This window comes from Streptococcus sp. oral taxon 431, from assembly GCF_023110115.1.
Classification (GTDB): Bacteria; Bacillota; Bacilli; order Lactobacillales; family Streptococcaceae; genus Streptococcus.
Window position 1 is genome coordinate 1 of record NZ_JALDVP010000006.1, and the last position, 55,783, is coordinate 55,783.

Annotated in this window: 64 protein-coding genes, 1 tRNA gene and 3 pseudogenes (1 of these 68 cut by a window edge); 46 read left to right on the forward strand and 22 right to left on the reverse strand. The window is 40.3% G+C overall.

Annotated features, from left to right (window positions below; genetic code table 11):
- From M1F91_RS07410 to M1F91_RS07470, 13 genes are all read left to right on the forward strand, one after another.
- Positions 1–139: cadmium resistance transporter (locus tag M1F91_RS07410; protein WP_247913243.1), on the forward strand; the 139-nt coding region annotated here is incomplete at its 5' end.
- An 11-nt stretch (positions 140–150) separates the two neighbouring features.
- The gene (gene cadX / locus M1F91_RS07415) at positions 151–489 is read left to right on the forward strand and encodes a Cd(II)/Zn(II)-sensing metalloregulatory transcriptional regulator CadX (protein ID WP_070678676.1); all 339 of its coding nucleotides are present in this window, start codon (positions 151–153) and stop codon (positions 487–489) included.
- A 296-nt stretch (positions 490–785) separates the two neighbouring features.
- Positions 786–1,025: a GlsB/YeaQ/YmgE family stress response membrane protein gene (locus M1F91_RS07420; RefSeq protein ID WP_247913187.1), complete on the forward strand. Its 240-nt coding sequence runs from the start codon at positions 786–788 to the stop codon at positions 1,023–1,025.
- 86 nt (positions 1,026–1,111) lie between these two features.
- Entirely contained in the window at positions 1,112–1,675 is a 564-nt protein-coding gene (amaP, locus tag M1F91_RS07425; RefSeq protein ID WP_247913188.1) for an alkaline shock response membrane anchor protein AmaP, read from the forward strand.
- Between the two features lie 11 nt (positions 1,676–1,686).
- Positions 1,687–1,857, forward strand: a complete 171-nt coding sequence (locus M1F91_RS07430) for a DUF2273 domain-containing protein (RefSeq protein WP_004250679.1) — start codon at positions 1,687–1,689, stop codon at positions 1,855–1,857.
- An 11-nt stretch (positions 1,858–1,868) separates the two neighbouring features.
- A complete protein-coding gene (locus tag M1F91_RS07435; protein WP_247913189.1) occupies positions 1,869–2,498 on the forward strand; it encodes an Asp23/Gls24 family envelope stress response protein in 630 nt (209 codons plus the stop codon).
- A 36-nt stretch (positions 2,499–2,534) separates the two neighbouring features.
- Positions 2,535–2,741: a CsbD family protein gene (locus M1F91_RS07440; protein WP_004250682.1), complete on the forward strand. Its 207-nt coding sequence runs from the start codon at positions 2,535–2,537 to the stop codon at positions 2,739–2,741.
- Between the two features lie 633 nt (positions 2,742–3,374).
- Positions 3,375–3,989 carry a DUF624 domain-containing protein gene (locus tag M1F91_RS07445; protein ID WP_247913190.1) on the forward strand — a complete coding sequence of 205 codons (615 nt, stop codon included), beginning with the start codon at positions 3,375–3,377 and terminating at the stop codon, positions 3,987–3,989.
- Entirely contained in the window at positions 3,967–5,640 is a 1,674-nt protein-coding gene (locus M1F91_RS07450) for a sensor histidine kinase (RefSeq protein ID WP_247913244.1), read from the forward strand. Before M1F91_RS07445 ends, M1F91_RS07450 begins: the two co-directional genes overlap by 23 nt.
- A 2-nt stretch (positions 5,641–5,642) precedes the next feature.
- Entirely contained in the window at positions 5,643–6,929 is a 1,287-nt protein-coding gene (locus M1F91_RS07455; protein ID WP_247913191.1) for a response regulator transcription factor, read from the forward strand.
- A 61-nt stretch (positions 6,930–6,990) separates the two neighbouring features.
- The gene (locus M1F91_RS07460) at positions 6,991–7,521 is read left to right on the forward strand and encodes an ABC transporter permease (RefSeq protein ID WP_223333924.1); all 531 of its coding nucleotides are present in this window, start codon (positions 6,991–6,993) and stop codon (positions 7,519–7,521) included.
- A gap of 75 nt (positions 7,522–7,596) precedes the next feature.
- Positions 7,597–8,064, forward strand: coding sequence for a class Ib ribonucleoside-diphosphate reductase assembly flavoprotein NrdI (gene nrdI, locus M1F91_RS07465; protein ID WP_070678690.1), 468 nt, complete (start codon positions 7,597–7,599; stop codon positions 8,062–8,064).
- A gap of 69 nt (positions 8,065–8,133) precedes the next feature.
- On the forward strand, positions 8,134–8,343 hold the full coding sequence (locus tag M1F91_RS07470) for a hypothetical protein (protein WP_247913192.1): 210 nt from the start codon (positions 8,134–8,136) through the stop codon (positions 8,341–8,343).
- A 34-nt stretch (positions 8,344–8,377) separates the two neighbouring features.
- Here M1F91_RS07470 and M1F91_RS07475 read toward each other — a convergent pair whose 3' ends face one another.
- Both M1F91_RS07475 and argS read right to left on the reverse strand, forming a co-directional pair.
- Positions 8,378–8,626 carry a hypothetical protein gene (locus M1F91_RS07475; protein WP_024054288.1) on the reverse strand — a complete coding sequence of 83 codons (249 nt, stop codon included), beginning with the start codon at positions 8,624–8,626 and terminating at the stop codon, positions 8,378–8,380.
- A 382-nt stretch (positions 8,627–9,008) separates the two neighbouring features.
- Positions 9,009–10,700, reverse strand: a complete 1,692-nt coding sequence (argS, locus tag M1F91_RS07480; RefSeq protein WP_247913193.1) for an arginine--tRNA ligase — start codon at positions 10,698–10,700, stop codon at positions 9,009–9,011.
- Between the two features lie 153 nt (positions 10,701–10,853).
- Between argS and argR the strand changes: the two genes are divergently transcribed.
- Both argR and mutS read left to right on the forward strand, forming a co-directional pair.
- Complete coding sequence (argR, locus tag M1F91_RS07485; protein WP_247913194.1) at positions 10,854–11,300, forward strand: arginine repressor; 447 nt, start codon at positions 10,854–10,856, stop codon at positions 11,298–11,300.
- Positions 11,301–11,346: 46 nt separating this feature from the next.
- The gene (mutS, locus tag M1F91_RS07490) at positions 11,347–13,881 is read left to right on the forward strand and encodes a DNA mismatch repair protein MutS (protein ID WP_247913195.1); all 2,535 of its coding nucleotides are present in this window, start codon (positions 11,347–11,349) and stop codon (positions 13,879–13,881) included.
- A 39-nt stretch (positions 13,882–13,920) separates the two neighbouring features.
- Here mutS and M1F91_RS07495 read toward each other — a convergent pair whose 3' ends face one another.
- Together M1F91_RS07495 and M1F91_RS07500 are read right to left on the reverse strand one after the other, a co-directional pair.
- Positions 13,921–14,379, reverse strand: coding sequence for a DUF3021 domain-containing protein (locus M1F91_RS07495; protein ID WP_247913196.1), 459 nt, complete (start codon positions 14,377–14,379; stop codon positions 13,921–13,923).
- Positions 14,376–14,816, reverse strand: a complete 441-nt coding sequence (locus M1F91_RS07500) for a LytTR family DNA-binding domain-containing protein (RefSeq protein ID WP_247913197.1) — start codon at positions 14,814–14,816, stop codon at positions 14,376–14,378. Before M1F91_RS07500 ends, M1F91_RS07495 begins: the two co-directional genes overlap by 4 nt.
- A 344-nt stretch (positions 14,817–15,160) precedes the next feature.
- Here M1F91_RS07500 and rpsL point away from each other — a divergent pair, with 344 nt between their 5' ends.
- From rpsL to M1F91_RS07590, 18 genes and pseudogenes are all read left to right on the forward strand, one after another.
- Positions 15,161–15,577: a 30S ribosomal protein S12 gene (rpsL, locus tag M1F91_RS07505; protein ID WP_001142333.1), complete on the forward strand. Its 417-nt coding sequence runs from the start codon at positions 15,161–15,163 to the stop codon at positions 15,575–15,577.
- Positions 15,578–15,596: 19 nt separating this feature from the next.
- On the forward strand, positions 15,597–16,067 hold the full coding sequence (rpsG, locus tag M1F91_RS07510; protein ID WP_004250722.1) for a 30S ribosomal protein S7: 471 nt from the start codon (positions 15,597–15,599) through the stop codon (positions 16,065–16,067).
- A gap of 320 nt (positions 16,068–16,387) precedes the next feature.
- Positions 16,388–18,469 (forward strand): elongation factor G, encoded by a 2,082-nt coding sequence (fusA, locus tag M1F91_RS07515; RefSeq protein WP_247913198.1) that lies wholly within the window; start codon positions 16,388–16,390, stop codon positions 18,467–18,469.
- Positions 18,470–18,582: 113 nt separating this feature from the next.
- Positions 18,583–22,977, forward strand: coding sequence for a PolC-type DNA polymerase III (locus M1F91_RS07520; RefSeq protein WP_247913199.1), 4,395 nt, complete (start codon positions 18,583–18,585; stop codon positions 22,975–22,977).
- 40 nt (positions 22,978–23,017) lie between these two features.
- A complete protein-coding gene (locus tag M1F91_RS07525) occupies positions 23,018–23,692 on the forward strand; it encodes a hypothetical protein (protein ID WP_247913200.1) in 675 nt (224 codons plus the stop codon).
- A gap of 13 nt (positions 23,693–23,705) precedes the next feature.
- Positions 23,706–23,858: a hypothetical protein gene (locus tag M1F91_RS07530; RefSeq protein ID WP_000776623.1), complete on the forward strand. Its 153-nt coding sequence runs from the start codon at positions 23,706–23,708 to the stop codon at positions 23,856–23,858.
- 20 nt (positions 23,859–23,878) lie between these two features.
- The gene (locus M1F91_RS07535; protein ID WP_247913201.1) at positions 23,879–25,120 is read left to right on the forward strand and encodes an aminopeptidase; all 1,242 of its coding nucleotides are present in this window, start codon (positions 23,879–23,881) and stop codon (positions 25,118–25,120) included.
- A 9-nt stretch (positions 25,121–25,129) separates the two neighbouring features.
- Positions 25,130–25,360, forward strand: a pseudogene (locus tag M1F91_RS07540) (GlsB/YeaQ/YmgE family stress response membrane protein).
- A gap of 141 nt (positions 25,361–25,501) precedes the next feature.
- The gene (locus M1F91_RS07545; protein WP_004250738.1) at positions 25,502–26,410 is read left to right on the forward strand and encodes a LysR family transcriptional regulator; all 909 of its coding nucleotides are present in this window, start codon (positions 25,502–25,504) and stop codon (positions 26,408–26,410) included.
- Between the two features lie 28 nt (positions 26,411–26,438).
- Positions 26,439–27,476: a tRNA preQ1(34) S-adenosylmethionine ribosyltransferase-isomerase QueA gene (gene queA / locus M1F91_RS07550; protein ID WP_247913202.1), complete on the forward strand. Its 1,038-nt coding sequence runs from the start codon at positions 26,439–26,441 to the stop codon at positions 27,474–27,476.
- Between the two features lie 186 nt (positions 27,477–27,662).
- A complete protein-coding gene (locus M1F91_RS07555) occupies positions 27,663–28,226 on the forward strand; it encodes an ABC transporter substrate-binding protein (RefSeq protein ID WP_247913203.1) in 564 nt (187 codons plus the stop codon).
- A gap of 74 nt (positions 28,227–28,300) precedes the next feature.
- Positions 28,301–28,855, forward strand: coding sequence for a hypothetical protein (locus M1F91_RS07560; RefSeq protein ID WP_247913245.1), 555 nt, complete (start codon positions 28,301–28,303; stop codon positions 28,853–28,855).
- Between the two features lie 66 nt (positions 28,856–28,921).
- Positions 28,922–29,803: pseudogene (locus M1F91_RS07565) on the forward strand (hypothetical protein).
- Between the two features lie 77 nt (positions 29,804–29,880).
- Positions 29,881–30,540, forward strand: a complete 660-nt coding sequence (locus tag M1F91_RS07570; RefSeq protein WP_061863443.1) for a hypothetical protein — start codon at positions 29,881–29,883, stop codon at positions 30,538–30,540.
- 48 nt (positions 30,541–30,588) lie between these two features.
- A pseudogene (locus M1F91_RS07575) lies at positions 30,589–30,684 on the forward strand (beta-carotene 15,15'-monooxygenase); the annotation flags it as partial.
- 6 nt (positions 30,685–30,690) lie between these two features.
- Positions 30,691–31,644, forward strand: a complete 954-nt coding sequence (locus M1F91_RS07580) for a hypothetical protein (RefSeq protein ID WP_247913204.1) — start codon at positions 30,691–30,693, stop codon at positions 31,642–31,644.
- A 57-nt stretch (positions 31,645–31,701) separates the two neighbouring features.
- Complete coding sequence (locus M1F91_RS07585) at positions 31,702–32,235, forward strand: thiol-disulfide isomerase (protein ID WP_074324528.1); 534 nt, start codon at positions 31,702–31,704, stop codon at positions 32,233–32,235.
- Positions 32,236–32,399: 164 nt separating this feature from the next.
- Positions 32,400–33,068, forward strand: coding sequence for a hypothetical protein (locus M1F91_RS07590; protein WP_247913205.1), 669 nt, complete (start codon positions 32,400–32,402; stop codon positions 33,066–33,068).
- Positions 33,069–33,127: 59 nt separating this feature from the next.
- On the opposite strand, the gene M1F91_RS07595 is transcribed toward M1F91_RS07590, so the two are convergent.
- Positions 33,128–33,661 carry a hypothetical protein gene (locus tag M1F91_RS07595; protein WP_074324530.1) on the reverse strand — a complete coding sequence of 178 codons (534 nt, stop codon included), beginning with the start codon at positions 33,659–33,661 and terminating at the stop codon, positions 33,128–33,130.
- A 237-nt stretch (positions 33,662–33,898) separates the two neighbouring features.
- On the opposite strand from M1F91_RS07595, the gene M1F91_RS07600 reads away from it, so the two are divergent.
- Entirely contained in the window at positions 33,899–34,555 is a 657-nt protein-coding gene (locus M1F91_RS07600; RefSeq protein WP_247913206.1) for a hypothetical protein, read from the forward strand.
- Between the two features lie 112 nt (positions 34,556–34,667).
- Here the strand turns inward: M1F91_RS07600 and M1F91_RS07605 are convergent, their stop codons facing one another.
- From M1F91_RS07605 to M1F91_RS07615, 3 genes are all read right to left on the reverse strand, one after another.
- Positions 34,668–35,504 (reverse strand): alpha/beta hydrolase, encoded by an 837-nt coding sequence (locus M1F91_RS07605; protein ID WP_070458469.1) that lies wholly within the window; start codon positions 35,502–35,504, stop codon positions 34,668–34,670.
- Between the two features lie 13 nt (positions 35,505–35,517).
- Positions 35,518–36,522 (reverse strand): NADP-dependent oxidoreductase, encoded by a 1,005-nt coding sequence (locus M1F91_RS07610; RefSeq protein ID WP_070458466.1) that lies wholly within the window; start codon positions 36,520–36,522, stop codon positions 35,518–35,520.
- A 78-nt stretch (positions 36,523–36,600) separates the two neighbouring features.
- Positions 36,601–37,032: an Rrf2 family transcriptional regulator gene (locus tag M1F91_RS07615; RefSeq protein WP_247913207.1), complete on the reverse strand. Its 432-nt coding sequence runs from the start codon at positions 37,030–37,032 to the stop codon at positions 36,601–36,603.
- 656 nt (positions 37,033–37,688) lie between these two features.
- On the opposite strand from M1F91_RS07615, the gene M1F91_RS07620 reads away from it, so the two are divergent.
- Both M1F91_RS07620 and M1F91_RS07625 read left to right on the forward strand, forming a co-directional pair.
- Entirely contained in the window at positions 37,689–38,978 is a 1,290-nt protein-coding gene (locus tag M1F91_RS07620; RefSeq protein ID WP_070458460.1) for a hypothetical protein, read from the forward strand.
- Between the two features lie 9 nt (positions 38,979–38,987).
- Entirely contained in the window at positions 38,988–40,076 is a 1,089-nt protein-coding gene (locus M1F91_RS07625) for an AI-2E family transporter (protein WP_070458456.1), read from the forward strand.
- 271 nt (positions 40,077–40,347) lie between these two features.
- On the opposite strand, the gene M1F91_RS07630 is transcribed toward M1F91_RS07625, so the two are convergent.
- The 3 genes from M1F91_RS07630 to M1F91_RS07640 all read right to left on the reverse strand — a co-directional run bounded on the left by M1F91_RS07630 (position 40,348) and on the right by M1F91_RS07640 (position 42,820).
- A complete protein-coding gene (locus M1F91_RS07630) occupies positions 40,348–40,863 on the reverse strand; it encodes a DUF308 domain-containing protein (RefSeq protein ID WP_049509307.1) in 516 nt (171 codons plus the stop codon).
- Between the two features lie 350 nt (positions 40,864–41,213).
- Positions 41,214–41,286: transfer RNA gene (locus M1F91_RS07635), tRNA-Lys, on the reverse strand.
- Positions 41,287–41,548: 262 nt separating this feature from the next.
- A complete protein-coding gene (locus M1F91_RS07640) occupies positions 41,549–42,820 on the reverse strand; it encodes a replication-associated recombination protein A (protein ID WP_247913246.1) in 1,272 nt (423 codons plus the stop codon).
- A 115-nt stretch (positions 42,821–42,935) separates the two neighbouring features.
- Between M1F91_RS07640 and M1F91_RS07645 the strand changes: the two genes are divergently transcribed.
- From M1F91_RS07645 to M1F91_RS07665, 5 genes are read left to right on the forward strand one after another with little or no spacing between them, the layout of a single operon-like run.
- A complete protein-coding gene (locus tag M1F91_RS07645; protein ID WP_016466255.1) occupies positions 42,936–43,406 on the forward strand; it encodes a DUF3013 family protein in 471 nt (156 codons plus the stop codon).
- 9 nt (positions 43,407–43,415) lie between these two features.
- Entirely contained in the window at positions 43,416–43,844 is a 429-nt protein-coding gene (locus M1F91_RS07650; protein ID WP_247913208.1) for an NUDIX hydrolase, read from the forward strand.
- A complete protein-coding gene (locus M1F91_RS07655; protein ID WP_247913209.1) occupies positions 43,841–44,242 on the forward strand; it encodes a hypothetical protein in 402 nt (133 codons plus the stop codon). Before M1F91_RS07650 ends, M1F91_RS07655 begins: the two co-directional genes overlap by 4 nt.
- A complete protein-coding gene (prmA, locus tag M1F91_RS07660; protein ID WP_247913210.1) occupies positions 44,221–45,171 on the forward strand; it encodes a 50S ribosomal protein L11 methyltransferase in 951 nt (316 codons plus the stop codon). The genes M1F91_RS07655 and prmA overlap by 22 nt, the downstream gene beginning before the upstream one ends.
- A 1-nt stretch (position 45,172) precedes the next feature.
- Positions 45,173–45,916, forward strand: coding sequence for a 16S rRNA (uracil(1498)-N(3))-methyltransferase (locus tag M1F91_RS07665; RefSeq protein WP_247913211.1), 744 nt, complete (start codon positions 45,173–45,175; stop codon positions 45,914–45,916).
- Between the two features lie 314 nt (positions 45,917–46,230).
- On the opposite strand, the gene M1F91_RS07670 is transcribed toward M1F91_RS07665, so the two are convergent.
- Positions 46,231–46,995 carry a (S)-acetoin forming diacetyl reductase gene (locus M1F91_RS07670; protein ID WP_004250763.1) on the reverse strand — a complete coding sequence of 255 codons (765 nt, stop codon included), beginning with the start codon at positions 46,993–46,995 and terminating at the stop codon, positions 46,231–46,233.
- A 334-nt stretch (positions 46,996–47,329) separates the two neighbouring features.
- Here M1F91_RS07670 and M1F91_RS07675 point away from each other — a divergent pair, with 334 nt between their 5' ends.
- A complete protein-coding gene (locus tag M1F91_RS07675; RefSeq protein ID WP_004250764.1) occupies positions 47,330–47,998 on the forward strand; it encodes an aquaporin in 669 nt (222 codons plus the stop codon).
- Between the two features lie 172 nt (positions 47,999–48,170).
- Here the strand turns inward: M1F91_RS07675 and queF are convergent, their stop codons facing one another.
- From queF to M1F91_RS07710, 7 genes are all read right to left on the reverse strand, one after another.
- Positions 48,171–48,662 (reverse strand): preQ(1) synthase, encoded by a 492-nt coding sequence (gene queF / locus M1F91_RS07680; RefSeq protein WP_247913212.1) that lies wholly within the window; start codon positions 48,660–48,662, stop codon positions 48,171–48,173.
- A gap of 18 nt (positions 48,663–48,680) precedes the next feature.
- Positions 48,681–49,397, reverse strand: a complete 717-nt coding sequence (queE, locus tag M1F91_RS07685) for a 7-carboxy-7-deazaguanine synthase QueE (RefSeq protein WP_247913213.1) — start codon at positions 49,395–49,397, stop codon at positions 48,681–48,683.
- Complete coding sequence (gene queD, locus M1F91_RS07690) at positions 49,390–49,833, reverse strand: 6-carboxytetrahydropterin synthase QueD (RefSeq protein ID WP_000464566.1); 444 nt, start codon at positions 49,831–49,833, stop codon at positions 49,390–49,392. The genes queE and queD overlap by 8 nt, the downstream gene beginning before the upstream one ends.
- Complete coding sequence (gene queC / locus M1F91_RS07695; RefSeq protein ID WP_004250769.1) at positions 49,833–50,486, reverse strand: 7-cyano-7-deazaguanine synthase QueC; 654 nt, start codon at positions 50,484–50,486, stop codon at positions 49,833–49,835. Before queC ends, queD begins: the two co-directional genes overlap by 1 nt.
- A 202-nt stretch (positions 50,487–50,688) precedes the next feature.
- Complete coding sequence (trxA, locus tag M1F91_RS07700; RefSeq protein WP_001029581.1) at positions 50,689–51,003, reverse strand: thioredoxin; 315 nt, start codon at positions 51,001–51,003, stop codon at positions 50,689–50,691.
- Positions 51,004–51,017: 14 nt separating this feature from the next.
- Entirely contained in the window at positions 51,018–51,239 is a 222-nt protein-coding gene (locus tag M1F91_RS07705) for a DUF4649 family protein (RefSeq protein WP_004250771.1), read from the reverse strand.
- Positions 51,240–51,335: 96 nt separating this feature from the next.
- The gene (locus tag M1F91_RS07710) at positions 51,336–51,716 is read right to left on the reverse strand and encodes a MarR family transcriptional regulator (protein ID WP_006149405.1); all 381 of its coding nucleotides are present in this window, start codon (positions 51,714–51,716) and stop codon (positions 51,336–51,338) included.
- A 180-nt stretch (positions 51,717–51,896) separates the two neighbouring features.
- On the opposite strand from M1F91_RS07710, the gene M1F91_RS07715 reads away from it, so the two are divergent.
- Together M1F91_RS07715 and M1F91_RS07720 are read left to right on the forward strand one after the other, a co-directional pair.
- On the forward strand, positions 51,897–52,271 hold the full coding sequence (locus M1F91_RS07715) for a CidA/LrgA family protein (RefSeq protein WP_004250774.1): 375 nt from the start codon (positions 51,897–51,899) through the stop codon (positions 52,269–52,271).
- Positions 52,268–52,963: an LrgB family protein gene (locus M1F91_RS07720; RefSeq protein WP_247913214.1), complete on the forward strand. Its 696-nt coding sequence runs from the start codon at positions 52,268–52,270 to the stop codon at positions 52,961–52,963. Before M1F91_RS07715 ends, M1F91_RS07720 begins: the two co-directional genes overlap by 4 nt.
- Before the next feature lie 69 nt (positions 52,964–53,032).
- Here M1F91_RS07720 and M1F91_RS07725 read toward each other — a convergent pair whose 3' ends face one another.
- The 3 genes from M1F91_RS07725 to M1F91_RS07735 are packed head-to-tail and all read right to left on the reverse strand — an operon-like array spanning position 53,033 to position 54,844.
- Entirely contained in the window at positions 53,033–53,764 is a 732-nt protein-coding gene (locus M1F91_RS07725; RefSeq protein ID WP_247913215.1) for a hypothetical protein, read from the reverse strand.
- Between the two features lie 15 nt (positions 53,765–53,779).
- A complete protein-coding gene (locus tag M1F91_RS07730; protein WP_247913216.1) occupies positions 53,780–54,475 on the reverse strand; it encodes an ABC transporter ATP-binding protein in 696 nt (231 codons plus the stop codon).
- A 3-nt stretch (positions 54,476–54,478) separates the two neighbouring features.
- Positions 54,479–54,844: a GntR family transcriptional regulator gene (locus M1F91_RS07735; RefSeq protein ID WP_247913217.1), complete on the reverse strand. Its 366-nt coding sequence runs from the start codon at positions 54,842–54,844 to the stop codon at positions 54,479–54,481.
- Between the two features lie 142 nt (positions 54,845–54,986).
- Here M1F91_RS07735 and nrdR point away from each other — a divergent pair, with 142 nt between their 5' ends.
- Both nrdR and M1F91_RS07745 read left to right on the forward strand, forming a co-directional pair.
- Positions 54,987–55,460, forward strand: coding sequence for a transcriptional regulator NrdR (gene nrdR, locus M1F91_RS07740; RefSeq protein WP_004250782.1), 474 nt, complete (start codon positions 54,987–54,989; stop codon positions 55,458–55,460).
- A protein-coding gene (locus M1F91_RS07745) for a DNA helicase (protein WP_247913218.1) crosses the window boundary here: on the forward strand, positions 55,461–55,783 show its beginning. Its footprint extends 847 nt past the window's final position; the window shows 323 of its 1,170 coding nt (coding positions 1–323); the start codon lies at positions 55,461–55,463; the stop codon falls past the right edge of the window.

A 55,783-nucleotide genomic window follows, 5' to 3' on the forward strand; every position in this document is an offset into this window, starting at 1 on the left:
ATTGGCACAAGTCCCTTCTGTTGGAGAAACTTTGGAAAAATATAGCAGATGGTTTGTTGCCGTTGTTTATTTAGGATTGGGGATGTATATCCTGATTGAAAACAATAGCTTTGACATGCTAAGGACTGTGTTCGGCTAGGAGAAAAAATTATGAAAAAAGATAGTATCTGCCAAGTGAATATTATAAATCAACAAAATGTTACAACCGCAACGAACTACCTTGAAAAGGAAAAAGTCCAAAAATCACTTCGTATTTTATCAAAGTTTACCGATAATAAACAGATAAATATCATCTTTTATCTTCTTGCTGTTGAAGAACTCTGTGTATGTGATATAGCCTGTTTACTAAATCTCAGTATGGCGTCTGCCTCCCACCATCTTCGTAAACTAGCCAATCAAAACGTCTTGGATACTAGAAGAGAGGGGAAAATTATATATTATTTTATAAAAGATGAGGAAATCAGAGATTTTTTTAATCAACTAGGATAACAACTATTTTTACTACTCTACCATTCACTCTACCTTTTATTATGTAGCATTCTAAAAACATTGATGTACCAACGTTTCTAACAGCTAAAATAGAAATTATTTAATCTTTTTATAGAAGTGAAGTAAGCATTCAATTCGAATCAATACATAAGAAAAACGCTTATTTTAAGCGTTTTTGTATTGTTTTAAAATTTATTAAAGCACATATTCGTGAGCATATAATTTGAGCGCGCTCTCATATTGTGATATACTAAATTCAACCCAGATATATTGGGTTATGAAAGGAGGCGCATATTATGTTGTGGTCCATTATTGTAGGAGGCTTTATCGGCCTTGCAGCAGGAGCAATTACTAAAAAAGGTGGCTCAATGGGAGTAATTGCTAATATTTTTGCCGGTTTAATCGGTTCATCAGTAGGTCAATCACTCCTTGGTACTTGGGGACCTTCACTAGCTGGTATGGCTATCATTCCATCTATTGTTGGTGCGGTGATTGTTGTCGCTGTAGTATCATTCTTTTTGGGTAAAAAAGGTTAATGTTATACTGCGAAAGCAGACTATAGTTTTTAATTTATAATGACGGGTAAAGCTATGGTTTGTTGCACTAATTGAAAGGATTTTATATGTCAAAATCAAAGAAAATATTATTGCTTATTTTCTGTATTTTAATCTTGACAATTTTCCTTCCTATTTTGATAGATTACCACCAGGTTAGTGATTTAGGGATTCAATTGACTAGCTGGCGACAGACATCATTTGAATATTATCTCGCTAGATATGTATTTTGGGGGCTTCTAGGCCTGTCTATCTTAGTTTTATTATGGATGTTAGTAATCCTGTTTTATCCTAGACAATATCTGGAAATAAAACTTGGAACTAAAGACGATAAATTAAAACTAAAAAATTCAGCTATTGAAGGGTTTGTTCGATGTTTATTGGATGAACACAAGATGGTCAAAAATCCCAAAATTCAGGTACATACTCGGAAAAAGAAATGTTTCGTTTATGTAGAAGGTACAGCTGTTCTTTCAGATAACATTGCTAACAAATTTGAAGTAGTTCAAAACGAAATCACTCAAGGATTGAAAGAATTCTTTGGTATTGATCGAGAGGTTAAACTGGAAGTTTCAGTGAAAGAATATGACCCTCAAAAAGCAGCTAAGAAAATTGTTAGTCGTGTAAAGTAAGGAAGTAAAAAATGGAATGGTTTAAAAAATATCAATACCCAATTCTATGTGGTGTAGTAGGTATTATTCTAGCCTGCTTCATCCTATCCTTCGGTTTCTTTAAAACATTGTTCGTTTTAATCTGTGGAGCCCTAGGAATTTGGTTGGGATACTATGTACAGAAGAATTATTTAAATAAATAAAGGAGTTTCATATGTCAAACGTAGAAAAAAATGTAAATGTAAATACTGAAAAAAAAGATGTTGTTGTTTCTAAAGATGTTCGCGGAGAATTAACTTACGAAGATAAAGTTATTCAAAAAATCATCGGCCTTTCACTAGATAGAGTCCCAGGACTATTACATGTGGACGGTGGATTCTTCTCAAATCTTACAGAAAAACTTGTTAATACTAACGATGTAACACACGGTGTTAACGTTGAAGTTGGTAAAGAACAAGTAGCAGTTGACTTGAACGTTATCGTAGAGTACAGAAAAAACGTTCCAACTCTATACAAGGAAATCAAAGACGTTATCGTATCAGAAGTTGCGAAAATGACTGATCTAGAAGTAGTTGAAGTTAACGTTAATGTTGTTGACATCAAAACTAAAGAACAGCATGAAGCAGATTCAGTTAGCCTTCAAGATCGTGTAACTGACGTGGCAGAATCAACAGGCGAGTTCGCGTCAGAACAATTGTCTAGAGTGAAATCTGGTATCGGTTCAGGTGTCGCAGCAGCACAAGAAAAACTTAGTGAAGGCGCTGAATTCGTTCAAGAAAAAGTTGGCCAAGGCGTTGACAATGTTAAAGACGCTGCAGCCAAAGCAGAACCACGTGTTCACTAATTACTAATTTAGAAAAAATAAAAGGAGGACATACTTATGTCTACAGAAGAAAAATTCAACCAAGCAGCAGGAGCTGTTAAAGAAGGCGTTGGTAAATTGGTAGGTGACAAAGGACTTGAAAGCGAAGGAGCTGCTGAAAAAGTTGCTTCTAAAGTGAAAGAAGTCGCTGAAGATGCAAAAGACGCTATTGAAGGCGCTGTTGAAGGTGTTAAAAACATCTTTAAAAAAGACGACGCTAAATAATAAAATTTAGGTAATCTTGCTATTTTCCTTGAAAACACTCCCTAACCGGGGGTGTTTTTGTTATTCGTTTTTATCAATGCATGTTTTATAGAGAAAAAAAGAATACAGGACAAACAAAGTCCTGTATTCTTAAAATAACTTAGAACAGATATGATAATGATACGACTAACATGATTATAGCGCAAATTATTTTTATGATTTTTACATATTGTTGTTTGAACAATTTATCAGAGAAAAGACTCAAAATAAGAGCAATCCAAAACACGGTAGTTCTTAAAATAAAAATAGTCATGGTACATACTCCTTTCGTTATTTTGTCAAACCAATAATTAAGTTGAATAGTAATTATCTAATTTTCAAACATATCCATCTGCCCTGGTAAAGCCTTTGTTCTTTGATTATTAATCGGTATCTCTTTCTATATTTATTATAGCACAAACATCATTGTTAAACCAATAAATGTAATTTTTTATAGTTTGGTGTTTGTACACTTTTAACAAGGATGACCCCTACTCCAAGCTTACTTCTAAAAAAGTAATGAGTTAAATTCTCTTGCCCTTTTTACTGCTTCTGTTTTTGAGAGCGCTTGAAATATGTTATAATAAAACTAGATTAAATTTTTGGAGGCAAACCGTGGGAAATTTCATTGAGCTAGTCTTTCATCGTTTCTTTTTGGGGATGATTGCGACGGCTTATTTTTGGTTATTGACACTAGCAGGAGGAGTGGTCTTTGGTATAGCACCCGCTAGTGCAACTCTCATGAGTTTATTTGCTGAAAACGGCTATTCTTACCGTGCTTATCATTTCAAGGAAGCATGGGCTTTATTTAAGAGCAATTTTGTCAAAAGTAATCTCAGTTTCTACACCTTTATAGGGATTGACTTCATCTTGATTTATGGCTTGTATCTGATGATTCAGTTGCCAAATCAGACCATTATCCACTTGGCAGCAACATTTCTAAATATCTTTTTAGTAGCCTTGGTATTTTTGGCCTATACGGTATCTTTAAAGTTACAGGTTTACTTTGAATTGTCCTATAAAAACACCTTAAAGCTTGCCTTTATTGGAATTTTTATGAATTTATCAGCAGTGGCCAAAGTTCTATTTGGTAGCGTCTTGTTAGCCATTATTGGCTTCTATATGCCAGCCCTCATTGCTTTTGTAGGCATTGGAATGTGGCACTTCTTTATTAGTGATTTATTGGAGCCTGTTTATGAAAGTATTCATGAAAAATTGGCAACCAAATAAGACCAAACAATTCCGCCTCCACTCACTCTTAAGAATCTATAGTCTGGTGATGATTATCATCATTTCCTGCTTTGCTCTCTTGATTTCTTATGCAGACTGGGATATGCGTGAAAGGGAAGCCAATCGTGTCGGTCAGCGTGTTCTCGCTCGAACAGTTGATGAGGTTGAATACTATTATCGAGAGTCTACCCGTCTAGCCCAGAGTTTAGTGGATAATCAAGCTCGGATTGAAGGAATTTACAAATATTTTAGCCTCAGTACGCCGGATTATTTTTATTGGCAGTTAGAACGCAAGGCGTCACCCTATATTTCCGTTTCTATTTATGAAAATATCGATGATATATACGTGCGAAACGATTTTGTAACAGGTATTTCGATTGTTCTACAGGATTCAACGGATGTATTTGTTTCCAAAAGAGGAAACCGAGGTGGACAGAAAATTCCAGCTGAGAACTTCAAGCCAGATGCTAATAGTTTCGCTGTTCCAGTGTCTGATCCCATCTCGGACCAGGCTTTAGGGGTCATTTATATTTCCGTAGAACCAGAAGTCCTCTATAAAGCGATTGACAATACTAGGGGAACAATTCCTGTAGCAGTAACAGTCATTGCACCATATGAAACAGATATGTTCTATATTGGAGCGAAGGGAACGAATGAGTCTTGGTTGGTAGGAACAACTGCCCATGGTTATCAAGTTCGAGTAGCTGTACCAAAGGATTATGTTTGGAGTGGGACTTTAGCGAGTTCGGCACTTATTTTAGGTTTGAGCGCCCTCTTTATCATCATTTTATATATGACCTTAAGAAGGACTTTTTCTGACTATCAAAGTCAGGTTGTGGACTTGGTGGACTCTATCCAAGCCATTACTAAGGGAGAGCAGACCAAGAGAATCGACACAGATAAAAAGGACCAGGAATTGCTACTAATTGCTGAGTCGACAAATGATATGTTGGATCGACTAGAAAGTAATATTCACGATATTTATCAACTGGAACTCAATCAAAAAGATGCCAACATGCGAGCCTTACAAGCTCAAATTAATCCGCATTTCATGTACAATACTCTGGAATTTTTGCGGATGTACGCAGTAATGGAGAACCAAAATGAACTAGCAGATATCATCTATGAGTTCAGTAGTCTTCTGCGCAATAATATCTCTGACGAGCGAGAAACGACCCTCAAACAAGAAGTGGAGTTTTGTCGGAAATACAGTTATCTCTGTATGGTTCGCTATCCAAAATCCATTGCCTATGGATTTAAGATTGACCCTGAATTGGAAGAAATGCGTATTCCAAAGTTCACCCTCCAACCGTTAGTGGAAAATTATTTTGCCCATGGAGTTGATCACAGAAGAACAGATAATGTTATCAGTATCAAGGCTTTGAAAAAAGATGGCTATGTCGAAATCTTAGTAACCGATAATGGCCGTGGGATGTCTGCTGAAAAACTAGCAGAAATTCAAGCTAAACTGGCTCAAAGAACCTTTGAACACACAGCAGATTATAAGGGGCAACAACAGTCTATTGGGATTGTTAATATCCACGAACGCTTTGTGCTCTACTTTGGAGACCGCTATAACATCAATGTAGAATCAGCTGAACAAAAAGGTGTTCAATATAGAATCACCATCCAGGATGAAGAGAAAGGATAAACATGTATAAAGTACTATTAGTTGACGATGAGTACATGATTACAGAAGGACTTAAGCGTTTGATCCCTTTTGAAAAATGGGATATGGAAGTCGTTGCGACAGCCAATCATGCTGACGACGCTTTGGACTATGTTCGAGAACATCCCGTAGATATCGTCATTTCTGATGTCAACATGCCTGGCAAGACAGGACTTGAAATGATTGGGGAAATGAAGGAACTCTTGCCAGAGGCTTACTATATCCTTCTTTCCGGCTATCAAGAATTTGACTATGTCAAGAAAGCTATGAACCTCAATGTAGTAGATTATCTTGTCAAACCAGTTGATAAGGTTGAATTGGAGCATTTACTTGAGAAAATCCTTGGTCAACTTCGTGAGAAAGTACATGAGCCAGAAATGTTAAGTCAAAAGTTAGACGACGAAGCATTTAAAGCACACCTGTCTCAAAAAGAAAACTGGTGGATTGGACTCTCCCAAGAGAAACAAGGGGATTTTGTCATTCCTTACTATGTTTTAGGTCAGGACTGGCAGATTGTGATTGCAGCTCAGAAATTCGATGGTTTACTTGTCATGCCTTTTGAGTTACCTTATCAGGCTAGCTTTGAAAAATGGAAATTTGATGTTGAAAAAGCACTCTTCTATGGAACTGTAAACCTCGATCAATCTGAAAGTCTCTTTTCTTATTATGAACCCATCTATCGAGTTATTATCCAGGGCAATCTTCAGCAGATTATCGAAGAGTTGAACCTACTTGAGAAGATTGTGTTGGAAAACACACCGAGGGTATCCATTACCAAGCAACTCTTTACTCAGTTTGTAATGGATGTCTTCCACCTCTTTGAGCATCTGAAAGCAGATGATATGACAGATATTGTCAAAAGAATTCATGCTATTACAAACTTTGAAGATTTAGTGGCTTATACCAAGGAAACCTTGACGTCCTTCTTTGGTCAATATCGTATGAATGAAAATGTCGTCAGTGTACTTGAAGTTATTGGTAGAGATTATAAAAAAGAGCTTTCTCTCAAGGATATCAGCAAGGATCTCTTTATCAATCCTGTGTATTTAGGTCAGTTAATCAAGAAGGAAACCAATTCAACCTTTGCTGAGCTTCTCAATAAGCAACGCATCAAGGCAGCTCAGCAACTTTTACTATCTACAAATGATAGTATTGAGGATATTTGCTATACGGTTGGTTACAGTAATGTAGGCTATTTCTATAAGGTCTTTCGAAAACTATGTGGGAAGTCTCCGAAAGCATACCGTAAGCAGGTGGAAGTAAACTTGTAGGATTTGTTATACTTGTTAAAATATGCTATAATAAATTAAAAATTATGAGGAGGTTACTTTTATGAAAAAGAAACCAATCTATCTATGGGTTTTATTGGTGTTATCAGCGATTAATTCAGCCTTGGCAGTAGTTGGAATATTCACTCCAGTACCTAGTAAGGACGCCCTTCGTGCTAGCCAAGAAAATGTTGGGACACTTAGTGCTCAACAAATAGAAGATGCTGTTAACTATGCCCACCAAGTGTCTGAGTCATCTCACTCTATTTTTAACACGATACTCATTATTCTATCTGCTATCCTAGTTGTAGTAGCCTTTGTTTTCTTAATTCGTAAGAACCTGCAGTTGGCAAACTACACTTATGTTGGATATGCCTTGCTAGCTATTGTTGGACTAGTCCATGACAATATGAATCTACAAGATGCTATGCAATTGATTAAAGATGACACCCTACGTTTAGGAATGGAAGTCATGTCAAAAGTAACCACTATCATATTCATCGTCATCAATGTTATCTTTTTGGGAATCGTCTTCTATAAAATATGGCGTCAGCAAAAAGAATTAACAGAATCTCAAGAGGAAGAACTCGCCTAAGAGTTGACAAAGGATAACTATCAAGATACAATCTTGGTAGTTATTTTTTTGGATTCGAGAAAGAGGGAGGAAAAGATGAAAAAGATTTCCTTAGTTTATATCAGTCTAAGTGGCAACACAGAGAGTTTTGTAACACGTTTGAAAGCTTATTTGTTAGAGCAATATGCGAATATTGATGTGGAAAAAATTCATATTAAAGACTTGGTCAAGGAAGGAGAAGACTTCTTTGAGATGACCAACCCGTATGTGGCTTTTCTACCGACTTACCTCGAAGGTGGAAATGGAGTTGACAATGGAGATGTGGAAATCTTGACCACTCCAGTAGGTGACTTTATCGCATATGGTGATAATGCTAGCAAGTGTTTTGGTGTCGTAGGATCGGGTAACCGCAATTTTAACAACCAATACTGTTTGACCGCCAAGCAATATAGTCAACGTTTTGGTTTTCCAGTCCTAGCTGACTTTGAAATGCGTGGTATGCTAGGAGATATCAAAAAGGTTGCTGGGATTATTGCAGAGCTTTATGAACTTGAATCCTTGTAAGAGGATAGAGTTGCTGGGCTAGATTTTATCCCATGGATCATAGAAGTATTTCAAAAGAGAACAGTTCAAATGAGTAAATTACAGAGATCATTTTTAAAGTATATAAAACGCAAACCAAGCTTCAAGGATATTATTCTATGCAGTGCCTTGCTACTATTAGCGATTGCTCTGCTATTGTTCTCTGAGAAAATTTTTGATGAAAATGTAGTACCAGTTGGAACCATGGTATCCTTAGGGATTGTTATCCTTGTAGGAATCTTAGCTGTCAGAAATAAATAAAAAGACTCGAGAAATGTCATCTCGAGTCTTTTTATTAGTTGCGAATTTCGTCAACGATTTCTTTTGCAATTGGAATTCCTAAACGGTAACCTTTATTCACGTAATCAATGACATCATTGATATTTTCTATCGTTTGGATTTTTTCTTTGATAGTTGCACGAAAATCTTGATCTTTCAATAGTTGGTCCTGAAGCAGTCTTTGAAGTTTCTCTTTTTCATATTTGTTGACAAGAAAGAGAAAAAGAAGACTGATAACAACTAAGATATAAGCATATTGGCTCATAAAAATTCTCCCTAGGTGATAAAGAAGTAAGTGGTTAGAGAAAAACGAATATCCTTCGCCTTTCGAGTGATAGTACTGTAAGCGCCTAGCGTCTAACAATTAGGAATTTTAGTTACAGTAACTTGAAGATTACGACGTCTTTCGGTAGAAATCGATAATATTTCTATCGAAAGACTAGTGAGGCGCCTAGCCAAAGTCCGAATAGGATTTGGCGTTAGTTACTTAGCTTACTTAGTAATAAATTAATTTAATAGATCACGACATGCATCCAAATAAGTCGATATTATTTATTTGGATGCATTAGTAAGGCGTTTAGGCAAATCGCCTGATAGCGATTGCCGTCAAGAGACTAGGAACTTTAGTTTCAGTCTCTTGTAACGAATTACATCTTCTCTGGCGCCTCTAGACCCAACAGACGAAGCGCTTCTTTGAGGACAACTGCTGTTGCATAGCTAAGGGCTAGACGACTGTCACGTTCTGGATTTTCATCTAAGATACGAGTGTGGGCATAGTATTTGTTAAAGGCTTGCGCTAAGCTGATTGCAAATTTAGCGATGATAGAAGGTTCGTAATTATCAGCTGCACGTTTAATAATACGTGGGAAGTCTTGGATTAGCTTAATGATTTCCCAGCTTTCAGCATCGTTCAAGCTATAGTTGGCACCTGCTTCAGGTTTGAAATCGGCTTTACGCAAGATTGATTGGATACGAGCGTAGGCATATTGAACATAAGGGCCAGTCTCCCCTTCGAAGGATACCATAGCTTCAAGGTCAAAGTCATATCCATTTGTACGGTCAGTTTTAAGGTCATAGAATTTAATGGCACCAACCCCAACAGCATGAGCGACCTGGTCTTTGTTTTCAAGTTCTGGATTTTTGGCTTCGATCTGCGCTTTAGCACGGCTGATGGCTTCTGCAACAGTTGGTTCTAGCAAGATAACATTCCCTTTACGAGTAGAAAGTTTTTTCCCTTCTTTTGTAACCAAGCCAAACGGAACATGGACAATATCTTGGCTCCAATCGTAACCCATCTCTTGTAAGACAGCCTTGAGTTGTTTGAAGTGAGCAGATTGTTCTTGACCAACGACATAGATAGATTTGGCAAACTGATACTCGTTTTTACGGTAAAGGGCTGCAGCCAAGTCACGCGTGATGTATAGAGTTGCGCCGTCAGATTTCTTGATAAGAGCTGGGTGTTCAATTCCATATTTTTCAAGATTAACAACTTGAGCACCTTCTGATTCGACTAATAGTCCTTTTTCAGAAAGGATGTCTACAACTGCATCCATTTTATCATTGTAGAAGGCTTCCCCGTTATAGCTGTCGAATTCAACTTGTAGCTCATTGTAGAGACGGTTAAATTCTACTAAGCTTTCATCGCGGAACCATTGCCAAAGAGCGAGAGCTTCCTCATCGCCGTTTTCAAGTTTGCGGAACCATTCGCGTGCTTCTTCATCCAAGCTTGGATCGTTCTCAGCTTCAGCATTAATGCGGACATAGAGTTTGAGAAGTTCATCAATTGGATGTGCTTTGACAGCTTCTTCATTACCCCATTTCTTGTAGGCAACAATCAACATCCCAAACTGTTTGCCCCAGTCTCCCAAATGGTTGACCTTGACAGTTTTATAGCCGATTTTTTGGAAGATATGTGACAAGCTATCTCCGATAACTGTTGAACGAAGGTGACCGATTGAAAATGGTTTAGCGATATTAGGACTAGACATGTCAATGACAACATTTTCTTGATTGCCAATCTCTTGGTCAGCGTAGTGCTCTTTTTCAGTGATAACGTTTTGTAGAACTTGACCAGAAATGGCAGCCTTATCAAGGAAGAAGTTGACGTAAGGACCTGTTGCTACAACCTTTTCAAAAGCTTGGCTATTGATCTTTTCAGCGATATCAGCAGCAATCATTTGAGGAGCTTTACGTTCAACCTTTGCCAATGAGAAGGCAGGGAAGGCGATATCTCCCATATCTGAGTTTTTAGGTGTTTCTAGTAAATTTAAAATAGCCTCTTGGTCTAGGCTATCAATGACGCTAGCCAACTCGCTAGCAATCAATTCTTTTGTATTCATTTAAGGCTCCTTTAGGGCTTTTCTACTATTTTATCACAATTTACTACATTTTTTTTGAAAGAAGAGATATTTTTTGAAATATCCAGTTTTTTTGATATAATGTTCTTACTAAAAAAATGTAAAATGTTATAAATATGCACTTGAAAGGATCTTATGAGAAAAAGAGAACGTCATCAGCTCATCAAGCGAATGATTACAGAAGAAAAACTAGGAACTCAAAAGGAAATTCAAGATCGATTGGAAGCCTGTGATGTCTTTGTGACACAAACGACATTATCCCGTGATTTGCGAGAGCTTGGCTTAACCAAAGTTAAGAAAAACGATGTTGTTTACTATGTGCTAGCAAATGAGACAGAGAAGATTGATCTGGTCGAATTCCTTTCACATCACTTAGAGGGTGTTGCAAGAGCCGAATTCACCTTGGTTCTCCACACTAAACTTGGAGAAGCATCCGTTTTAGCCAATGTAGTAGATTCAAATAAAGATGGGTGGATCTTAGGTACTGTTGCCGGAGCGAATACCTTGTTGGTTATCTGTAAGGACCAACATGCAGCTAAAGTCATGGAAGAACGCTTGCTAGAGTTAATGGAAAATAGATAAGGTCTTGAGAGCTTCTCTCAGGACTGTTTTTACAAGGAGAGAGTAAATGACTACTGAAAAATTATCACCTGGTATGCAACAGTATGTGGATATCAAAAAACAATATCCAGATGCTTTTTTGCTTTTTCGTATGGGTGATTTTTATGAGTTGTTTTATGAAGATGCAGTCAATGCTGCACAGATACTAGAAATCTCACTGACCAGTCGCAATAAAAATGCTGAAAATCCGATTCCCATGGCTGGAGTTCCTTATCATTCTGCCCAACAGTACATCGATGTCCTCGTTGAACGTGGCTACAAGGTTGCCATCGCCGAGCAGATGGAAGATCCTAAGCAGGCTGTTGGTGTTGTTAAGCGCGAGGTTGTTCAGGTCATTACACCAGGAACAGTGGTTGATAGTAGTAAGCCAGATAGTCACAATAACTTTTTAGTGGCTATTGATCGTGAAGGTTCCCAGTATGGACTAGCCTATATGGACCTAGTGACAGGTGATTTCTATGTAACGGGATTATCAGATTTCTTTCTAGTCTGTGGTGAAATCCGTAATCTCAAGGCCAGAGAAGTGGTGATTGGTTACGACTTGTCTGAAGCGGAAGAGCAGATTCTCAGTTGTCAGATGAATCTAGTGCTTTCCTATGAACAAGAAATATATGAAGACGTTCATCTGTTGGATTCAAGATTGGCAACTGTTGAAGGAGCAGCTAGTGGGAAACTTCTTCAGTATGTTCATCGGACGCAGATGCGAGAGTTGAATCACTTAAAACCTGTTATTCGTTATGAAATCAAAGATTTCTTGCAGATGGATTTTGCGACCAAGGCTAGTCTTGATTTGGTTGAAAATGCTCGCTCAGGTAAGAAACAAGGGAGTCTGTTCTGGTTGCTAGATGAGACTAAAACTGCAATGGGTATGCGACTTTTGCGTTCTTGGATTCAACGCCCCTTAATTGATTTAGATCGTATCATAGAACGTCAGGAGGTTGTGCAAGTCTTTCTGGATTATTTCTTTGAGCGCAGTGATTTAACAGAAAGCCTTAAGGGAGTCTACGATATCGAACGTCTGGCTAGTCGTGTTTCTTTTGGGAAAAGCAACCCCAAAGACCTCTTGCAATTAGCGACTACCTTGGGAAGTGTTCCACGAATTCGCGCCATTTTAGAAGGAATGGAGCAACCAGCTCTAGCTTATCTAATTGAACAACTAGATGCTATTCCTGAGTTGGAAAGCCTGATAAGTACTGCTATTGCCCCTGAGGCTCCTCATGTGATTACCGAAGGTGGTATTATCCGAACGGGCTTTGATGAGACCTTGGATAAATACCGTCGTGTGCTGAGAGAAGGGACCAGCTGGATTGCTGAGATCGAAGCCAAGGAAAGAGAAAACTCTGGCATTAATACTCTCAAGATTGACTACAATAAAAAAGACGGCTACTATTTCCATGTAACTAACTCGCAGCTAGGTAACGTACCAGCCCACTTTTTCCGCAAGGCTACGCTGAAAAACTCTGAGCGATTTGGGACAGAGGAATTGGCGCGTATCGAGGGAGAAATGTTAGAGGCGCGTGAGAAATCAGCAAATCTAGAGTACGAAATCTTTATGCGTATTCGTGAGGAGGTTGGCAAGTATATCCAACGCCTACAGGCTCTGGCTCAAGGAATCGCTACTGTCGATGTCTTGCAAGGTTTGGCAGTGGTTGCAGAAAAACAACACCTGATTCGACCAGAGTTTGGGCAAGAGTCGCGGATTGATATCCAGAATGGTCGTCACGCAGTTGTTGAAAAGGTCATGGGAGCTCAGACCTATATCCCCAATAGTATCCAGATGGATGAAGATACTAGCATTCAACTAATTACAGGTCCGAACATGAGCGGGAAGTCAACCTACATGCGTCAACTAGCCATTACAGCGGTTATGGCTCAGATGGGTTCTTATGTCCCTGCAGAAAGTGCTCGACTGCCAATTTTTGATGCAATTTTTACCCGTATCGGTGCGGCAGATGACTTGGTTTCAGGTCAATCTACCTTTATGGTAGAGATGATGGAAGCTAATAATGCCATTAGTCATGCGACAAAGGATTCATTAATTCTTTTTGATGAGCTTGGTCGAGGAACCGCAACTTATGATGGTATGGCTCTAGCCCAGTCTATTATCGAGTATATCCATGAGCATATTGGTGCCAAGACTCTCTTTGCCACGCACTACCATGAATTAACCAGTCTGGAAGCTAGTCTTGAACATCTAGTAAATGTACACGTGGCTACGCTTGAGCAAAATGGTCAGGTTACTTTCCTTCACAAGATAGAACCAGGACCAGCTGACAAATCATACGGTATCCATGTAGCTAAGATTGCAGGATTGCCAGCAGACTTGCTAAAAAGAGCGGATGCGATTCTAACTCAACTAGAGAGCCAAGGTCAGGAGAATCCAATTTCTATCAATCAAAGGAATGTTGTCAATGAGCAAATGTCTCTCTTTGATGAAAAAGAAGAAAATCCTATCCTAGCAGAATTGGCTGAAGTAGATGTTTACAATATGACACCGATGCAAGCCATGAACCTCTTGTTAGAATGGAAACAAAAATTATAAGCAAAAACCCACTCGCAAAAAGGAGTGGGTTTTTAGGTCTTATTTTTTATGAGCCAATAGTTGATTGATGTGGGCAACCTTCTTTGATTCTCTCTTGTAGAGAACAACCCAGATGATGAGGTAGACGATGGCAAACTCTGGGATGAGCTGAAGGATGAAAGTCCAGTGAAGAGGGAACCAGCCTGCTAGGATTGCTAGAGGTACAAAACCTAATAGCATGAGGAAGAAGTGAGTGACAGTCGCACGAAGAAGGCTCCAATCTTGAGCGAATAGACGGCTACCAAAACTAAAGAGGACTCCAATAGCTGACCAGATAAGTGTACAGTAGAGTAAAACTAGAGCACCGTGAACCTGATGACTGCTCATGAATTGACCAATAGCTGACTCTGGACTAAGTGGCGCGTAGTTATTTGGGGAATAAATGAGTGAAAAGATAATAGATAGGATGAGGCCGATGAGGATACCAGTTGTGGCATCGTAAAATACTTGTTTTTTCATAGTTCTAATTTCTCCTTAATAGTTTTGAGGTAACGGCGAGATGAGTAGGTGAAACTTTCGTTTTTTAAATAAATTTCAATCAAGCCGTTAGAGGTTAGTTTTAGATGACTAATAGCATCAATGTTGACAATTTCCGATTGGGAAATTTGGATAAAGGAAGCAGGTAGAATTTCACTTACTTGGTAAAGACGAATGTCGAGAGCGTAGGTTCGACTATCCGTTTCAGCCAAAACTTTACGATTTTCAATGTAAATTCGCTGGATCTTGCTAATCTGAATCAAGTAGACCTGGTCTTGAAATTTTCCTTTGATGGTCTCCTTTTGATCCAGAGATTGGACAAAGTCCTGAACTTTTTGAACTCGAGTGGACAAGGTTGGCGCTTCGATTATGATTTGTTCTTCAGTATGTTGTGCATCAATGTCAAGTCTGACTTTCATAATTTCTCCTTTATAAAGTTGTAATAGAGATCTCTTGCTTACAAATCTATTAAACACCATTTTGTCGACAAATACAAGAAGCTTTGTCTATGTGGTCGGTTGAAGAGCCTATCTGGTAGGTGACCGTTTTCATAGAATTTTTAGAGTAAAGAAGTCAAAAAATAAGAAGAAATATATTGACAAAAATAGAAAAAACGTGGTACAATGTTAGACGGTACTTTTTACTTTTGGTCTCTCAAGAGTGTACAGGGACGTGCTGACAAATGTTGCAAAAGTACACACAGATGATAGCTGTCACCAAGTGTATCATCACCAAAAATAAAAAAAAACACAGGAGAATGTAGATGCCTACAATTAACCAATTGGTTCGCAAACCGCGTAAATCAAAAGTAGAAAAATCTAAATCACCAGCTTTGAACGTTGGTTACAACAGTCATAAAAAAGTTCAAACAAACGTTTCTTCACCACAAAAACGTGGTGTAGCAACTCGTGTTGGAACTATGACACCTAAAAAACCTAACTCTGCCCTTCGTAAATTTGCTCGTGTACGTTTGAGCAACCTTATCGAAGTTACTGCCTACATCCCAGGTATCGGACACAACTTGCAAGAGCACAGCGTGGTGCTTCTTCGTGGTGGACGTGTAAAAGACCTTCCAGGGGTACGTTACCATATCGTCCGTGGTGCACTTGATACTGCAGGTGTTAACGATCGTAAACAAGGCCGTTCTAAATACGGTACTAAACGTCCGAAAAAAGCATAAGGAAAGGGGATAAAGAGAAATGAGTCGTAAAAATAGAGCTCCAAAACGTGAAGTATTGCCAGATCCGCTTTACAATTCACAATTAGTTACTCGTCTTATCAACCGCGTTATGCTTGACGGTAAACGTGGTACAGCTGCTTCAATCGTTTACGGTGCTTTTGAGCAAATCAAAGAAGCTACTGGTAACGATGCACTTGAAGTATTTGAAACAGCTATGGAAAACATCATGCCTGTACTTGAAGTACGTGCACGTCGTGTTGGTGGATCTAACTACCAAGTCCCAGTTGAAGTTCGTCCAGAACGTCGTACAACACTTGGACTTCGTTGGTTGGTAACAATCGCTCGCCTTCGTGGTGAACACACAATGCAAGACCGTCTTGCAAAAGAAATCTTGGATGCTGCTAACAACACTGGTGCAGCAGTTAAGAAACGTGAAGACACTCACCGTATGGCTGAAGCTAACCGTGCCTTCGCACACTTCCGTTGGTAATAAAATGATACCAAGAGCGGCAAAGGCCCAAGGCAAAAATAGGAAACTGATGCAGTGTTCCGTGAACACAAAGCAGTTTATCTTTTTTGCACCGGGCCTCGCTCGGGTTCAAATCAGTTAACTTGAGCTTTTAGCCCGGGTTCAATTGAGCTAATATCGGCTAACTAACTTTAGCCCGAGTACAATTCAACTTCCCATCTCACAAGTTGAAACCAACTAAACAAGATAAACATTGAGAACGGGTGGGTCCTGCCTATCCGTTTTTATTGAAATCGTGTTATAATAGAATAGAAATAAAAAATATAGGAGAAACAAACCTCATGGCACGCGAATTTTCACTTGAAAAAACTCGTAATATCGGTATCATGGCCCACGTCGATGCTGGTAAAACAACTACAACTGAGCGTATTCTTTACTACACTGGTAAAATCCACAAAATCGGTGAAACTCACGAAGGTGCGTCTCAAATGGACTGGATGGAGCAAGAGCAAGAACGTGGTATCACTATCACATCTGCTGCGACAACAGCTCAATGGAACAACCACCGCGTAAACATCATCGACACACCAGGACACGTGGACTTCACAATCGAAGTACAACGTTCTCTTCGTGTATTGGACGGTGCGGTTACAGTTCTTGACTCACAATCAGGTGTTGAGCCTCAAACTGAAACAGTTTGGCGTCAAGCAACTGAGTACGGAGTTCCACGTATCGTATTTGCCAACAAAATGGACAAAATCGGTGCTGACTTCCTTTACTCAGTAAGCACACTTCACGATCGTCTTCAAGCTAATGCACACCCAATTCAATTGCCAATCGGTTCTGAAGATGACTTCCGTGGTATCATCGACTTGATCAAGATGAAGGCTGAAATCTATACTAACGACCTTGGTACAGATATCCTTGAAGAAGACATTCCAGCTGAATACCTTGACCAAGCTCAAGAATACCGTGAAAAATTGGTTGAAGCAGTTGCTGAAACTGATGAAGAATTGATGATGAAATACCTTGAAGGTGAAGAAATCACTAACGAAGAATTGAAAGCTGCTATCCGTAAAGCGACTATCAACGTTGAATTCTACCCAGTACTTTGTGGTTCTGCCTTCAAGAACAAGGGTGTTCAATTGATGCTTGATGCGGTTATCGACTACCTTCCAAGCCCACTTGATATCCCTGCGATCAAAGGTATTAACCCAGATACTGAAGAAGAAGAAACTCGTCCAGCATCTGATGAAGAGCCATTTGCAGCTCTTGCCTTCAAGATCATGACTGACCCATTCGTAGGTCGTTTGACATTCTTCCGTGTTTACTCAGGTGTTCTTCAATCAGGTTCTTACGTATTGAATACTTCTAAAGGTAAACGTGAACGTATCGGACGTATCCTTCAAATGCACGCTAACAGCCGTCAAGAAATCGACACTGTTTACTCAGGTGATATCGCTGCTGCTGTTGGTTTGAAAGACACTACAACTGGTGACTCATTGACAGATGAAAAAGCTAAAATCATCCTTGAGTCAATCAACGTTCCAGAACCAGTTATCCAATTGATGGTTGAACCAAAATCTAAAGCAGACCAAGACAAGATGGGTATCGCCCTTCAAAAATTGGCTGAAGAAGATCCAACATTCCGCGTTGAAACTAACGTTGAAACTGGTGAAACAGTTATCTCTGGTATGGGTGAGCTTCACCTTGACGTCCTTGTTGACCGTATGCGTCGTGAGTTCAAAGTTGAAGCGAACGTAGGTGCTCCTCAAGTATCTTACCGTGAAACATTCCGCGCTTCTACTCAAGCACGTGGATTCTTCAAACGTCAGTCTGGTGGTAAAGGTCAATTCGGTGATGTATGGATTGAATTTACTCCAAACGAAGAAGGTAAAGGATTCGAATTCGAAAACGCAATCGTCGGTGGTGTGGTTCCTCGTGAATTTATCCCAGCGGTTGAAAAAGGTTTGGTAGAATCTATGGCTAACGGTGTTCTTGCTGGTTACCCAATGGTTGACGTTAAAGCTAAGCTTTACGATGGTTCATACCACGATGTCGACTCATCTGAAACTGCCTTCAAGATCGCTGCATCTCTTGCACTTAAAGAAGCTGCTAAGACTGCACAACCAGCTATCCTTGAGCCAATGATGCTTGTAACAATCACTGTTCCAGAAGAAAACCTTGGTGATGTTATGGGTCACGTAACTGCTCGTCGTGGACGTGTGGATGGTATGGAAGCACACGGTAACAGCCAAATCGTTCGTGCTTACGTTCCACTTGCTGAAATGTTTGGTTACGCAACAGTTCTTCGTTCTGCATCACAAGGACGTGGTACATTCATGATGGTATTCGACCACTACGAAGATGTACCTAAGTCAGTACAAGAAGAAATTATTAAGAAAAACAAAGGTGAAGAATAATTCACCGTCACTTTAAAAGAAGTCACTTTGTGGCTTCTTTTTCTGTTTGGTAGAAATAGCTAAAATTGCTTCAAATATGGTAAAATAGAAGGAGTATATTGTGAGGAAAATGGATGTCAACCACTTTTGAAATTTTAATGAATCAGTTGGGTATCCCCGCTGAGATAAGAAATCATGCGGCCTTCTCCCAGGCTGAAATTGAACAAGTTATTGTACACAAACAAAGTAATATTTGGGAGTTTCGTTTTGTATTTGAGAATATCCTCCCCTTTGAACTCTTTTTAGCATTGAAGAAGGGATTGAAAGAAGAATTTTCAAAAACAGGAAATCAAGCGACTTTCGAAATTAAAACGAAAAATCAAGATTTTTCAAGAGAGCTTTTACAGGCCTACTATCGGGAGGCTTTTTCAGATGGCCCTTGTTCTAGTCAAGGCTTTCGGACCATGTATCAGGATTTTCAGGTTCGATGCGAAAATGATCAGTTGATTATTGAGGCCTCTGAAGCAGCAGATACAGAGCATTTCAGAAAAAACCATTTGCCAAATCTTAGCAAACAACTTGAACTCTTTGGTTTTCCTAAGTTTACATGCCATTTAGAGAAAAATGAAGATTTGACAAAGGAAGAGCAGGAAGCTTTCCATTCTGAAAATCAAATGATTGTTCAGACTGCCAATGATGAGACCCTTCGAGCTATGGAACAGTTAGAACAGATGGCACCGCCTCCTCCAGTTGAGGATAAACCTGTCTTTGATTTCCAAGCCAAGAAGGCAGCTGCTAAGCCTAAACTCGACAAGGCAGAGGTAACTCCAATGATTGAGGTCAATACCGAAGAAAATCGACTGGTTTTTGAAGGGGTTGTCTTTGATGTGGAGCATAAAGTGACTAGAACGGGTCGTGTCTTGATTAATTTTAAGATGACGGACTATACGTCTAGTTTCTCCATGCAAAAATGGGTCCGAAACGAAGAGGAAGCTCAGAAGTTTGATATCATCAAGAAAAATTCATGGCTCCGTGTTCGTGGAAATGTCGAGGTCAATAATTTCACACGAGATTTGACCATGAATGTGCAAGATGTGCAGGAAGTAGTCCACTATGAACGTAAGGACTTGATGCCAGAAGGTGAGCGTCGCGTTGAGTTTCATGCCCATACCAACATGTCGACTATGGATGCTCTTCCTGAGGTTGAGGAAATCGTTGGAACAGCAGCAAAATGGGGCCACAAAGCAGTGGCAATCACAGACCACGGCAATGTTCAGTCTTTCCCTCATGGATATAAGGCAACCAAGAAAGCTGGTATTCAGCTCATTTATGGGATGGAAGCCAATATCGTAGAAGACCGTGTTCCTATCGTCTATAACGAAGTGGAGATGGATCTTTCTGAAGCTACTTATGTAGTCTTTGACGTGGAAACGACTGGTCTATCTGCTATCTATAATGACTTGATTCAGGTGGCGGCTTCTAAGATGTATAAGGGCAATATCGTAGCTGAGTTTGATGAATTTGTCAATCCTGGGCACCCCTTATCAGCCTTTACTACGGAATTGACAGGGATTACTGATGACCATGTAAAAAATGCTAAACCCTTGGTTCAAGTTCTGAAAGAATTCCAAGAATTCTGTAAAGATACCGTTCTTGTAGCCCATAATGCAAGCTTTGACGTTGGCTTTATGAATGCCAACTATGAGCGTCACGGTCTTCCAAAAATTACTCAACCTGTCATTGATACGCTAGAGTTCGCTAGAAATCTCTATCCAGAGTACAAGCGACATGGTTTGGGACCCTTGACCAAACGTTTTGGTGTAGCTCTAGAACACCATCATATGGCCAACTATGATGCGGAAGCAACTGGCCGTCTGCTCTTTATCTTTATCAAAGAAGTAGCAGAAAAACATGGTGTGACGGACTTAGCACGATTAAACCTTGATTTAATCAGTCCAGACTCTTATAAAAAAGCTCGAGTCAAGCATGCGACCATCTATGTGAAAAATCAGGTGGGCTTGAAAAACATCTTTAAGCTAGTTTCCCTCTCTAATACCCAGTATTTTGAAGGAGTTCCACGGATTCCACGTACGGTTCTAGATGCCCATCGAGAAGGTTTGATCTTAGGTTCAGCCTGTACGGAAGGGGAAGTCTTTGATGCAGTCGTATCACAAGGTGTAGATGCGGCAGTAGAAGTAGCTAAATACTATGATTTTATCGAGGTGATGCCTCCGGCTATCTATGCACCTCTGATTGCCAAAGAGCAGGTCAAAGATATGGAGGAGCTTCAGACTATTATCAAGAGCTTGATAGAGGTTGGAGAGCGTCTCGGTAAACCAGTTCTTGCGACAGGAAACGTCCACTATATCGAACCTGAGGATGAGATTTATCGCGAGATCATCGTGCGAAGTCTCGGTCAGGGTGCCATGATTAACCGAACTATTGGCCATGGAGAAGCTGCCCAACCAGCTCCGCTACCAAAGGCACATTTTAGAACAACCAATGAAATGTTGGATGAATTTGCCTTTCTAGGAGAAGATTTGGCTCGCAAGATTGTCATTGAAAATACCAACGCCTTGGCAGAAATCTTTGAACCTGTTGAGGTCGTTAAAGGCGACTTGTATACACCTTTCATTGACCAAGCCGAGGAAACGGTTGCCGAGTTAACCTATAAAAAAGCTTTTGAAATCTATGGAAATCCGCTGCCAGATATTGTCGATTTGCGGATTGAAAAAGAACTAACCTCTATTCTGGGGAATGGATTCGCCGTGATTTATCTGGCTTCGCAAATGCTAGTGCACCGTTCAAACGAACGAGGATACTTGGTTGGTTCCCGTGGGTCTGTTGGATCTAGTTTTGTTGCGACTATGATTGGGATTACCGAGGTCAATCCGCTCTCTCCTCACTATGTCTGTGGCCAGTGTCAGTATAGTGAGTTTATCACGGATGGTTCCTACGGTTCAGGATTTGATATGCCAAATAAGGACTGTCCAAACTGTGGCCACAAACTCAGCAAGAATGGCCAGGATATTCCTTTCGAGACCTTCCTTGGTTTTGATGGGGATAAGGTACCTGATATCGATTTGAACTTCTCAGGTGAGGATCAACCGAGCGCCCACTTGGATGTCCGTGATATCTTTGGGGAAGAATATGCCTTCCGTGCAGGAACGGTTGGAACGGTGGCTGCCAAGACCGCCTATGGATTTGTCAAAGGTTACGAGCGTGACTATGGCAAATTCTACCGAGAAGCCGAAGTTGAGCGTCTAGCTCAAGGAGCTGCTGGTGTTAAACGGACGACCGGTCAGCACCCAGGAGGAATCGTTGTTATCCCTAATTATATGGATGTCTATGACTTTACTCCAGTACAGTATCCTGCAGATGATGTAACTGCTGAATGGCAGACCACTCACTTTAACTTCCACGATATCGATGAGAACGTCCTCAAGCTCGATGTCCTTGGACATGATGATCCGACCATGATTCGGAAACTTCAGGACTTGTCAGGTATTGATCCAAATGATATTCCTATGGATGATTCTGATGTCATGGCTCTCTTTTCGGGAACCGATATTCTGGGAGTGACGCCTGAACAAATCGGGACTTCAACTGGTATGCTTGGTATTCCAGAGTTTGGAACTAACTTTGTTCGAGGCATGGTGGATGAAACCCATCCGACGACCTTTGCGGAGTTGCTTCAGCTTTCTGGTTTGTCTCACGGGACAGACGTATGGTTGGGAAATGCCCAGGATTTGATTAAAACTGGAATTGCGGACCTATCAACCGTTATCGGATGTCGGGATGACATCATGGTTTACCTCATGCACGCAGGTTTAGAACCTAAGATGGCCTTTACCATCATGGAGCGAGTGCGTAAGGGATTATGGCTTAAAATCTCAGAAGAAGAGCGCAATGGTTATATCGAAGCCATGAAGGCCAATAATGTGCCTGAGTGGTATATCGAATCTTGTGGAAAAATCAAGTACATGTTCCCTAAAGCCCATGCGGCAGCCTACGTTATGATGGCCCTTCGTGTAGCCTACTTCAAGGTTCACCATCCGATTTATTATTACTGTGCTTACTTCTCCATCCGTGCTAAGGCCTTTGATATCAAGACCATGGGTGCAGGCTTGGATGCCATCAAACGAAAGATGCAAGAAATTGCTGAAAAGCGTAAGAACAATGAAGCTTCCAACGTAGAAATTGACCTCTACACAACACTTGAAATCGTCAATGAGATGTGGGAACGTGGCTTTAAGTTTGGTAAATTGGACCTATATCGCAGTGATGCGACTGAATTCATCATCGATGGAGATACTCTCATCCCACCGTTTGTCGCTATGGATGGACTAGGAGAGAACGTTGCCAAGCAACTGGTTCGTGCCCGTCAAGAGGGAGAATTCCTCTCTAAAACAGAACTCCGCAAACGTGGAGGACTCTCATCAACCTTGGTTGAAAAGATGGATGAAATGGGCATTCTCGGCAATATGCCAGAGGATAATCAGTTGAGTTTGTTTGATGATTTGTTTTAATAGTTTGAAATGTCTTGTGTAGATTTGAGGTTGGCTAATAATGCTAAAGAAAAATAGAGCAACACCCTGGAAATCAGGGAAAGTTATTTCTATATGTTTAAGAAATGGCGTTTATATCTTAGCGCAAATGGTGCGAGAACCCTATCTAGTATTTTTTAACCATTTTAATGAGGAAAATAACTGGAAGGGAGTGACCTTGAAAGAGGAGGATATCCTCTTTTGTAAGGCTGTTACTCGCCAGTTTCTACGCTATAGTCCTGTAGCGATTATCAAAGAAGTGAACCCCCTTTTAGATTATGAACTGCCTAAAGAATGGATTTATAGTCATATTGGAGGGCATAATATTACTATTTCGGTAAAGGGAAGGGAGCGCCAAGTAGTTGGTTTTGGTCAACGCTGTTCTTTGGTTCTGGCGGATAAGGACAGTGGACAACCAGAAGATAATCCACTTATGGGACTTTTCCAAGCCTATATCATACCAGATATCAAAGAAAAAGATTGGGATCGGGTAGGTCAGGCTGAACTTATGTCTATTGAAGTATTTCCAACACTTAACGAACGCCTCTATCTTTGCTTTCTTTATGGAAAAAATATAAATCCAGAACAAGATATCTCTTTAGGAAAGCCCCTGCTTGATGACTATGAAACCTATATAGATATCCTTACAAATAGTCCAGAGGCACGACATCTCTATCTAGGAGAGTACGAAGAATAAGAAAGGGCATTTCATGAAACTAAGAATTTTTGCGGAAGACAAGCCGGCTGAGAAGGTGTTTGAGTATCAATTAGACCTTGCTGATCAGACAATTCTTCTATCGACAGCACTCTTGTCTGGTGCTATTGCTTTAGCAGGATTATTTTCTGCTTTGAAAGAAAAATAAAAATAGAAAAGAGAAACAAGATGGTTTTACCAAATTTTAAAGAAAATCTAGAAAAATACGCTAAGCTTTTGGTTGCAAACGGAGTGAACGTGCAACCTGGTCATACCTTAGCTCTCTCTATTGATGTGGAGCAACGTGAGTTGGCTCACTTAATCGTCAAAGAAGCCTATGCACTTGGAGCGCACGAAGTTATCGTTCAATGGGCAGATGACTTTGTAAACCGTGAGAAATTCCTTCACGCGCCGATGGAGCGTTTGGACAATGTGCCAGAATACAAGATTGCTGAGATGAACTACCTACTTGAAAATAAAGCAAGTCGTCTCGGTGTTCGTTCTTCTGACCCGGGTGCCTTGAACGGAGTAGATGCTGAAAAGCTTTCTGCTTCTGCAAAAGCTATGGGAATTGCTATGAAGCCAATGCGTATCGCAACTCAATCTAACAAGGTTAGCTGGACTGTAGCAGCCGCTGCTGGACTTGAGTGGGCTAAGAAGGTCTTTCCAAATGCTGCGAGCGACGAAGAAGCAGTGGACCTCCTTTGGGACCAAATCTTCAAGACTTGCCGTGTCTACGAAGAAGATCCAGTTAAGGCTTGGGAAGAACATGCTGCTATCCTCAAGAGCAAGGCGGAAATGCTCAACAAAGAGCAATTCTCAGCGCTTCACTACACTGCTCCTGGAACAGACTTGACACTTGGCTTGCCTAAGAACCATGTGTGGGAATCTGCCGGAGCTATCAATGCTCAAGGCGAAGGTTTCTTGCCAAATATGCCAACAGAAGAGGTCTTTACAGCCCCTGATTTCCGTCGCGCAGATGGTTATGTAACGTCTACAAAACCTCTTAGCTACAATGGAAATATCATCGAAGGCATCAAGGTGACCTTTGAAAATGGTCAAATCGTTGATATCACAGCTGAAAAGGGTGACCTGGTTATGAAGGACCTTGTCTTTAAGAATGCTGGTGCGCGTGCCTTGGGTGAATGTGCCTTGGTACCAGATCCAAGCCCAATTTCACAGTCAGGTATTACCTTCTTTAACACTCTTTTCGATGAAAATGCTTCTAACCACTTAGCTATCGGTGCAGCCTATGCAACGAGCGTTGTTGGTGGAGCAGAGATGAGCGAAGAAGAGCTGGAAGCTGCAGGGCTCAACCGTTCAGACGTTCACGTTGACTTTATGATTGGTTCTAACCAAATGGATATCGATGGTATCCGTGAGGATGGAACACGCGTACCACTCTTCCGCAATGGAGATTGGGCAATTTAAGGAGAAACTATGATTGGAAGTATGTTTGTCGGTCTTTTGATCGGACTATTAGCAGGAGCTATCACCAATCGTGGAGAACGGATGGGATGCTTCGGGAAAATGTTTCTCGGCTAGATTGGTGCCTTTTTAGGACAATTACTCTTTGGTGCTTGGGGGCCAAGCCTAAACGGTACAGCCATTATCCCATCAGTTTTAGGAGCCATGATTTTGTTAGCCATCTTCTGGGAAAGAGGAAGCTAAGTTTCGATTTGAAAGCTTATTTAACTATAAAGATAAAAAGAGGTTGGAACTGTTCCGACCTCTTTTAAGATTCACAAAGGATAATGGGACTTGCAGTGACTGGTTCTTTTTATATTGCGTCAAGTATGGTACAATAAAAATATGAGAATTCAACAATTACACTATATTATCAAAATCGTAGAGACTGGTTCCATGAATGAGGCTGCCAAGCAACTTTTCATTACTCAGCCTTCTCTATCAAATGCCGTTCGTGATTTAGAAAATGAGATGGGAATTGAGATTTTTATCCGAAATCCTAAGGGGATTACCCTTACACGTGATGGGATGGAGTTTTTATCCTATGCCCGTCAGGTTGTCGAGCAAACGCAACTTCTAGAAGAACGCTATAAGAACCCAATCGCTCATCGCGAGCTTTTTAGTGTGTCTTCGCAGCACTATGCCTTTGTGGTCAATGCTTTTGTTTCCTTGCTTAAGAAAAGCGATATGGAAAAGTACGAGCTTTTTTTGCGTGAGACGAGAACTTGGGAGATTATCGATGATGTCAAGAACTTCCGAAGTGAAGTGGGAGTTCTCTTTTTAAATAGCTATAATCGGGACGTTCTTTCGAAGATGTTGGATGACAACCATCTGGTTGCCCACCATCTCTTTACAGCCCAACCCCATATCTTTGTCAGCAAGACTAACCCTCTTGCTAAAAGAGACAAGGTGCAGTTGGCAGACCTAGAAGACTTTCCATACTTAAGTTATGACCAAGGTACCCATAATTCCTTCTATTTCTCAGAGGAGATTTTGTCTCAGGAACACCACAAGAAATCCATCGTGGTTAGTGACCGTGCGACCTTGTTCAATCTCTTGATTGGTTTGGACGGCTATACCATCGCGACTGGTATCCTCAATAGTAATCTCAATGGAGACAATATCGTTTCGATTCCACTTGATATTGATGATCCCATTGAACTGGTTTATATCCAGCATGAGAAAACTAGCTTGTCTAAGATGGGTGAACGCTTCATCGAGTACCTACTTGAAGAAGTTCGCTTTGATAAGTAATTTGAATAAATGAGAAGAGAAAAGAAGAATGACGACATTAAATACAAATGATTTTGATTTTCACTTGCCAGAGGAATTGATTGCTCAGACTCCTCTGGAAAAGCGCGATGCCTCTAAACTCTTGATGGTCAATCGCCAGACTGGAGAATTTCAAGATCGACACTTTCACTCCATTATTGAAATGCTAGAGCCAGGTGATGCCCTGGTTATGAATGATACCCGTGTCTTGCCAGCTCGACTTCATGGTCAAAAAGAAGAAACAGGGGGCCATGTTGAACTCTTGCTTTTGAAAAATACAGCAGGAGACGAATGGGAAGTCTTGGCTAAACCTGCCAAACGTCTCAAGGTCGGCACCCGTGTTATCTTTGGTGATGGTCGACTTAGCGCAGTCGTGACTGAGGAATTAACTCATGGTGGCCGTATTGTCCGTTTTGAGTATGAAGGAATTTTCCTAGAAGTACTTGAAAGTCTTGGAGAAATGCCTTTGCCTCCTTATATCCATGAAAAATTGGATGACCGTGAACGTTACCAGACAGTCTATGCCAAGGAGAGTGGATCAGCAGCTGCTCCAACTGCAGGGCTACATTTTACCAAAGAATTACTAGAAGAAATCCAGCAAAAAGGCGTTCATCTAGTCTACCTGACCTTGCACGTTGGACTTGGGACCTTTAGACCTGTTTCAGTAGATAATCTGGATGAGCACGAGATGCACTCAGAGTTTTACCAATTGTCTGAGGAAGCAGCAGCGACCTTGCGTCAGGTCAAGGAAAATGGTGGTCGTGTCATTGCTGTGGGGACAACCTCTATCCGTACGCTAGAGACTATCGGAAGCAAGTTTGACGGCCAAATCCAGGCCGACTCTGGCTGGACCAATATCTTTATCAAACCGGGCTATGACTGGAAGGTGGTGGATGCTTTTTCTACTAATTTCCATTTGCCGAAGTCTACCTTGGTCATGCTTGTCTCAGCTTTTGCAGGCCGTGGATTGGTCCTCCAAGCCTACCAACATGCTATCGATGAAAAATACCGTTTCTTTAGCTTTGGCGATGCCATGTTTATCTACTAAAAAACGAGCAAATCAAAACTAGAAATAAAAGGGCTAATTCCTACTTGGATTAGCCTTTTTTCGATATATGATAGCTGTTGAATTAAAAGCAAATAAATGATACACTGAAGACTATGATACAGCCGTCAAATATATGCAAAATCTGACGAGCTACTTTTATCTGAGTCTATTTCAAAGGAGATTTTTATGAAAAACAAAACATTGCGTTATACGAGCCTATCAGTCCTGACCTTGTTGACTGCCTTGACCTTGGTTGCCTGTGGTGGAAAGACTGACAAGAATACGTCATCTTCAAACCAAAAGGAGACAACAAGCAAGGTGATTACAGAGTCCGCAAGTAAAACTGAAGCAGGCCAAAAAGAGGAGCAGAAGTCAGAAACAAATAGTGCGGCAGAAGCTACAACCACTCAAGCAGAACAAAAGGAAGATAAGCAAAAATCACAAGAGGCTTACGCTAAGTTTGTAGGGACTTGGGAAAACTACGCGGGAACAACTGCAACAGTCACAGCAGATGGGATTGTAACAATCCAAAGTGCAAATGGAACCTTTAAATACGAGATGGGTCAAGTAGAGGAAAAAGATGGCTACTACTCAACAGGTATTCATCTTGTCGGTGGTGGACAAGGTGCACGACTGATCTTTACCCCAGCTGGAATCCCAAATGAAGTGACAGGTACAGACGGTAGTCAAGATGTCTTGTCTATCGGTCAATCAGTGAGCGATAAAGATAACCAATTTTACCGTAACTAAGAAGATCAATCAGAAGTAAGGGTGGAGAAATGTCCTTGCTTTCTAATCAATTTTAAAAGGAGTATAAAATGAGTATGACTTTTGTTGTTTTCTTTATCATCTTTATGTTACTAATCTTTGTTTTTGTAGCAGGGATTGTTTATTGGGCTATTAGCCACGCCAATAAAAATAACAATGAATATCTAGCCTTTGCAACTGCGCACGGATATCAATTTGACCAAGCTCAAGGTAGAGACAACTATAGGGATTACTCAAGCAGAACGATGTCTAGTACGCTTACTATAACCCCTACCCAAAGTCCCTATGTAGAAAAATATGCCAATTTTAGCCATTATCCTTTTGGGTGTGGACATGAGAGAAAAGTTGCCTATGTCATCTCTGGTAACTACAAGGGGAAACAATTCCGGGCTTTCACTTATCATTTTAGAGGCAATGCAATCGAGGGTACAGGAACAGGTGGTGTCATTAATATTGTCATGATTGAATGCCCAGATACACCAAAAGGTCAGCTTTCAGAGCAAGTTTTCTACGAAAATGGATTTCTTTGTGAATATCAACATGGAAACCTAAACGTGGAAACCATTCATGATCGAGTGAACCAACTAGGAAATATTGCTCAAGATTTATAATTTTTTCATTTTTTATCTCTCTTTGGGAAAAAATCTATCAATTGTGTCATAAAATTGGAGGAGTCAATGGAGAAAAAATCCCTTTTTTAGGCAAGTTTTGAAGAGAGTCTAAACCTTGAAGATGATGGTTTTAGAAAGTTACAGCAAGAGCAACATGATAAGACTGCGAAATTTTTTAAGAATGGCCATGCTTCCCTTTGGTTTCGCATTAGAAGTTTTATTTTAAGCCTTATTTTTCCTGTCGGCTTTAACTTTATCTTGCTGGCTATCTCTATGGAGTTCCATGAAAGTGATACGTTGACCCTTCCAATAGCTAAGCACGAGTCTTTAACAGTAATTGTTTTTCTGATTTTACTTATTATCTGGTTATCCTTGGTTGTGATTGGAAAATTTATTAAACGAACGTACTTATTACCGTATCGTTATCAGTTTCATGCTTTTACATTTATGATTTGGTTCTTATTGGAAATGGATCTAATATTTTTAGACTTTCTGCTAGCAAATTTGGCCTCTTGGGAAATTATTGGTATAGTTGGTTTCATTGTGATGATTATTTACTGGATGTTTAATATTGAGCTAGCGGGGTTAAGGAAACTCATGTATGGTGAGGTGTTGAAAGAGACATTTCGGAATAAGGTTGCAAAAATGATTACTCTCTATGGTATGGGGATTTTAGGAGTAGCTATGATCGTAAAGCATCTTTTGGGATTCTTTGAAATAGATATTTTAAACTCAATAAAAGGCTTTGGCTTTTTGCTGTTATGGATTTTTTGTAACTTTGTATTGTTCGCAATCGTTATTTTTATCGGTTTTCCTTATTTCCTCCATGCCTATTATAAGTGGAAATACCCAGAAGAATACCGTGAGTGGGAGGGCCAGTCTGTCGAAGAATGGTATGGGAAGGCCTACTTGAAGAATCATCCAGAGCTCTTGGGAAAAGATACTTGAGAAGATTAAAAATCAAGCTAGGTTTAGATAAGGCCATCATTTCAGGAAGATCAGTTGGTTAGAGGAGAAAGACAAGCATGCTTTTTAGGAAAGTGATTTATATAGGGGAGAGCGAAGGTCAGGCTATTTATGTCCATGTCGATGAGCCACGAAATCCTCTAGCAGCTCCTAAAAGTAAATTTTTAGATACTGAGGCATCTCGTGGAAATCGAAAACACATTGTCTGGTTGATTTGTGGCCTTTTAGGATTTAGTAGCATCATGCAGCTTTTTCCGGCAACGCGCTTTTTTACAGGTGTCTATAGCTATGGAACTCTGATTTATTTTCTACTAACTTGGTTGCTGGAAGCCATTTTACTATTGGTGGTCGTGGAGCGAGCACTCTACAAAAATGTTTCCCTAGCGGAGGCTACCAGCAAGGAAAACTTCAGAAGAGCCGTCGATAGCAATCTCTTTTGGAATAATTTTTCAGATAAGAAGGTTACCCTTGGCAAGAAGCTAATTGCTTGGGTTTTCACAGTCTTTATGGCTGTCATGGGCTTAGCTGGTCCGATTTCTATCTTCTCCATGCTCGTTTTAAAGATGATGGGAACACCAATCGGCAGTGAGCTATTCCCTTTAAGCCTGATGGGGATTTTGCCGGCTGTCGCAGCTCTATTGCTGTGGCAAAATAATATGATTCGATGGCTGAAGGCAGTTGAACGGTACAGAAATAGTAGAGTTAAGAAGGAAATATAACAAAGGAAATAGAAAGAGGTAAAGATGTTTTTTTTAGGACGTCGTCTGGAATACAAAGAATATCTGGGAATTAGCGACCGCGAATGGTACAGCAAACGCTATTATAAGAAGTTAATCAAAAGCGGTCAGCTAGAAGAGGAGTAGTGGGATATGAACCGTCAGTCAGAAGAATTAAATAAGGAATATTTTCAAGCGCTGGGTTCCACGCGAGCTTCTGTTAGAATGTTGAGTTTGGCCTGGGCTGGTTTGTTTGTATTGAGCATCGACCTGACTCACGTATACTTTTTTATCAAGGAGGAATTCACAGTAGATCCCTTTTCTAATGTCCCTTTTCTTTTTCTATGTCTCCTTCTATTGCTCATGCTGGGCTGTCAGATTATGTCATTCAGCAAGACATTCATCTATAAACATCAACTCTTTAGTACTGCGATGCTCTTTGTACTAATCAATGGGATTCATCTTTCATTGGTTTTAATGGATTATATCCTCACTATTTTAACGAATGAGGTTCTAAAAAATTCGCTGATCTACTCGCTGATTTATTGGTTAAGTTCCATTGGTTTATTCATGGGGTTAATTGTTTATAATGCCAGTTGGTTAAAAAAGCAACTAAGAAAAGGATTTTCAGAAAAACGAACAACTGCTAACTATATAGCCTTTTCAGGTGTTTACAGTAAACCATCCCTTTGGATTATTCTAGGAGTTACTTTGTTAGGCGGAGGATTGGCTAGTTTATCCGGTTATTATTTGCAAACATTTGGGATTGTGAGCAATATAGTGTTTATTTCAGCTTTTTCAAGATTAATCGTCGAAGTTGGTTATCTACTTTATCTAAGAAGTAAGGATAAGACCTATTGGGAAGAAGTACCTAAGGAAACCAAGAGTCAGTCCTTTTTGAAAACCATAGACCTTAAAAAGGCCAAGCACCGCTTAACTACAGAAGTTGTCTTATTTTTGACTCTTGCAGTAAGTTTGAAGATACTTAAGATAAATGTTGAAAATAGCCCGATTTGGCTTATATGGACAATAAGAACTTTTGGTTATTCAATTCTTTTGGATACCACTATTAGTTTTATTTATTATCAGATTAAAAAGAAGAGATAGAGAGAAAGAAGAATCAGAAAGCCTTCTTTGACTATTTAGAAAGAGGTGGTAAGATCAATGTTAGATAAAATGAAACAGTTTAAGTGGTTGATAATAGTATCTTTTATCTTATTAGTCATTCCTTTGTATCTCACTTTTAAAAATTCTCAAGAATCTAGTACTCTAAAAACAGCTTTTGAAAAACAGGATAGAGTCGAAGTTCTTCATTATTTAATGGCCTCGGAAAAGTATGCATCTCAAATACGTAAAGCGGGATACATTATTCCATCTGATGGTGCCATTCGTCTAGATGGAGTCATTTATCCACTTGAAATAGAAGGAGATGTACATTTGAAAATCAGTCCTCCTCAGAAAGATGCAAAAGATTTTCAGTTATTTTTCGTTACACAAGTTAATGATAAACAAACATATGTAGCTTTCGTGTTAGATAAAGACCTTAATTTAATTTATTCTAACTATTCTCAGGATAACGACAGTGGAAAAAGAGAAGGAGTCTCTATCTCGCAATCCGAAGAAGATCGTTTGTTGAAAATTGTTCGAGGAGAGATTGATGGCTTCATGGAAAATATGTATCGGATCTTATATGCCTAAGTATAGATATAGGTACTGCTAAAAGTAAGCTCTTAAATACAGATGTTGCGCGTGGAAATCGAAAACACATTGTCTGGTTGATCCGATGGCTGAAGTCAGTTGAACGGTACAGAAATAGTCGAGTTAAGAAGTAAATATAACAAAGGAAATAGAAAGAGGTCAATATGTTTTTTCTTAGACGCCGTCGTGTCTTTATCGGCGAATGTGATGGTCAAGCGGTCTATTATGACCAAAAGACGAGAGAGGCTTTAGCCGCTCCCAAGAGTATCCTACTCAATACTGAAGGGGCTCGGAAGACCAACGCCTATATTCCTGAATTGGTGATTTTCTTCATGGCTGGTGGAACGGGTGGCTTTGGGTTCCTTGCAGCTATGAGTATCGGGGTCTATAACTGGACCAGTTTGACCTTTATCCTATTATTTTGGTTGGCTGAGTTTTTGTTTATGGTTGCTTTACTCGAACGAGCTCTATATAAAAATGTACGCAAGGCCCAGCCGACGACAGAAAAGATCTTTTACTATGCGGCTTCTCATAACCTGATGGTGGGGGAAGAAAACTTTGATCCTGCTAAGTTGTCTACTAAAATCTTCCGAATCGTTCGTTTTCTAATAGTTGCCACTAATATCTACTTGTTATATGTTTTTTATAGCTATACTCAAAAATTTGGTCAGGAAATAGAACTAGGTTATGAATTCTGGGTAGCTGGATTAGTAATCTTTGCACTCGTGTTAGTGTATAACCAAAACAATCCAGTTCGCTTTGTGAAGATTATGAAATTATATAGCCAAGGGAAAATGCTCTTTAAGAAAGAACAGGATGAAAGCGGAGTGTAGCATGTGGTAAATCGCTAACAACACAAAAAGCCCTACAACAGGGCTTTTTTTATTGCTTTCTAATATAAGAAATCAATGCCGTAGTTTTCTTTTAGATAGGTCGCCAACTCGGCTTTTTCTTCCTCTCTAAATCGACAGAGGCTAAGGGCGAGACGCAATATCAGAACACTTGTATCGATGATGACGTTTGACTTAGAGATATCTTCTAGCTGGGTCACCTCTCTCAGGTCAAAATCTAAATAGCAAGCCTTGCTGTTGACATGGTCGGGGTCACTGACATCCACTTCAACATACGATGCTCGCAACAATTCTTCTTTTGGGATGAAGATTTCTTTTGAGAAGAATAACCCGGGATAGACATAAATACCTTCAAAGGTGAATTCAAAGGAGAGCCTACGACTAGAAAGTCTTTTGATGCCTGCAATCGTTGAATAGATAGCAGCGAAAAAGAGTATGGTTGGAACCACAGTGAGAAGACTAAGCTGGGAAAAGTCGATCAATCCATGCGCGAGGAAAAAGAAAAATTGAAAGAATACACCCGCTGCAAAGACTAGATAGCCGACACCGACAAATTTTGAATAATAGATTTTCATAAAACCTCCAAATATAGAATTGTACTCACTAACGCTTTTTCAGTAGAAGTCGTAAAGAACATGCAGAGTTAAAATTCTAGGTATTCCCATCATATCCTATGGAGCGAAGTTCTGTCAACCTTTTAGCAAGATGTAGCTCTTAGCTATTCTATGACCTAGTAAGTTGGTTTATGGTATACTAGGATAATAAAATTCCAAAATTTGAAGACTTGTTTTCATAAATAGAAAGAGGTATGTATGTTTTTTCTCGGACGCCGTCGTGTCTTTATCGGCGAATGTGATGGACAGGCTGTTTATTATGACCAAAAGACAGGAGAGGCTCTAGCTGCTCCAAAGAGTAGGTTGCTCAATACTGAAAAAGCTGGTGACACGAATGCCTTTATTCCTCAATTGGTAATTCTCTTACTAGCAGGTGGGCCTGCAATTTCGGGCTTCTTTTCCCTCAAGTTTATTGGTGTCTATAACTGGTTTAGTCTAGCTTGTATTTTTCTATTTTGGTTGATGCAGTTTTTCTCGCTGGTTGCTTTACTTGAACGAGCACTCTATAAAAATGTTCGCAGAGCACAGCCGACGACAGAGAAAGCCTTTTACTATGCCGCATCTCATAATTTGTTTGTGAAAAACCAGTTTGATCCTAGACAACTGTCTGCTTTACCTTTTCGATTTGCTCGCTTTGTAGTAAATATAGTGTCCATCTTTTATTTTTTGTATTTCTTGACTCTTCCTCTAAAATTTGGTCAACCAATTAATGAAAGCTATGGTTTGTGGTTTGCTGGCTTGTTATTCTTTACAATTTTTCTTATGTATAACCAAAACAATGCGGTTCGCTTTGTGAAGATTATGCGATTATATAGCCAAGGGAAAGTACGATTTAAGGAAGAAGTGGAAAATTGAGAAACTATCTTTTGGGATAGCCCCTAAATACTTAGATAAACAAAAAAGCCTTGATACAAGGCTTTTTCCTGTGCCATCCGTAGCACCTGTTATTAGAATGGTTTTGACCATATTAGTCCTCCAAGAAAGCAATGAGTTCTTTTGAAAACTCTTCTGCATATTGGAAAATCGAACCGTGACCAGCATGTGGATAGATGATGAGTTTACTATCTTTTATTTTCTCATGCATATCATAAGAATTTTCTGTTGGAACCTGCATATCCTTATCCCCGTTGACGATTAAGATTGGTTGGGTGATAAATCTTAGGTCGTCTTGAGAATCTTTCCCCCAACGTTTAATAGCTTTGAGTTGAGTCAAGAAACCAGGGACACTCATGTCTTTGTCCGCAAATTCCTTGGTTCGCATCCCCATTCGTCCGAGAACTTTCAAAGCTTCGATTTTTCCTTGCTCATCATGGTTATAGAAGATGTAGCGTCTAGGATCGATGCGTTCGAGTCCAGCTTTAAACATATAGTTAAATGTTTTCCCTGTGACCTTATCGACCTCTTTTCCACCTCGAGGTCCTGTTCCTGCCAAGATGAGACGGTTGATCAAATCAGGCTTGATTCGAACCATTTCTTGGGCAATCATGCCTCCCATGGAAAGGCCAAGGAGATTGATTTTATCGTAACCAAGGGCTTTTACAAAGGCAATTGTTTGCTCAGCCATTCCAGGAATGGTTGGCGCCACTTTGCCTTGGCTGGCTCCGATACCAGGAAGGTCGACCACAATCACATGGTGTTTTTCAGCAATCAAGTCCAAGAGTTTTGGATCCCAGTTGTCGAGGGTTGCTGCCAAATGGACCAGCATCAGAAGAGGTAATTTTGATTTGCCTTTGCTGAGTTCGCGATAGGCGATTTTGTTCCCGTCGACAGTGATGTATTGAGTTTTAGTTGTAAGATATGACATTGTCTTTTCCTTTTTATTTCTTAAAGCTGAGGACTGTTTTTCCACGTGAGCGACCATTAGCGACCTTGTCTAAGGCGCTATTCACTTCTTCAAATGGATAGACTGTATCGATAGATGGCTTGATTTCCAATTTGCTAAAGAGGTCAGCTACCTCTTGTAATTGAGCACCATTGCTTTCCACAAAGATAAAATGGTAGTGAACGCCGTATTTGTCAGCCATCTTATCAAATTTGTGACCGGCTAGTCCAAGTAAGATTTGTTTCCATTTTGGCAGGTTCATACGTTTGGAAAAGTCACCATTTGGCATAGCACGGAGGGAAACAAGCTGACCACCTTTTTTCATGATAGACATTTGTTTTTCAGTCTCAGTGCCACCAAGGGTATCAAGGACATAATCAACCTGGCTAACAGTTTTTGTATAATCCTCTGTTTTGTAATCGATAAAACGATCTGCTCCTAGGTTCAATACACGCTCAGCGCTATCTCCAGCCCCATTGGTAATGACCTTCAAACCTTTAGCCTTAGCAATCGGAATGGCCATCCCACCGACACCGCCTGTACCACCAGAGATAAAGATGGTCTTGCCAGCTTGAGCCCCCATGAGTTCTACGGCTTGCATAATAGTCAAGGCAGTCAAAGGGACAGCAGCCGCTTCCTCGTCAGACAGATAGTCTGGAACCTTGGCTATAGCCTGACTATCGACAGCTACGTATTCTGCAAAGGCACCAATATGATCAAGTGGTAAACGCCCAAAAACTCGGTCTCCGACTTTGAGATTTTTGACTTGGCTACCGGTCTCTTCAATGATACCGACCACTTCATTTCCCGCAGTTTGTGGGAGTTTGTAAGGGACAATCATCTTGACTTCTCCTCGGGAAATCATGTTATCCAGAGGATTAACACCAGCAGCGGTGACTTTGACCAAAACTTCTTTGTCTGTGATACTTGGTTTTGCGATTTCTGTGATGTTAAGAGTGATATTGTTTTTGTTATAAGTAGTGTGCTGTGCGGCTTTCATTGTCTTCTCTTTTCTATTTTTTTGTTGTATCTGATATAGATACAAGTATAGCCTTTTTAAAACTGATCTGCATGCAAATCAGTTTCGTTTTTGTTTGGCTTCTTTATAAAGATTGTTAATGACATCTTCTAAGGTTTGCTGGGCTAGTTCCTTCTCAAGTTGAGCTTCAGCGCTAGCAAATAGTGGCGAAATGGCAGCTTGAATATGTTTCCCTACTGGGCAATCCGGATTGCTATTTTGGTGAACGGGAAATAAGCTGATGTGGTTGACTTCTTGTGTGGAAAAATAAATCTCAAGTAAGGTCACTTCCTTTGGGGACTTACTGAGTTGATAGCCTGTTTTTCCTTGATGGGAAGTAATTAAGCCAGCGTTTTTCAATAAGGCAATCACCTTACGAATATAACTAGCGTTGGTTCCGACGCTCTCAGCCAGAGCTTGTGAACTTAAGGTATCCTTGCTCTCGCTAATCATGGTTAGGATATGTAAGGCTACTGAAAATTTTGTATCCATATAAACTCCTTTGGATAACTTGTATCTAATACGAGAACAAGTATATCACAAATAAAATGAAAAGCAAGACTTTTGTTTTAAATTTTTAAAATATTTTTGAAGAGTGTCATCAGATTAGAGATGTCTGGAAAGGCAGTTCATAAAAAATAGTGAGATAAACTTGTTTTAAAGAAACAGCATCTCCCCTCTCTGCTTGATCAAACATATCTTAGTTTGTGCCTAGTAAACTTTGTTTAATAATCTAATTATATGTTATTTCATTCCGTTTTTTTGTTCTTTTCAAAGCGTTATGAGGACTTGAAACTTCTTTTATGATTTTTAATTAGTAAAATGTTGAACTATAGTGAGTATTGTGTCATAATAGATAGTATATAAATCATTAATAGAATAGAAATAATATTTTCTTACCTTTACAAGTAGTATTGGTTAGACATTTTTTCGTCTCAATTGTACTTATCTCTCAAGTTTAGCTAGTTTTTATAAGCTCTGTTTTCGAATCAATAAAACAAATTTTAGAAGTGCATAAGACAAGATGGTGACCTTACTACAGTCATCGCTAATCGCTATGTCTTGCTGGTACAGACTGTTTGTGCCGTTGGCTATTTACCAGTCAGTTTAATCAAAGGGCTTAATTTTTATTGTTGAAAGGTTTTTATATGGGGAAAATTCTCTCTTTAGGTCTGACAGGTAAGAAATTACTTGCTCAGGGTTTCTTGTTTGTTCTGTTAGGTCTTATCTTGATGGTCACGGGGACTTGGTTGCCAGTAACGATTATTCGAATGGCTCTAGTTTTAGCTTGGATTGCAACGGTCGTAGATTTAGTATTACGAGTTTTCAAAAAAAGCCAGTCAACGGATACCTTGGGAGTTGCACTGGTTAAATTGTTAGTGCTGGGATATTTGCTAGGTTCTAATCTTGCGACTGATATACCGATTTATGTTCTGGCTCTTGTGATTGGAGTTTATCAGATTTTTAGGGCCACGATTAATCTTGTCACCTATGTTCTCTACCGTAAAAATAATATTCGACCTCGTTTTCGTCTCTTACTAGATGGTATTCTACTAGTTTTTCTTGGTGGAGCTAGTCTTTTGTCCTCTACGGGGAATTCTGTCTTTCAACTCTTTGTTTTAGGGGCTTATTTTTTCCTTTATGGTCTGTCCAATATCCGTGACGGTTTCTTATTTGAAGGGGAAATTGGGAAAAACCATCTCAAACGTCGTATTAGAATTAGCTTACCTATTGTCCTAGCCGCTCTCATCCCTGCAAGAACTTTAGCAAAAGTTAACAAATTTATGCTAGAAAATGCTGATGAGGAAGAAGATATCCATCTTGGAATAGTGAAGTCTGGTAAGACAGCAGAGCTAGAAATTTTTGTTCATACAGCTGAGACCTCCCTGTTTTCAGCTATTGGTCATGTGGATATCTGCTATCAGGGTCGTGTTATTTCTTATGGCAACTATGATCCGTCATCTGAGACCTTATTTGGTATGATAGGAGATGGTGTCTTATATTTTTGTGACCGCGATAAGTACATCGATCTATGTAAACGTGAGAGTCAAAAAACGCTTTTTGGTTACGGAATAGATTTGACACCTGAAATGGAAAAAGCAATTCAAAAAAAGTTGGCTGAATTGAAACAACTGACGATTCCATGGGAGCCAAGTGCAGATAAAATCACGACAGGTGATGGTAAGGAAGACTACACTTACGCTTATAAAATCAGACATGAGACGGATGGGGAACTTTATAAATTTATCAAATCTAAGTTTAAATCCTACTTTGTCTTATCCACAAACTGTGTGCTCTTGGCAGATACCATAGTCGGTCAGGCTGGAACAGATATCCTTTCACCCAAAGGATTTATCGCACCAGGAACTTATCAAGCCTACCTTGACCGAGAGTTTGAAAAACCAAATAGTATAGTCGTATCTAAACATGTTTATTAATGAGAATTTATGAATTTAGTAAAAAAATACACCCCGTTAATACTTTTTATAGGGCTGGTTACTCTTGTAATTCTGAATGCATCAAGCTTTATATCAGGAGCAGTATCTCTCTTTGAAGTAACTTCTACCTTGATTTATGGTGCTGTTATTGCTTTTGTGCTCAATGTTCCCATGAAAAAAATTGAAGAATTCCTAGTTAAAATGAAGGTAAAGGCAGGGTTGCGTCGTCCGATTGCTATGGCGCTTGTTTTCCTATCTCTTATCTTAATCGTGATCTGTCTTTTGGTTTTGGTGCTTCCAACCCTTGCTCAGACTATTAGTCAGCTGGGAACAGTCCTTTCAACAGTCCTGACTCAACTTGGTAAACTACTAGATAGCTCGGAATTTGTAACCAAAGACACGCTGTCAACTATCGTATCAGGAATTCAGGGACAGTCTAGCTCTATTAGTCAAGCTTTGATAGCCTTCTTATCCGGTCTGACTAGTAATATAGGAAATATTTTTTCAAGTATGATGAATGCCTTTCTGATTATAGTCTTTACCTTTTCATTTTTATCCAGTAAGGAACATCTGGCAGCGATGACGAGTCGACTTCTAAAAGTTATATTTCCAGAGAAAGTGGTGACAAGGTTGACATACATCGGACAAGTAGCACTAGAGACTTATGATCAATTTTTGATGAGTCAGCTGATTGAAGCAGTCATCATAGGAGTTATGATAGCAGTTGGCTACAGCCTGTTTGGACTACCTTATGGGGTAATGACAGGTATCTTTGCAGGAGTACTGTCTTTCATTCCTTATGTTGGTCCTATGATTGCTTGTATTCTGGGAGCGATTTTTATCTTTACAGTAAGTCCAAGTCAAGCCTTATTTTCTATTGTTCTTTATCAAATCATACAACTGATTGAGGGAAATCTTATCTATCCCAAAGTTGTGGGTCAATCTATTGGCTTACCAGCCCTTTTCACGCTTGCGGCTGCTAGTATCGGAGGGAATCTTTTCGGACTACTTGGAATGATATTCTTTACCCCCGTATTTGCTGTTATCTATCGACTGGTTAAAGAATTTGTCGTCGCAAAGGAAAATCAGGTAGATTAAGAAAAACTAAATTTAATAAGATATACTGAGAAGAGAGTGAGAGATTCTCTTCTCTTTTATTTTTAAATACTTTGCTACAAAAAGCTATTGGACGTAAAAAAGCCTTGATTTCAAGGCTTTTTCCTGTTGATTTAGATGCCCCTACAAGGGCTCGAACCTGCGCCCCATAGATTAAGAGTCTACTGCTCTACCAACTTAGCTAAAGAGGCAACAGAAAAAGCTGAGAATGTAACTTCCCAGCTATTTTAATATGCCCAAAATGGCAGCTAGATTATTTACGAAAGGCATCAAGGATATAGGTGAAACCAACAATTAAAAATGCAAAGGCAACGACATAAACGACAAAGACACTTGTAGCTACTGGATTGAACAAAATCACTAGACCTAGTAAAAATGCAAGCAACGCTATCCACATGATATGGTTGCCAATAATAGGGAAAATCAATCCCAGACGATTGCCTTTAAAGAAAACTATAATGGCTTCTACAATTAACCAAATCCCTAAAATAATTGGAATGACAACTGGCAGCGTCACAAAGCCATAGGCAACGAGGTAAAGAGCTAAGAGAAGATTAACAATCCCTTGGAAAAGATGAGCTGGTGAGCGAAGCTCTTTTGGTACAGAGAAATAGCCTAAAATAGCTGCTATGGAAGCAACCAGTAAACCAAATGCAATCCACCAGCTGTAAGCAACAAGATTAGCTACTGGGTCTGTAAATAGAAAGAGTGCTAAAAGGACAAAAATAACTCCTGCAAGGAATAGCGATAAACGATTAGAAAATTTCATTTCAAGACCATCCTGTTATATAGTATAGTTTGATAGTAAAAATATTATACACCTTTTTAGAGGAAATATCAATAAACTAAATGGAAAATTTGGAAGTTTCAGTCTGATTCATGAAAAGAAAATCAGTTTTTATTATTTTGAAAATAAAAAGAGAAGATAAAATTTGTCTTCTCTACATGAAAATATTGTATGGCATCAAAGCAAAAGTAACTGGCTTTACACTATTTGTTAAGATGTAATTTGATTCAAAAAGAAAAGATAGATTTAAAAGTGGGGCAAATGATGGGGCAAATCAGTTACAGACAAGCAAAAAAGCCTTGTAAATCAAGGCTTTTTCCTGTTGATTTAGATGCCCCCTGCAGGGCTCGAACCTGCGACCCATAGATTAAGAGTCTACTGCTCTACCAACTGAGCTAAGGAGGCAAATAAAAAGCTGTATTGGTGCCGAAACTTCACGGTTTGTATTGAACCCGCGCAATTAAGCAGGTGGGCAACTCGCTCTAACTGAAGCTGTTTCCGTGTGAGACGGCCTACATGCTGTTAGAAGACTTTTGTTTCCCTAATAATACAAAAAATAGTCGGTCAACACTTAAATGTGAAGTCGTACACCACAGCGTTTCTATGATTATATGATACCACTTTTTCAAAAAAAATCAAGGGGAAATTATAATTTTTGAAAAGGATTTCACGAGTTTCGTAATTTATCAATGGTTTCCTTGCGTTGAGCCAGGGCCCGTTCGTATTTTCCACTATCTTCCGGAGAAAAGTAGTGATGGTCACGGATTTTTTCTGGTAGGTATTCTTGCTTGACCCAGTGACCAGGATAATTATGTGGATAGAGATAATTTTGGGCGTTACCTAATTCCTTGCTACCGCTATAATGTCCATCTCGCAAGTGACGTGGAATCGGTAGATGCCCCGATGTTTTAAGGTCAGACAAGGCCTTATCTATAGCCACGTAGGCTGAGTTAGACTTAGGTGAAAGTGCCAGATCAATGACGACATTGGCAATGAGGATGCGGGCTTCTGGGAAACCGATTCTTTGCGCAGCATCCAAAGCAGTTACGGTATGAATCTGCGCTTCTGGATTGGCTAAGCCAATATCTTCATAAGCAATAACAGTCAAACGACGAGCTAGACTAGGAAGGTCACCTGCTTCTATCAAGCGAGCAGCATAGTGGAGACTAGCATCGACATCGGATCCACGGATGGATTTTTGCAGGGCAGATAGAACATCATAGTGTCCGTCTCCATCCTTGTCCATAGTGATGTAGCTTCTCTGAAGACTATTTTCCATGATGTCGAGCGTGATGTGGCGGACACCGTCATCATTTTCTGGAGTGGAGAGAACTGCCAAATCAAGTGAATTGAAGGCAGACCGGAGGTCTCCATTGGTAGATGTCGCGATAAAATCAAGGGCATCATCATCTAATTCAACAGGGAAATCAAAACCACGTTCAGGATCTGTCAGGGCTATTTGAATGGCCTTTTTGACGTCTTGATTGGATAAGGGTTCTAATTCAAAAATCTGAACACGGCTACGAATGGCTGGAGTGACAGAAAAGAAAGGATTTTCAGTCGTGGCTCCAATCATGATGACCAGTCCACTTTCCAAAAGAGGCAAGAGGAAGTCTTGCTTGGTCTTGTCAAGACGATGAATCTCGTCTAGTAGCAGTACAAGGCCACCTGAGAATTTAGCTTCCTCAGCGATTTCTTGGAGGCGTTTTTTACTATCAACTGTCGCATTGAAGGTCCGGAAAGCATACTTGGTCGTTCCAGCGATGGCTGAAGCGATACTGGTTTTTCCGATGCCTGGAGGTCCGTAGAGTATCATAGAGGATAGGCGATTGGCTTCCACCATACGGCGGATAATCTTGCCAGGTCCAACTAGATGCTCCTGACCGATGACCTGGTCGATGGTTTTGGGGCGCATACGAAGCGCGAGATTGTCTGGCATAGCAGTCCTTTCTAACATGGATTTTCTGATACGAATGTGGTAAGATGGTAGTATCTATTTTAGCATATTTCCGAGTATTCGGGGCGATTGAAGAGTCGTATAGAAAGAGGACAAAATGGCAACATATGGATTTTTAGATGTTTTACAAGAAGAGTTGGACAAGAACTTTCCTTTTGATTATGAGATTAGTTGGGACAAGCGCAATCATGCGGTTGAAGTGAGTTTTCTATTAGAGGCACAAAATGCTGCAGGGGTGGAGATGTTAGATGAAGACGGAGAGGTTTCGTCAGATGATATCCTTTTTGAAGAAGCGGTACTTTTTTACAACCCTGCCAAGTCAACAGTTAATGCAGAAGACTATCTCACAGTCATCCCTTACCTGCCTAAGAAAGGTTTTTCTCGTGAATTCTTAGCTTATTTTGCACTATTTCTCAAAGATACTGCAGAGGTTGGGCTAGATGCTCTCATGGACTTTTTGGAAGACCCAGAAGCAGAAGAATTCGTCATGGAATGGAACCAAGAAGTCTTTGAAGAAGGAAAAGTCGGCTTGGAAGAGGGAGAATTTTACCCTTATCCGAGATACTAGGAGCTTGTAGTGGATATAGACATTTCAGATTTTACTGGCTGCAAGATTGCTCTCTTTTGTGGAGATAAGCTACTGACCATCTTGCGTGATGACAAGGACAATATCCCTTGGCCCAATATGTGGGAGTTGCCAGGAGGTGGTCGCGAAGGGGATGAAAGTCCTTTCAAGTGCGCAGCGCGTGAAGTTTATGAAGAACTAGGAATTCATCTGACTGAGGATTGCCTGCTCTGGAGCAAGGTCTATCCCAGCATGCTCTATGAAGGCAGACAGTCAGTATTTATGGTCGGTCAGCTAAGACAAGAACAATTTGACAGTATCACCTTTGGAGATGAAGGGCAAGCCTATAAACTGATGAACATTGAGGAATTTTTAGATTCTAAACAGGCTGTGCCACAGTTGCAGGGTAGATTGAGGGAATATTTGGAGGAAGTAAAATGATTTTTGCGATTGCAACAACGACGTTAAACAAGGAAGTTAAACGCAAACTAAAAACTGGACAATACTCTAGGGAAGAAGCTGCATTTATTTATATGGAATATTTAAAGCTAAAGAAGCAGAGAGAAAGTGGTACGAAAGTAGCTGGGATCTCTATGGCTGTTATTTGGGGATTAATGCTTGTTTTACCCTTACTGAGTGGTAGAGGTCTCGTACTGCCTCTTTCAGTACATTTTTTATTTTTGCTACTGCTTGCAGGAATTGTTCTATTTGTTTATTATCTTATGTTTGGTATTTTTAAACAGCAGATTCATAGCGCAATGAAAGAACACTATACAGATGTGATTGAAGAATTTAAGAAGAATAAGGAAAATACAAAATGGAAACATGGCAAGAATTAAAAGTTACAGTTAAGCGTGAGGGAGAGGAGTTGGTTTCCAATCTCTTGATCGAGTTAGGTGCTCAGGGTGTTGCGATTGAAGACAGTATGGACTATGTGGGAAATGTGGACCGTTTCGGTGAAATTTTCCCTGAGGTCGAGCAACAAGAAGAAATTGTGGTTACAGCCTACTATCCGGAAACGGTTGATGTGGCAACGGTTGAAGCGGACTTGCAGGCTCGCTTAGCAGAATTGACCGACTTTATGGACTTAGGAGAAGTCAAGATTGGTACGACTGCCTTGGCTGAGGAAGACTGGGCCGACAACTGGAAGAAATACTATGAACCAGCTCGCATTACCCATGACCTGACCATCGTGCCGTCATGGACAGACTATGAGGCGACACCGGGAGAAAAGATTATCAAGCTAGACCCTGGTATGGCCTTTGGGACTGGAACACACCCGACGACTAAGATGAGTCTTTTTGCCTTGGAGCAGGTCCTTCGTGGTGGCGAAACAGTACTAGATGTGGGGACAGGTTCAGGCGTCCTTTCCATTGCAAGCTCACTTTTGGGTGCCAAGGAAATCTTTGCCTATGACCTAGATGATGTAGCGGTTCGAGTCGCTCAGGAAAATATTGAACTCAATCCTGGCATGGAAAATATCCATGTAGCCCCAGGTGATTTGCTCAAGGGGGTGGAGATTGAGGCAGACGTCATCGTGGCCAACATCTTGGCGGATATCCTCATTCATCTGACGGATGATGCTTATCGCTTGGTCAAGGATGAGGGCTACCTGATCATGAGTGGCATTATCAAGGACAAGTGGGACATGGTGCGTGAGTCGGCTGAGTCAGCTGGATTTTTCCTTGAAACCCACATGATCCAAGGAGAATGGAATGCCTGCGTCTTCAAGAAGACCAAGGATATTTCTGGTGTGATTGGAGGCTAGCATGCAGCAGTATTTTGTCAAGGGGAGTGCAATCTCTCCTGTCACTATCGAGGACAAGGAAACCAGCAAGCACATGTTTCAGGTCATGCGCCTGAAGGATAATGATGAGGTTACTTTAGTTTTTGATGATGGTATCAAGCGTTTGGCGCGCGTGATAAATGTAGAGGCGCGTCAATTGGAGCTGGTTGAGGAATTAGCTGACAATGTGGAACTGCCAGTCCAAGTGACCATTGCCTCTGGCTTTCCCAAGGGAGATAAACTGGAGTTCATCACTCAAAAGGTGACAGAACTGGGTGCTAGTCAAATCTGGGCCTTTCCCGCAGACTGGTCTGTCGCAAAATGGGATGGCAAGAAATTGGGCAAAAAGGTCGAGAAACTAGAAAAAATCGCCCTTGGAGCGGCAGAACAAAGCAAGCGGAATTTGGTACCGAGCATTACCCTTTTTGAAAAAAAGGCAGACTTTCTAGCTCAGCTCGACCAGTTTGACTCTATCATAGTGGCCTATGAAGAGTCGGCTAAAGAAGGAGAATCAGCTGCGCTCATCCAAGCTGTTGCTGGGTTAGAAAAGGGAGCTAAACTGCTCTTTATCTTTGGTCCAGAAGGTGGTTTATCCCCTGCAGAAATTGAAAGTTTTGAAGCCAAAGGAGCGGTCCTTGCAGGACTTGGTCCTCGCATCCTACGAGCAGAAACAGCACCACTTTATGCCTTATCTGCCATAAGTGTTTTGCTTGAATTGGAAAAATAAGAGACTATGAAAAAATCACCTAGAAAAGGTGATTTTTTATGCTCTTGAAATGGCGCGCGAAAGAGTCAATAAACGTATCCACAGCGGCAATGGGAACTTTAATTTTTTTATGATTTCGCAGAAAAAATGGATATCCAAACTGTTCCTAATCTTGTGTTCTATTAAAACAGGGCAAATCACACTATTTAGAGCAGGAGAGTATTTCTAGTCTTGAAGAAAGATTATTTTCACTAATAAAAAAATGATTCTGGAAATTGGAATCGTAGAGATGATAAAAGAGGTTGGATTATTATCCAACCTCTTATTTTTTAATCTTAATGGAATTGCATACCACCATCGACGATAATGGTTTGTCCTGTAATGTAGTTTGAATCTGGTCCAGCAAGGAAGCTAACCGCTGCAGCGACATCTTCTGGCTCAGATAGGCGTTTCAATGTAATATCTTTTGCGAATGTTTGCATACCCCATTCGTCGTCTTTTCCTGCATTTTTCCCAACTTCGTGAGCGATATCATACATCATTGGTGTTTTAACGATACCTGGAGCATAAGCGTTAACAGTGATGCCTGAGTCAGCTAAATCACGCGCCAATGTTTGAGTAATACCACGAACAGCGAATTTTGTACCACCATAAACAGTCAAGTTTGGATTTCCAACAACACCTGCTTGAGAAGTAGCGTTGATGATTTTACCACCGTGACCAAGTGCTTTGAATTGAGCTTGAGCAGCTTGTGCTCCCCAGATTACCCCACCGACGTTAATAGCAAAGGTACGATTGAACTGTTCTTCTGTAATCGTATCTAGAGGTGTAGTCGGAGCGACACCAGCGTTGTTTACCACAACATTTAAGTCTCCGAAATGGTCTACAACTTTTTGGAAAGCTGCAGCAACCTCTGCTTGTTTAGATACATCTGCTACAACAGCTAAAGCATTCTCTGCTGACAATTCAGCAACTGCTTTTTCAGCTGTTTCAGCATTATAGTCTAATACCCCAACCTTAAAACCATCTTGGACCAAGCGTTTTGCGATTGCAAAACCGATTCCTTGACCTGCACCTGTAACAATAGCTACTTTAGACATATGATTCCTCCTTTGGTATCCGTGATACCATTTAAACGTTCATAAAAGAACAGCAAAGGGTTATAAGTGAGTTGTGATAGACTCTAAAAGAAGTCCTATCGCTTTTTAGTATACAACTTTGTGAAATTAGTGTCAAACAAAGACTGGTTTTTGGGAAAAATGAATATTTTTCAAAACCAAAATGATCGGAAATTTTCCTTTGTAAGATTTAGAGTTAGAAAAATAAAACTATCGTGTAAAGGGGAAAAGCGCACAATATTTTCCAAGCACATTTCTTGAAACCCTTTCCTCCTTCTGATAGACTAATACATAGTTTGAAAAAAGGAGACTTAATATGAAAAAATTTGTTGCTGAATTAATCGGTACTTTTATGCTTGTGTTCATCGGAACAGGAGCTGTTGTTTTTGGAAATGGTGTTGAAGGTCTTGGACACCTTGGAATTGCTCTTGCCTTTGGTTTGGCAATCGTAGTTGCAGCTTTCTCAATCGGAACTGTTTCAGGTGCTCACTTGAACCCAGCTGTTTCTATCGCTATGTTTGTTAACAAACGTTTGTCATCTTCAGAGCTTGTAAACTACATCCTTGGTCAAGTAGTTGGTGCTTTCCTTGCATCAGGATCTGTATTCTTCCTCTTGGCAAATTCAGGTATGTCAACTGCAAGTCTTGGTGAAAATGCCTTGGCAAACGGTGTAACTGTCTTTGGTGGTTTCTTGTTTGAAACAATCGCAACATTCTTGTTTGTTTTGGTGATCATGACTGTAACTTCAGCAAGCAAAGGGAATGGCGCAATCGCTGGTTTGGTGATCGGTTTGTCATTGACAGCTTTGATTCTAGCTGGCTTGAACATCACTGGACTTTCAGTAAACCCAGCTCGTAGCTTGGCTCCTGCTGTATTGGTAGGTGGCGCAGCTCTTCAACAAGTTTGGATTTTCATCCTTGCACCAATCGTTGGTGGAGTTCTCGCAGCCCTTGTTGCTAAAAACTTCCTTGGAACTGAAGAATAATTGAAACTTAAAAAGCCTTGCTTCTCATCTTGAGGAACAGGGCTTTTTCGTATTATACTCTTCGAAAATCTCTTCAAACCACGTCAGCTTCCATCTACAACATCAAAACAGTGCTTTGAGCAACCTGCGGCTAGCTTCCTAGTTTGCTCTTTGATTTTCATTGAGTATGAGTTTAACGGTTGTCAATTTTCTCTGGATAGAGGTCGTGTTGGAAGAGGCGTTGTTCTGCCAATCCTTCATACTTGGTTCCAGGTCTACCGTAGTTGTAGTAGGGGTCGATTGAAATGCCACCGCGAGGTGTAAATTTTCCCCAGACTTCTAAATAGCGAGGATCTAGCAAGTTGACCAAGTCTTTCCCGATAGTGTTGATACAGTTTTCATGAAAATCTCCATGGTTTCGGTAGCTAAAGAGGTAGAGTTTGAGGGATTTTGACTCGACACAGAGCTTGTCAGGAATGTAGGAAATATAAATAGTTGCAAAGTCTGGCTGAGCAGTGATGGGACAAAGTGAGGTAAATTCAGGGCAGTTGAACTTGATGAAATAGTCATTTTCCACATGACGATTATCAAAGGATTCGAGGACTTGGGGTTGATATTCGAAAATGTAGTTGGTTTCTTTGTTGCCGAGGAGGCTGAGGTTTTTCATTTCTTCTTGTTGTGACATGATTTTTTCTTTCTAATCTTAAACACCACGTTGGTTGTCGTAGAGGAGGGTATGGAGTTGAGGAAGGACGCGGACATTGCTCCAGCTATCGTCGGCAGCGACACGTTCCCAGAGTTCTTTGAGGCGGTCCAGTTGGTCTTGGACAATATTGCCTGTAGCCTTGGGTTCAGGATTTCCTGCCGATAAGAAGAGGACATCTGGTTGGTAGCGTTCTTGAATACCTTTGGCAAAGGCTAGATCTGCATCATCAAAGACAGGGATTTTAAAGGTTACTTTGTCTGGGTCTAGTTGTGAAACGATAAAGTCCAAGGTCTCAAAGTTGACTTCCATCTTGGAGGAAGGAGGCTTAGGACTCAGAGTGACTTGGTCGATATCTTTTAACCAATTTTGCCAGCGGGATCCCTGGGTCTCAACAGCCAGAGTGACCCCACGTTCCTTGAGTTTGGTGACCAGTTGAGCCATATTGGCTGCTAGGATAGCAGGATTTCCCCCAGATAGGGTGACATAGTCGTAGCTTCCTAGTTTGTCTAACTCAGCGATTACTTCATCAGCTGTCATACGAGTTGGTTTTTCAGAACCGTCCCAAGTAAAGGCAGAATCGCACCAGTCGCAGTGGTAGTCGCAACCAGCAGTGCGGACAAACATGGTTTTCTGGCCGATAGCACGACCTTCACCTTGAAAGGTAGGCCCAAAAATTTCTAGAACTGGTAGTTTGAGGACACGTTCCTTAGTCATCTAACCACTCCCGTCTAAACTCTGCAAAGGCAGTCGGAGTTTCATAGAGGCGAACATATTCCAAACGGAGACCGCGCTCGTCTGGCAGCTCTTGGCTCATGGTTTGGAAAATCCAGTAAACCATATTTTCAGCAGTTGTATTCATGTAGGGCAGGGTTTCATTGAGATAGCGATGATCCAAGTGGGGCTCTAAGTAGTCCTTGTAGATAGCTTTGATGTCTCCGAAATCGTAGGTCATACCTCTATCATCTAAAAATCCACTGACAGCGATTTGCAGATGATAGGTGTGACCGTGTAGGGATTTGCATTTTCCTTCATAGTGAAAGAGGTGGTGGGCAGCATCGAAGGTAAATTCTTTTGAGACTAAGGTTCTGTGAGGATTGTAGACAAGAGATTCCCCAGTTTCCTGTTTGATTTCTTTGGGGGCAAAAAACATCAGGCCTCTCCTTTCTGAGAGAGATAAACCTCTAAACCATGTTGGCGTAGATGGCAGGCAGGACAATCTCCACAACCAGTACCGATAATCCCATTGTAGCAGGTCAAGGTCTTCTCACGAACGTAGTCAAAGGCACCAAGTTGGTCAGCTAATTCCCAAGTTTCAGCCTTGTCTAGCCACATGAGAGGCGTTTGGATCACAAAGTCGTAATCCATAGCAAGGTTGAGCGTGACATTGAGTGATTTGACAAAGACATCCCGACAGTCAGGATAACCTGAGAAGTCTGTTTCGCACACTCCTGTCACGATATCCGTAATTCCACGCTGCTTGGCAAGGACTGCCGCAAAGGACAGAAAGAGATGATTGCGACCGTCAACGAAGGTATTAGGAACCTCTCCTTCTTTTTGCTCAATTTCTAAATCTGAAGTCAAGGCATTTTCAGTAATTTGTCCTAGCAGAGACATATCTAGGATATGATGACGAATTCCTTGTTCCTCAGCGATTTCTTTGGCCACTTGAATTTCTAAATGGTGGCGTTGACCGTAGGCAAAGGTAACGGCTTCGACCCTTTCATAGTGTTGCTTGGCCCAGAAAAGGCAGGTTGTTGAATCTTGACCGCCACTAAAGACGACCAAGGCTGATTGACGTTTCATAGTACTCCTTCCAAAATGGGAAATGTTCAGAGCACGCAAAAAGCTCCCCAGAGGGAGCTAAAAAATACCAAGTAAAGGTTTTTTTTAGCGATGGCATGTCCCAAACATCGTAATATTCTAGTTACAGTCTAGCATATTTTTTGAAAAATGGCAAAGGGCAAGAAAAAAGAGACCAAATGAATGCACTTGGTCTCTCCTTTGATTAGCTCAATTCAGCAACGATGGCCTTGATTTGTTCAGCTGTGTGGACACCAGCCACTTGTTTAACAACTTGTCCATCTTTCTTGAAGAGAAGTGTAGGGATAGACATGATACCAAATGCACGAGCTGTATTCGGATTTTCGTCAACGTCCATTTTAACGATCTTCAAGACATCTTCTGAAAGTTCTTCAGACAATTTGTCCAAGATTGGACCTTGCATACGACATGGACCACACCAAGTTGCCCAGAAGTCTACCAAGACCAATCCGTCTTTAGTTTCTTGTTCGAATGTTGCATCTGTAATTGCTTTTGCCATAGTATTTCTCCTTTTTAATTATATTGGCTTAAATCTTGTTTCATGAGATAGAAGAAAACATCTCCATAAGTCCCATGGTAGTCCAAATCATGTCCCTTGTAGGTTACTTTTTGGACAGGGTAGTAGTCTGCGACACCAATTAGGCAGGCATGTTGAGAACGTTCAAATTCTTCGTATGACTCGAAGGTCATGGTTCTCTCTTGCTTGCTGGCATCAAGATAAGTGATTTCAATCATAGGATTCTCCTTTGCTAAATCATATCTTCATTTTACTCCTTGGAAAAAGGAATGTCAAGAAAATTGCTTGCGCACGCAAGTTTTTTTGTAAAAATTTTAGGAAAGCCAACTTGCTTTTGTTTCAAGGCTTTCTTCTACAGCTTTTTGTAGATAGGCAAGAGTTGTCTGACCCTCCTTAGTGAGGCAGATAAAACTAGCTCGCTTATCCTGGTCACAACATCTCCGACTAAGTAAAGCACAATTTTTGGCTTCTAGGCGTGCCACCATTCGTGATACAGCACTTGGACTCAGATGGAGTTTATCAGGCAGGTCAATCTGTCTCAAAGATTTTTCTTGAGCCTGATTTAAAAAGTGCAAGAGATAGAATTCTTTAAGCGTTAGGCTTTGGTCACTCTGCTCAGCAATCGTTTGCTCTAAAAGAGCTTCTAGCTCTACTTGTCGGCGGTTGAAGTCAAACCATTTTTCTAAGTAAGTCATATCAATCTCCTTTCTATATGGTAGTTATAAACAGATTTGCCTATCTGAGATGCTTGCGCACGCAATTAGTATACAACTTTTTGGAATAGATAGCAAGAAGGATGTTTCTTGTGTATTTCCTTGAAATTTTCTGAAAAAAGAGTAAACTGGTATGCAGAAAGTCTATTTGTGGAGTAAACGATGAAATTATATGTTCAGCTAATGATTCTCTTTGTCATTTCACTGATTGGTGAGGGAATCTCTAGCTTTTTCCATTTGCCTATTCCTGGAAGCATTATCGGTTTGATTATTTTATTTTTAGCTTTGCAGTTCAAGTGGTTGCGGGTACGTCATGTCAACATGGTTGGGAATTTTCTCCTAGCTAATATGACTATCCTCTTTCTACCTCCTGCAGTTGGGATTATGGAGAAATTTGATGTGATTGCTCCTTATTTATTGCCCATTGTCTTGATTGTCTTTTTTGCAGCAGTTATCAATATTATCTTGATTGCGCTTGTAGTTCAGTTTATCAAAAAGCGTTATGAAGGTGATTACGAAGAAAGAGGTGCTAAATGAGCGAATTTGTATCCAATCCACTTTTTGGGATAGCCTTGTCTATTTTGGCTTATCTTGGAGGCATGATTATCTTTAGACGGTACCCTCATCCTCTGACCACTCCCTTGCTGCTAGCAACTTTATTTATCATTATTTTTCTAAAACTGACTGGTATTTCTTATGTTTCCTATTATCAAGGTGGGGTCTACCTCAATAACTTGATTGTTCCCTCAACAGTAGCTTTAGGAATTCCTCTTTATAAGAGTTTTCACCTCATGAAACACCATGTTAGAAGTATTCTACTCAGTAGTTTCCTTGCTGTTGTTGTAAATACAGTTTTTACAGCTTTAGTTGCAAAATTTTTCGGTATGGATTTCTTCTTGGCGATTTCGCTTTTCCCAAAGTCTGTAACGACGGCCATGGCAGTTGGAATTACGGATAAGCTACAAGGGATAGCGACGATCACCTTGGTAGTTGTGGTAGCAACTGGCATTTTGACTAGCGTTATTGGACCAACACTTTTAAAATGGCTAAAAATTGACGACCCAGTAGCTGTTGGTCTTGCTCTTGGAGGAACTGGTCACGCAGTTGGGACTGGAGCAGCTTTTAGCTATGGACCAGTTGCAGGTGCTATGGGAGGACTAGCCATCGGTGTTACCGGTATTCTCTATGTATTTGTAAGTCCCATCGTAGCAGGTTTGATATTGAGTTAAAAAATAAGAATGTTATATTTCTTTGTGTAAAAAGAAGCCCCTAGCTTTATTTGCTAGGGGCTTCATTCATTATTGTAAGTTTACTTTGTTCTTTAAGATATAGTAGGTTCCGAGATAGAAACCGACGCTAAGGATTAAGTCTTTGAAAATTTCAAAGGATAATACCCAATTGTAGTCGAAATCGATGCGAAGATTGAGAGTGACAAAGCCAAGAACAATTTGGATGGCGATGTAGGCAACAACCGCAAGAGCTGTACGGTATTCATTAAAGAGTTGACCGATAGAGATAGACAAGTAGATACAAAGAATACCTGCAAGAGTATTAAAAATATAGGAAATCAAGGCTAACCAGAAATTATCTGTATAATTTTTTAGCATATACTCGGCAAAACTAGATAGGAAGGCGTCTGGTTGAATCATGGAAATGATAATATAAAGGCTAAAAAGGAAAACCACTGTACTTGTCAAAGACCAAACAAAGGCTCCAAGCAGTTTAGCGGAGAGGATCTGGTGTTCAGATACTGGCAGGGTGAGGGTTAGATAACCACGACGATCATAAACACTTCCCTTAAATCGTTGAATAATCAAAATCAAGGTTGAGATACTCAAAGTAATAACCAGACCACCAAAAACCAGAGATAGAAATACTAACATGACAACGCCCTTATCTTGATAATAGGTGCTTGAGAGACTACTGCCCTGAATACCGATGATGACAGATAAGGATAGTACAGCTGCATAGAGGGCTAAAAACCATTTGTTGACATTTTTAAATTCATAACGAACTAAATTCCAAAACATAATAATCTCCTTTAACTAGGCTTTGAATTCGTGACGGAAGAGCTGGTCAATTGATTCACCCGACTCGTAACGAATATCATCCACATTTCCTTGACGGACGACTTTTCCATCCTTGAGGAAAATAATCTCATCCAAGATTGGCTCGATGTCTGAAATCAAGTGAGTTGAAATCAAGACAGTCGAAGTTGGAGAGTAATTGGTAATGATGGTGTTCAAGATGTAGTCACGAGCTGCGGGATCAACACCACCGATTGGTTCGTCAAGGACGTATAGACGAGCGTCACGACTCATGACAAGAATCAACTGAACTTTTTCTTTGTTCCCTTTTGAGAGTTTCTTGAAACGGCTATTCTCGTCGATACCAAGGTCACGAAGAAGACCTTGAGCACGTTCCAGATTAAAATCTTTATAGAAGGTCTTAAAAAAGGTAAGAGCTTCTTTGACCTTCATCTGTTCGTTGAGATAGGTCGTATCAGGTAGATAAGAAACAATAGCCTTAGTTGCTGGGCTTGGTTCCATACCATTGATGAGGATACGCCCTTGCTCTGGTTGGAGTAAACCGTTGATTAGTTTAATCAAGGTTGTCTTTCCAGAGCCGTTTGGGCCAAGGAGACCCACAATCTTTCCTGCTGGAATTTCAAGGGAAACATTTTGAAGAGCAGGGCTTGCTCCATAGAATTTTGAAACATTTTCAAACGTTAACAAGGTCATAGTCTAAACTCCTTCAATATAATCTCTCAAAACAGTTGGTAGTTCTTCTTTTTCATATCCAAATTCTACCATGCCTGTTACAAACTGCTGCAACTGTTCTTCTGATAGTTGCTTCCGGGATTGGAGGATTAAGTCCAAGTCCTCTGTGACAAAACGTCCAGCAGTCCGCTTGGTGTATACGAAACCTTCTCTTTCTAGGTCTGATAGGGCACGTTGGATGGTATTAGGATTGACACCAGCCTCACTAGCCAATTCTCTGACAGTTGGTAGTTGTTGGTTGGGTTCTAGTTTATGAGAAATAATTTGCAGTTTGATTTTGTCCATTATCTGCAAATAAATGGGTTTATTGTTATCAAATATCCAGGACATCGCGGTCTCCTTTCTACAATGTCTATTGTGTTAATTAAATAATACAACTAAACAAGGAACTTGTCAAGCTAAAAGGAGAATTATTTTGGGAATTGCTCAAAAAAATGGTATAATGAAAAGAAAACGACAAGGAGGGGAAGACATGCGTTGTCCAAAATGTGGGGCTACTAAATCCAGTGTTATCGATAGTCGCCAGGCTGAAGAAGGAAATACCATTAGACGTAGACGTGAGTGCGAAGAGTGTCAACATCGTTTTACGACCTATGAACGTGTAGAAGAGAGAACGCTGGTTGTGGTCAAGAAGGATGGCACACGGGAGCAGTTCTCCAGAGATAAAATCTTTAACGGGATTATTCGTTCGGCTCAAAAACGTCCGGTGTCTAGTGATGAGATTGGCATGGTGGTCAATCGTATCGAACAAAAACTCCTCAGTCGCAATGATAATGAAATTCAAAGTGAAGATATTGGTTCACTGGTCATGGAAGAATTGGCTGAACTGGATGAAATCACTTACGTTCGTTTCGCCAGCGTCTATCGTAGCTTTAAAGACGTGAGTGAGCTCGAAAATCTTCTCAAACAAATTACGCAATCTTCAAAGAAGAAAAAGGAAAAATAAATGAAGCCTAATGATCGTTTTTCTTTTCTAAAGAATAATCGGGTGTCGCAAGATCCCACAACTTTGGTGCAGTGCTACCTCCCGATTATCGGTCAGGATGCGCTGAGTCTTTACCTTTATACCTTAGCTTTTTGGGATGATGGACAAAAAGAACACCTGTTTGCAGCTATCCTCAATCATCTCAATTTTGGAATGGACAGGCTGTTAAAGGCTTTTAAAATATTATCAGCCTTCAATTTGGTTATCCTCTATCAAAAGGGTGACGGCTATGAACTTGCTATTCATCCAACGCTTTCTAGCTCGGATTTCTTACGTCATACGGT

Excerpts from the sequence above, each read along its gene's own strand:
- queA (WP_247913202.1), top strand. The coding sequence starts at position 26,439 with ATGACGACATTAAATACAAATGATTTTGATTTTCACTTGCCAGAGGAA.
- M1F91_RS07440 (WP_004250682.1), top strand. The coding sequence starts at position 2,535 with ATGTCTACAGAAGAAAAATTCAACCAAGCAGCAGGAGCTGTTAAAGAA.
- M1F91_RS07455 (WP_247913191.1), top strand. The coding sequence starts at position 5,643 with ATGTATAAAGTACTATTAGTTGACGATGAGTACATGATTACAGAAGGA.
- M1F91_RS07665 (WP_247913211.1), top strand. The coding sequence starts at position 45,173 with ATGCAGCAGTATTTTGTCAAGGGGAGTGCAATCTCTCCTGTCACTATC.
- M1F91_RS07640 (WP_247913246.1), bottom strand. The coding sequence starts at position 42,820 with ATGCCAGACAATCTCGCGCTTCGTATGCGCCCCAAAACCATCGACCAG.
- M1F91_RS07545 (WP_004250738.1), top strand. The coding sequence starts at position 25,502 with ATGAGAATTCAACAATTACACTATATTATCAAAATCGTAGAGACTGGT.
- M1F91_RS07460 (WP_223333924.1), top strand. The coding sequence starts at position 6,991 with ATGAAAAAGAAACCAATCTATCTATGGGTTTTATTGGTGTTATCAGCG.
- rpsG (WP_004250722.1), top strand. The coding sequence starts at position 15,597 with ATGAGTCGTAAAAATAGAGCTCCAAAACGTGAAGTATTGCCAGATCCG.
- mutS (WP_247913195.1), top strand. The coding sequence starts at position 11,347 with ATGACTACTGAAAAATTATCACCTGGTATGCAACAGTATGTGGATATC.
- argS (WP_247913193.1), bottom strand. The coding sequence starts at position 10,700 with ATGAATACAAAAGAATTGATTGCTAGCGAGTTGGCTAGCGTCATTGAT.
- M1F91_RS07720 (WP_247913214.1), top strand. The coding sequence starts at position 52,268 with ATGAGCGAATTTGTATCCAATCCACTTTTTGGGATAGCCTTGTCTATT.
- M1F91_RS07580 (WP_247913204.1), top strand. The coding sequence starts at position 30,691 with ATGAACCGTCAGTCAGAAGAATTAAATAAGGAATATTTTCAAGCGCTG.
- M1F91_RS07710 (WP_006149405.1), bottom strand. The coding sequence starts at position 51,716 with ATGACTTACTTAGAAAAATGGTTTGACTTCAACCGCCGACAAGTAGAG.
- M1F91_RS07605 (WP_070458469.1), bottom strand. The coding sequence starts at position 35,504 with ATGTCATATCTTACAACTAAAACTCAATACATCACTGTCGACGGGAAC.
- M1F91_RS07645 (WP_016466255.1), top strand. The coding sequence starts at position 42,936 with ATGGCAACATATGGATTTTTAGATGTTTTACAAGAAGAGTTGGACAAG.
- M1F91_RS07450 (WP_247913244.1), top strand. The coding sequence starts at position 3,967 with ATGAAAAATTGGCAACCAAATAAGACCAAACAATTCCGCCTCCACTCA.
- cadX (WP_070678676.1), top strand. The coding sequence starts at position 151 with ATGAAAAAAGATAGTATCTGCCAAGTGAATATTATAAATCAACAAAAT.
- M1F91_RS07590 (WP_247913205.1), top strand. The coding sequence starts at position 32,400 with ATGTTTTTTCTTAGACGCCGTCGTGTCTTTATCGGCGAATGTGATGGT.
- prmA (WP_247913210.1), top strand. The coding sequence starts at position 44,221 with ATGGAAACATGGCAAGAATTAAAAGTTACAGTTAAGCGTGAGGGAGAG.
- M1F91_RS07475 (WP_024054288.1), bottom strand. The coding sequence starts at position 8,626 with ATGAGCCAATATGCTTATATCTTAGTTGTTATCAGTCTTCTTTTTCTC.
- M1F91_RS07715 (WP_004250774.1), top strand. The coding sequence starts at position 51,897 with ATGAAATTATATGTTCAGCTAATGATTCTCTTTGTCATTTCACTGATT.
- M1F91_RS07420 (WP_247913187.1), top strand. The coding sequence starts at position 786 with ATGTTGTGGTCCATTATTGTAGGAGGCTTTATCGGCCTTGCAGCAGGA.
- M1F91_RS07595 (WP_074324530.1), bottom strand. The coding sequence starts at position 33,661 with ATGAAAATCTATTATTCAAAATTTGTCGGTGTCGGCTATCTAGTCTTT.
- M1F91_RS07500 (WP_247913197.1), bottom strand. The coding sequence starts at position 14,816 with ATGAAAGTCAGACTTGACATTGATGCACAACATACTGAAGAACAAATC.
- argR (WP_247913194.1), top strand. The coding sequence starts at position 10,854 with ATGAGAAAAAGAGAACGTCATCAGCTCATCAAGCGAATGATTACAGAA.
- nrdR (WP_004250782.1), top strand. The coding sequence starts at position 54,987 with ATGCGTTGTCCAAAATGTGGGGCTACTAAATCCAGTGTTATCGATAGT.
- M1F91_RS07620 (WP_070458460.1), top strand. The coding sequence starts at position 37,689 with ATGGGGAAAATTCTCTCTTTAGGTCTGACAGGTAAGAAATTACTTGCT.
- M1F91_RS07655 (WP_247913209.1), top strand. The coding sequence starts at position 43,841 with ATGATTTTTGCGATTGCAACAACGACGTTAAACAAGGAAGTTAAACGC.
- M1F91_RS07430 (WP_004250679.1), top strand. The coding sequence starts at position 1,687 with ATGGAATGGTTTAAAAAATATCAATACCCAATTCTATGTGGTGTAGTA.
- queD (WP_000464566.1), bottom strand. The coding sequence starts at position 49,833 with ATGTTTTTTGCCCCCAAAGAAATCAAACAGGAAACTGGGGAATCTCTT.
- queF (WP_247913212.1), bottom strand. The coding sequence starts at position 48,662 with ATGTCACAACAAGAAGAAATGAAAAACCTCAGCCTCCTCGGCAACAAA.
- rpsL (WP_001142333.1), top strand. The coding sequence starts at position 15,161 with ATGCCTACAATTAACCAATTGGTTCGCAAACCGCGTAAATCAAAAGTA.
- M1F91_RS07675 (WP_004250764.1), top strand. The coding sequence starts at position 47,330 with ATGAAAAAATTTGTTGCTGAATTAATCGGTACTTTTATGCTTGTGTTC.
- amaP (WP_247913188.1), top strand. The coding sequence starts at position 1,112 with ATGTCAAAATCAAAGAAAATATTATTGCTTATTTTCTGTATTTTAATC.
- queE (WP_247913213.1), bottom strand. The coding sequence starts at position 49,397 with ATGACTAAGGAACGTGTCCTCAAACTACCAGTTCTAGAAATTTTTGGG.
- M1F91_RS07735 (WP_247913217.1), bottom strand. The coding sequence starts at position 54,844 with ATGTCCTGGATATTTGATAACAATAAACCCATTTATTTGCAGATAATG.
- M1F91_RS07625 (WP_070458456.1), top strand. The coding sequence starts at position 38,988 with ATGAATTTAGTAAAAAAATACACCCCGTTAATACTTTTTATAGGGCTG.
- M1F91_RS07495 (WP_247913196.1), bottom strand. The coding sequence starts at position 14,379 with ATGAAAAAACAAGTATTTTACGATGCCACAACTGGTATCCTCATCGGC.
- M1F91_RS07615 (WP_247913207.1), bottom strand. The coding sequence starts at position 37,032 with ATGGATACAAAATTTTCAGTAGCCTTACATATCCTAACCATGATTAGC.
- nrdI (WP_070678690.1), top strand. The coding sequence starts at position 7,597 with ATGAAAAAGATTTCCTTAGTTTATATCAGTCTAAGTGGCAACACAGAG.
- M1F91_RS07670 (WP_004250763.1), bottom strand. The coding sequence starts at position 46,995 with ATGTCTAAAGTAGCTATTGTTACAGGTGCAGGTCAAGGAATCGGTTTT.
- M1F91_RS07530 (WP_000776623.1), top strand. The coding sequence starts at position 23,706 with ATGAAACTAAGAATTTTTGCGGAAGACAAGCCGGCTGAGAAGGTGTTT.
- trxA (WP_001029581.1), bottom strand. The coding sequence starts at position 51,003 with ATGGCAAAAGCAATTACAGATGCAACATTCGAACAAGAAACTAAAGAC.
- M1F91_RS07610 (WP_070458466.1), bottom strand. The coding sequence starts at position 36,522 with ATGAAAGCCGCACAGCACACTACTTATAACAAAAACAATATCACTCTT.
- M1F91_RS07470 (WP_247913192.1), top strand. The coding sequence starts at position 8,134 with ATGAGTAAATTACAGAGATCATTTTTAAAGTATATAAAACGCAAACCA.
- M1F91_RS07435 (WP_247913189.1), top strand. The coding sequence starts at position 1,869 with ATGTCAAACGTAGAAAAAAATGTAAATGTAAATACTGAAAAAAAAGAT.
- M1F91_RS07535 (WP_247913201.1), top strand. The coding sequence starts at position 23,879 with ATGGTTTTACCAAATTTTAAAGAAAATCTAGAAAAATACGCTAAGCTT.
- M1F91_RS07705 (WP_004250771.1), bottom strand. The coding sequence starts at position 51,239 with ATGATTGAAATCACTTATCTTGATGCCAGCAAGCAAGAGAGAACCATG.
- M1F91_RS07525 (WP_247913200.1), top strand. The coding sequence starts at position 23,018 with ATGCTAAAGAAAAATAGAGCAACACCCTGGAAATCAGGGAAAGTTATT.
- M1F91_RS07600 (WP_247913206.1), top strand. The coding sequence starts at position 33,899 with ATGTTTTTTCTCGGACGCCGTCGTGTCTTTATCGGCGAATGTGATGGA.
- M1F91_RS07630 (WP_049509307.1), bottom strand. The coding sequence starts at position 40,863 with ATGAAATTTTCTAATCGTTTATCGCTATTCCTTGCAGGAGTTATTTTT.
- M1F91_RS07520 (WP_247913199.1), top strand. The coding sequence starts at position 18,583 with ATGTCAACCACTTTTGAAATTTTAATGAATCAGTTGGGTATCCCCGCT.
- M1F91_RS07570 (WP_061863443.1), top strand. The coding sequence starts at position 29,881 with ATGCTTTTTAGGAAAGTGATTTATATAGGGGAGAGCGAAGGTCAGGCT.
- M1F91_RS07730 (WP_247913216.1), bottom strand. The coding sequence starts at position 54,475 with ATGACCTTGTTAACGTTTGAAAATGTTTCAAAATTCTATGGAGCAAGC.
- M1F91_RS07560 (WP_247913245.1), top strand. The coding sequence starts at position 28,301 with ATGACTTTTGTTGTTTTCTTTATCATCTTTATGTTACTAATCTTTGTT.
- fusA (WP_247913198.1), top strand. The coding sequence starts at position 16,388 with ATGGCACGCGAATTTTCACTTGAAAAAACTCGTAATATCGGTATCATG.
- M1F91_RS07725 (WP_247913215.1), bottom strand. The coding sequence starts at position 53,764 with ATGTTTTGGAATTTAGTTCGTTATGAATTTAAAAATGTCAACAAATGG.
- M1F91_RS07585 (WP_074324528.1), top strand. The coding sequence starts at position 31,702 with ATGTTAGATAAAATGAAACAGTTTAAGTGGTTGATAATAGTATCTTTT.
- M1F91_RS07555 (WP_247913203.1), top strand. The coding sequence starts at position 27,663 with ATGAAAAACAAAACATTGCGTTATACGAGCCTATCAGTCCTGACCTTG.
- queC (WP_004250769.1), bottom strand. The coding sequence starts at position 50,486 with ATGAAACGTCAATCAGCCTTGGTCGTCTTTAGTGGCGGTCAAGATTCA.